The organism is Bacillus infantis (assembly GCF_020171945.1).
Taxonomy (GTDB): Bacteria; Bacillota; Bacilli; order Bacillales; family Cytobacillaceae; genus Bacillus_AB; species Bacillus_AB infantis_A.
Map to the genome: position 1 here is coordinate 57,672 of NZ_JAIVAP010000016.1, position 48,120 is coordinate 105,791.

Sequence of the window (48,120 nt, forward strand, 5' to 3'; positions counted from 1 at the left end):
GATTCGGTGCAGGCGGCAAAGGATCAGGGAGTAAAGCGCTTTCTGCTGATAAGTGCGATGCGTGCGAATGAGACGGACAAAGGCGGTTCAGGAACAGACGGGGCGAAAAATCAGCCGGAAGAGCTTCTAAGAAACGCACATTTAACTTATACCATAATACGGACAGGCAAGCCTGTAGACAAGCCGGGGAAAGGGAAGATTGAAGCAGCACTTTCTCTTAAAAGTAAGGAAAGTGAAATTCCGAAAGAGGATATTGCGACTGTACTGGTCGAGGCCCTGGAAATGGAGGAGGCTTATAACAGGACTATTGAAGTGTCTGCAGGAGAAACGCCGATCCGCGAGGCGCTGCAGAAGATAAGGAACTGACTCCATACTAAACTATTCTTATGAAAAGGGTGATAAGATGTCCAATATGAAAAAATACCTCCCAGCCGTTCTGAAGGGGACTGCGGCATTAGGGGCTGCAGCAGCTGCGACTTATTTCTACCGGAAGGATGACACGCAGCAGCAGCATTCCATCCTGAGGAATTTCCCTCTCCTTGGCAGGGTCAGGTATATGACAGAGAAGATCGGTCCCGAGCTCAGGCAATACTTATTCGAAAGCAATAATGAAGGAACGCCTTTTTCCCGGAAAGAGTTCGAGGATATCGTCAAGGCGGGCAAGTATAAAGAGCGTCTGATTGGCTTTGGTTCGGAGCGAGATTTTTCAAAGAGCGGCTATTATATCCGCAACAGCATGTTTCCGAAGCAGCGGGAAGAATTGCGGATCGATAATAGCCAGAAAATTAATACTAAGGTCTATAAAGTGGATGAAGAAGGCCTTATGACAAGGAAAGAGCATCGGGAGGAAAGCCAGACAGATCCCTATTTTCTAACAGACGAAGATGCAGTCATCCTCGGCGAGCATACATGCCGGCAGCCGTTCAAGCTGAAAGGGCTTGTCGGGCAGTCTGCGATGAGCTATGGAGCGCTCGGCGACCGGGCGATCACGGCTTTGTCGAAAGGGCTGGGCCTTGCCGGCGGAACATGGATGAATACCGGGGAAGGCGGTCTATCAAAATATCATTTAATCGGAAACCCGGACATCATGATGCAGATCGGTCCGGGCCTGTTCGGCGTCCGGACGCCGGGCGGGGAATTTTCTTGGGATGAATTTGAGAAAAAGAGCAAGATCGAGCAGGTGAAAGCATTTGAAATCAAGCTTGCTCAGGGTGCAAAAATCCGCGGCGGCCATATCGAAGGGGAAAAGGTTAACGAAGAAATTGCGGCAATCCGCCTTGTAGAGCCCTGGCAGACAATCAACAGCCCCAATCGATTCTATGAATTTAACAATTATGATGAGCTGTTCCAGTTCGTAGAAAAGATGCGGGATAAAGGCGGCAAGCCGGTTGGCATAAAGATTGTGGTCGGTGATTTGGATTCTCTTGAGGAAATGGCCCAGGTGATGAAGGAAACAGGGATGGGCCCTGATTTCATCACGGTTGATGGCGGTGAAGGCGGGACAGGAGCCACCTATCAGGAGCTTGCTGATGCAGTGGGTCTGCCTATTGGGTCTGCACTGCCGGCTGTTGACGAAATGCTGGTTAAATATAAAGTCCGCGACAGGGTGAAGCTGATCGCATCAGGCAAACTGATCACCCCGGATAAAATCGCGATTGCTCTTGCCATGGGGGCAGATCTTGTCAATATAGCGCGCGGATTCATGATCAGCGTCGGCTGCATCATGGCGGAGAAATGCCATACGAACCACTGTCCTGCAGGTGTCGCCACAACCGATCCAAAGCTCCAGGACGGGCTGGTCATTGAGGAAAAACAATACAGGGTCGCCAATTATGTGGTTTCCCTCCGTGAAGGGCTGTTCAATCTGGCCGCAGCTGCAGGCCTCGACACCCCGACTAAATTCGAACGGAAGCATATTGTCTATAAAGACGAATGGGGAAGAGTATCGGCTGTCCAGGATATGATCCTGACACCGAAAAAGGTAGACGAGATACAGGAGAAGGAACAAGAATAGAGCCGGGGGGACAGACCCTCTGGCTCGTTTGAGCCAAGGGGTCTGTCCCCCTGGCTCTCTTTGTGCTTTCTTTCCTGCAGCAGAATTAGAGTGGGGAAAATGAAACATTACAGCCTTAGTTTCGTCTATAATAAAGATGAATAATTTGGAAATTTTGGCAGTGGGAAGGGATACTTTTGAAGAGAGCAGCGGCATACATCGTCCTGATGCTTCGGGGGAATTTGAATTGAGATTTTTTTTGGCTGTTCCATTATTAATAATCGGGAGTTTTTTAATAAGTATAACCGTAGACAGTTTTGGCAGCACCGGCAATACTATCATGCATATGACTGGAGTGGCCATTAATTTATTTGCTGTCTTTTATATATGGAAAAGAAAGGCGAAGCTGGAGGGACAGGATGATAAGAAATAATATTCGGGCCATTGCGATCTGTGTGTTCAGAAAAGATGACTCGATACTTGTGGCTGAGGGGTTCGACAAAGTTAAGCGGGACTATTTCTATCGTCCGATTGGCGGAGGGATTGAGTTTGGCGAAAAAAGCACTGAAGCGCTGGAAAGAGAAGTGTTCGAGGAAATTGGGGCAAACGTTAGGAATCTCATTCATTTAGGCACCCTTGAAAATATCTTTACCTACAATGGGATTCCCCGCCATGAGTTCGTTTTTGTCTATGATGGGGAGTTTGTTGACGCATCCTTCTATCAAAAACCATCTTTTATGGGTCTTGAGGATAATGGGGAAGAGTTCAAGTTAATGTGGAAGCCCCTCAATGAGTTTCGGGATAAGGGATTAAGGCTCGTCCCTGAGGAACTATTAGCGCTGATGTAATAGATAGGGGGAGTAAGGTTGAAAAAGATGCTCTTTTTATTTTTTGCCTTGATGTTCTTAGCTGCCTGTTCGAAAGAAGTGAACACTTATGACTATCGATTTGTCGGGGAAAGCGACCATTGGGAAGCGGAATACGTTTTTAAAGGTACAGAGGAGTGGGGCGAAAAAAATGGAAGGCGCACATACTCTAACGAAAATAGTGATGAGTTTTTTCTGGAGTATAAAGGTCCTCTAGAAGAGCTTTCATCCCTGAAAAACCTTGAGTACTCTTATGAAGCTTCAGCAGGGAGCGGAAGCGGCGCAACAAAATTTGATGCACCGCCGACGGAGAAGGTTTTTAAAAGCGGCGTATCTTCAGAGAATACCGGCACAGTGAACGAGGATGATATTATCAAAGTTTATGTAAAATGGGATGATGCCGAGGAGACTTTTGAGTTGCACAGAGAAAAGCAGTAAACTTTTAAACTTGTAAAAGAGAGGTTCGGGTTAATGTCTGTAAAAAAACGGTTTTTCATTGGAATGGCCATTGCGGCGGTTTTCTCCTTCATTTGGCTTCTGCCTGCACGGGGGAGCGAGGCAAAAATTGCTGATGAGATAGCGAAAAAAACAAACGGAGTCAGTATAGACCATATCGAAATGATTGATAACCATCTATCCGTTGCTTTCCTGCACACTGCAGCAGGTGAGGAAAGGGAATTGTATTTAGAGAGGTCGTTATTTTCTTGGGAGGCCAAAAAAGAGTTTGCCTTTACACCGGAAGGAATACATGACCCGATCCACCTTGCCTTCTTCAATTCGCCATTTACAGGTGAAGAAGAATTCAACGCTGTGATTCTTCGGGTATTTGATAAAGAGATAGACCGTGTTGAGATAGTAAAGGGAAAGCAAACCCTTCACAGCTTCAAGCTTCTTACTAAAGCTGCGGATGAAAAGTTTGGACTATTCAGAACAGATAGCGATGAAATCTATGATGCTGAATATATTGCTTACAATGCAGAAGGTGAAGTGGTTTTTAAGAACAAGTTATCTTAGAAGCCTGTCCCTTTGTCCCAGAATGGAGGATCTAATCAATGAAGATGATTACTTTTGGAGAAAAAATTGAGCGAATTGAATATACGAGCAGGCCGGCTGTCTACGGACTGTTTTTTCACCCGGAGAATGGGAAAGTGGCTGTCATACAGACGGGTAATGGAAAGTATTTTCTTCCCGGCGGAGGAATTGAGACCAGGGAGACACATGAAGAATGTATGAAAAGAGAGGCTCTTGAAGAAATGGGGGCCGAGATTGAACTTGGTCCTTTTCTGGGGCACGCCAGAAGGTATTTTTACTCTACCAATGAATATAAATACTATTTGAGTGAAGGATATTTCTACTTATGTGAAATCGCCAAGCAAATAAGCCCGCCGCTGGAAGAGGACCATACCTTAATATGGCTGGATTCCTTGGATGCTGAAGCAGGTCTGTTTCATGAGCACCAGAGGTGGGCAGTGAAGGAAGCGTTGAAGAAAGTACATAGCCTAAGCAAGGGGGAAAGCAAATGATTTACCGAAGAAAAAGCTATAAAGTGGATGAAAGCATTGTAGATGATTTCAATCTTCATTTTAATCAGACGCTGCTGCCGGCCCAGCTGAAATACGGGTCAAGGCTGGTCGGAAGATGGATGGGACAGCCGGCAGAAGGGGCTGTCGAAATCTTTGCGATATGGCAATATGACAGCCATGAAGCATATGAAAATATTGAAAACAATGTGAGAAATGATAAAGAGCACGTCCAGCGTGTGCAGGATTGGTTTGAGAAAATGGGCGGCAGGGAGAATCTGGGCAGGATATTTTTTAAGGTGGATGAGGACTTTTTGGAGACTACGGTACCTGAAAGCAGCACGATTCTTTCATTATAGCAGTGAAAAAAGATCAAGTATCAGTTGCGAGGAGAAAAGGTGAACAATAAGGAGGCAGGCCCATTGAAAAAATTCTTTTTGTCATTGACCGGCGGAATCCTGCTTGGCGGCATCCTATCATACTTTTTCCTGGACTATGAGGACTCAAATTATGTTTTGCTGAACTATTATGGAGAAGATAAGAAGATAGTAAAAGAATGGGATTTTTAATTTATCTCCAATTCGGGCTTTATCATTATAGGATTGTCAGTTCTGATTTATTTAATATGGACGTATTTCGAGAGAAAATCTGATGGTGCTTGAGGTGTAATTAATCGTTTTTTCTAACCAGTGGGGTAAGCGGTGGAGCATTCCGCCGGGAAAACTGGCATCAGTGCTTACTGACATTGCAGGCTGGATCCCCTATGTTCTAGGAGTTGCGTTAATACCATCAGGCATCTTGATTTATTTATCAATAAAAATGATTGAAAAGGAGGGAGAAGGCAGTTGTTCCGGAACCTAATCCTCTTAATTGGTTTAACGCTTTTCACATCTGCGGGGTGCACTAACGGAGGAGAAAGCGCCGCGGTTTCCATTGACAGCATTGATGCCAAAGAGGTCTTAAGGCTGAATCCTGATGCTGATATTTTTCAGTATGAGGGTGTTATCTATCAAACGAATATAGATTGGGTTAATGAATTGTCTTTAAAAAAGGACGATCAAATTGGTGAAATACAATCCAGAAATGAGAAAGATACAGATTTTGAAAATGGAATGTCGAATAAGCTGCCTGTCGGAGTCAAAATTTTCTCTGCAAAGGAAAGAAGAGATATCTTACTTGTAGAGTCCGAGGGGAAGGTTTTGAAGTACCTTGCCATTGTTGAGGGATAATGGATGAGTTATGATGTACACTGAAGTCCATTTAGGATATTGCCAACCAGGCTTTTTTTGACTGTTCTGACTGCGAAAGTGCAGAAAGCAGGTGAAGTATGGCTGAATTAACCAGGCTGTCATTTTTATGCGTCGCCATCAATCTAATTTCAAATATACTGTTTTTCCTTATAGGGAGCTTAGGCGGATTCTTTACAATGCTATTAACTTTAAGCAATCTGGTATTGCCGGGTTTTCTGTCGTTTACAGGGGTTCTTTTAGGAATTGGGGCATTAGTGTTAAAAGAACCAATCATAAAATCCTTGCTGGCCATAGCAGCAAATATAGGGTATGTGCTGGTTTTCTTTTCTGTTTTTAAAAATTTTTAAAAGATTACAGGATGGGAAAATGATGTATTTTGTTGATGCCGATCAATAGGTATAGCAAAGATTAAGAGTTGGATGGCCTTCCGTTTACGTTTTCAGAAGCATAATTCTCCCTGCTCGAACACTGAATAATTTTCATATACAGAAAAAAACAGGCCCTACATATATAGGGCCTGTCTGTATTATCCGAAGATTAAGCTTTTTGAACGTTAGCTGCTTGAGGTCCGCGAGCACCTTGCTCAACGTCAAAAGTTACTTTTTGACCTTCGTCTAAAGATTTGAATCCTTCGCTTTGAATAGCTGAGAAGTGTACGAATACATCGTCTCCACCTTCGCGTTCGATGAAGCCAAAACCTTTTTCTGCATTAAACCATTTAACTGTACCTTGTTCCATTTTTGTTGCCTCCTAGTGCTGCCGCACAATGTATTACTATCCCTGCTCAAAGTATTTATATAGACGAAAAGTCATTAATTAACTTATACCGAACAAAAATAATTCTTTTTCATCATAACAGCAATCGGAAAAAATTGCAAATTATATTCTTGTTTTATTATGGCAATATTTGTTAAAGGATATTGGTATTAAATTTTTTCTTCTCATAGAAAATCTTGGAGAGAGTTTAGCTCGAAAAAGGGCCGGGTATATTTTTTTACGTTCCTCTTATCCCTGGGCAGCCATATTCGTACCTTCTTCATCTTCTGTTTTCTTACTTAAAAATACATATGTAATGGTTATTTTATAAAATTGGACAGCGGGGATATTTGATATTTAGTGAAAAAGGAAGTGGTCAAAGTTTGTGGAATTCAGAAAACCATGACACTTATCATGTATCGTACATGACAGCTGGGACTACCGGAATAATAAAACGTTTTCTATACTTAAATAAATAAATGAGTGAAGGAGAAGCTTTCAAAAATGAACGAACAAAACCCAAGGGCTTTGAGAAAGATGGTTACTCCTTATGAAAAGTCCGATTTACAAAAAAGTATTTGGCAGATTATTAACACATTGGTGCCATTTTTCGTGCTGTGGTACCTGGCATATAAGAGCTTATCGGTCTCTTATTTCCTTACATTAGCGATTTCTGTGGCTGCTGCAGGTTTTTTAGTGAGAATCTTCATTATCTTTCATGACTGCTGCCACTATTCCTTTTTCAAGAACAGAAAGGCCAATCGGATCCTTGGCACCATAACGGGGATTCTGACTCTTCATCCTTTCGACCAGTGGGCACACGACCATTCTGTCCATCATGCAACAAGCAGCAACCTGGACAAGCGCGGTACAGGCGATATTTGGGTACTGACTGTTGAGGAATATCTGGAAGCTTCAACTAAAACAAAAATAATGTACAGGCTTTACAGAAATCCGTTTGTTATGTTTATTCTCGGTCCGATTTACGTTTTTGGCATTACCAATCGTTTCAATCGCAAAGGTGCAAAGCGCAAAGAAAAGATGAATACGTATGTGACGAACCTCGGAATCGCCGCTGTGGCGGGACTTGTATGCTGGGCTATCGGCTGGCAGAATTTCCTGCTCGTTCAGGTGCCGACTTTCATGATTTCGGGTACTCTCGGAGTATGGCTGTTTTATATTCAGCACACATTTGAGGATTCTTATTTTGAAGAAAATGAGCATTGGGAATATGTAAAAGCAGCTGTTGAAGGAAGCTCATTTTACAAGCTTCCCAAAGTCATGCAGTGGCTGACAGGCAATATCGGTTTCCATCATGTCCACCACCTTAGCCCAAGAGTTCCAAACTACAAGCTTGAAGAGGTGCATAAAAACACTGAACCTCTCCAGCATGTTCCGACCATTACACTGGCAACAAGCCTGGCATCATTAAAGTTCCGTCTGTGGGATGAAGAGGGCAAGAAATTTGTTGGTTTTAGCCATTTGGGAAAAGCTGCTAAAACCCAGGAATCAGCACGGCTGGGATCTGATTAATTAGACCGGGCTGTCATGATAAGAGGTTTACAAAAAAGTGCCGACATGCGCAATGATTTGTGCAGTCAGCACTTTTTTTGTCTTAAAAAATGTACTTTATTATATTCAGGTACTCTATCGAATGATCTGTAACAAATGAGGTATGTATAGAAATGCAAATACATGGCGAATTTATTGGTAAAAAAGCAGTCAATCTATTAAAATAAACAGGCGTAAGAATAGCGGGGAGTGAACTTTATGACGTCTGCAAGGGAAAACGTAACGGTTAAGGTAAACAGTAATAAGTTTGTATGGGATTCCCAAAACGGTCTTTTTACCTTTGACGGTGCGCCAGCACTTTTATTTTGGGATTCAGCAATAGAATTATTCTTGAAAACAATTGAAGAAGTTTCTGGTGAAGATGTATCTAAAACGGTATATGAAGCAACAGGATATCGAATGGGCCATTTAGTAACCTCTTATTATACTGGCCGAAGGGACCTCGAACAGCTTCTTGAAGAATATGGCGATATTTACAGAAATGCCGGCTGGGGCAATGTCAAAATTGCTCACTACAATTATGAGGAAAAGAGAGCAATCGTTCAGCTGACTAACAGCTGGGAACATAGAATTTTTAATAATACAGACAAGGAAAAGGCCGGTGTATTACTGCCCAGCCACTGGGCGGGTATTTTTACAGGTCTGTTTGAACAAAAAGTCTGGTACAAAATCAACAAAAGCCAGCTGGATGGAAACGAGTATGACGAAATTGAAATATTTCCTTCAGATGTTACACCTTCAAAAAACATTTTCGAGTTAGCAAGACAAAGAGAGACAGAACATATTTTAGAGCTGGAGCAAAAAGTAAAAGAAAGAACCGAAGAACTTTCCACTCTTGTAAATGAATTATCCACTCCTATTATTCCGGTATTAAAAGGAATTGTTGTTGTTCCGCTTATAGGAAATTTTACCGATGAACGCTTATCTAACTTTATCGAACGTTCACTGCTTGAGTTCTCCAGACTGAAAGCCAATTACCTATTAATTGACCTGACAGGTCTGAAAGGGCTGGACAGCTACACAATAGATGGCATTCAAAAGCTGATTCTTTCTATCCGCTTAATAGGCGGAGAATGCTTCATCGTTGGCATTTCCGCGGACCAGGCAATACAAATATCGAATTCAAACATCCAATTAAGCCATGTACAAACCTTTTCTACATTACAGCACGGGGTGGAATATGCCATTGAGCAAAATGGCTACGAGATTAAAGAAAAGAAGGCATGATGTGCCTTCTTTTTGTGTTTCTTCGACGCAGTTCCGCCCTCTGTCGCTGCAGATCTATCCTATTAAAAGACTGCCCCCCAAAAATACCTGGCTGCATCATAAGAAATTCCTATGAGGAGCTATAAAATTATTTTAATTACTTTATGGAATGAACTCAGTTAGCATAGAAATCAATACAGACCTTAAAAGGAGGATAAGCAATGGAGGCAAAAATAAGGTTCAGAACCGCTGCTGAAGAAGATTTGGACAGCATTGTGGCCATGCTTGCTGATGATATTCTCGGGAGTACACGTGAAAAGTATGAGCATCCGCTTCCGCACAGCTACATAAAGGCATTTCAAGCTATCTCATCTGACCCCAATAACGAGCTGATAGTAGCATGCCGGGGAACCGAAGTCATTGGGGTTCAGCAAATAACATTCACTCCTTATCTCACACATCAAGGCGGATGGAGAGCCACGATTGAAGGGGTAAGAACAGCAGCATCAGTAAGAGGTATGGGAGTAGGATCTGAATTGATCAAATGGGCCATACAGCGTGCAGACGAACGCGGCTGCCATTTGGTACAGCTTACAACCGATAAGGAAAGGCCGGATGCACTGAGGTTTTATGAGCGGTTAGGTTTTAAAGCTACACATGAAGGATTGAAGCTGAGGCTTACTTAAAACAAGGCCTAAGGTCATTAAACTTAAAAACAGCGGCCATTCAGGCAGCTGTTTATTATTACAAAGCACTTATGGATTCCTAAAGTTATTCTCAATAAATCTCTCCTCATCCGAAGGTTTCAGCACCCTGTATGCTTTCCCAACCTGACCGGCATCAAGCTCCCAAAAATAATTATGATCCTCTATTATGTCTGTAAAATTGTCGTTTCTCCACTTTGCTGCTATCTCCAGCAGCGTTTTTTTTCTTTCAAAATCACTCGATTGCAGGATGCTATAGATTTCCTCAATATTCTCTTTGCTCATCTCGACAGCACCGGTCTTTTTTTCGGCCATGACTTTTTGATGCGTCATAAAGTGCATAGTATCCATGACTTCCTGTTCAGTAGAGCTTTGGTCTACTGGGAATGTTGTCGTTGCCCCTTCAACTTTGGCAACTTGTTCTGGAGCTGCGTCAGGATCCCAGGATTCTTCAAAGGGAGCAGATTCTGGTTGAGTTTGCTCTATGCTATCATCCTCATTCATTGTTTTCATGAAATTGACTGTTATAAAAAGAACCAGGAGCAAGGCGATGGCTGCCAATAAAATTAAGGTTTTTTTCATAGATAGCTCCCTTCCTTTTTTTTAACATTATACCATTTTTGGTTTCATTAAAATCTATTGATCGGCTGTTTAGTAATATTTGGTATAATAAACCAGTGAAGCATAGAAAGGGGAATCTATACTGCACATGTGGAATACCTTGAAATGATTTATAGAATTGGATAGAAACAGTGGGCGGTTCCTTTTTTGGGGATACGTTTATTTTTCTATCTAAAATAATTCAAGGGATACTTGGTGCGGCCAATTAGATTTACATTGCCATGCAAATATTGCGGGTGAAAATTGCATCTTTATTTGCACTTTCATTGCGTCCCTTACCAGGGAGGAATTTTAATGATGAATCAGGACAAAAACGAAGAGCTGCTGACGGGAGGAAATGTCTCGAACGTTTATCGTTCTAGAGATACGATCCGGCGGGAATTAAAGGCTGATAGTAAAAAAATCCATACGTTATTGCAGCATTTAGAAAATAAAGGGTTTGCCTTTGCGCCAAAGTTTCTGGGCATTGACGAAAAAAATAGAGAGATCCTTACATTTATTGAAGGAGAAGCCGGCCATTATCCTTTAAAAGAATATATGTGGTCTAATAATGCTTTAAAAGAGATTGCAGGAATGCTTCGGCTTTATCATGATGCCGTGAGCGGTTTTCCAATTGATGAGAGCTGGCAGCCGATTGATAATACCCCTCAGCCATTCGAAGTGGTGTGCCACAATGATTTTGCCGTCTATAACATAATTTTTAAACATGAAAAGCCAGCAGGGATTATTGATTTTGATCATGCTGCTCCAGGCCCGAGACTTTGGGATATAGCTTATGCTCTATACACGTGTGTTCCTTTAAGCAGACTCTATCATACGGAAACAGGTGAGGCAGTTTATTATGACCGTTCAAAGGATGCTGAACGCATAAAACAGAGGGTTGCATTATTCTTTCAATCCTATGATATGGAAGGATTGGAACAGGGTTATTTAGAGATGGTCCTGCTCCGGATCGAAGGATTATGCAAAACCATACGAAGGAAAGCCGGAGAGGGAGATAAGGCGTTTCAAAAAATGATTGAAGAAGGGCATCTTGAGCATTATCAGAAAGAGCTTCAATTCATTCGTGAACATGGTGAAGAGTGGATAATGTGAATAAAAAGCGCTAAGCCTAACGGTTTAGCGCTTTTTTACCGTTTATTTAATTACTGTCACAGCTTCAATAGAAATGAAACTTACCAGCTCCTTCGCACGTATATTGATTGCAAAGGCGGATAGAAAAATCACTGGGGAGATGCCAAATGACCATCTATAAAAATGAACATGGCAAACGCACGCTGGAGAAGGATTATGAAGAGTATATAGAAACTTTGGGTTTTGATGTGGAAAGGATGTATGTGAACACCAGCTATGGAAGGACGCATGTTCTTGCAGCAGGGCCAAAGGACGCTAAGCCTGTTTTTATTTTTCAGGGAGGCAATTGCATCAATCCGATGACACTGTCGTGGTTCTCCTCATTAGCAGAACGCTATAGGATTTATGCACCTGATACAATCGGTCATCCGGGATTCAGTGAAGAGGCAAGGGTTTCAGCCCAGGATGCCAGTTTTCCGGAATGGGCAAAACAGCTGATGGCCCATTTTCAAATCAGAAGCTGTGCATTTATCGGCCCTTCTTATGGCGGAGGAATCATTATGAGGATGGCGGCCTATATGCCAGACCTGATTGATTGCGCGGTGCTGGTGTCGCCGGCAGGGATCAGTCTTGGATCCAAGACCAGGATGATTAAAGATATTCTACTGCCGATGGTCGCTTATAAGGCCTTTTCTTCAGAAAAACATCTGGATAAACTCACTGGTATTATGTCTGGCGGTTCTATGAAAGTCCGGGATAAAGAGATTATCGGCAATGTGTTTAAATACGTGAAGCTCGAACAGGATATGCCTAAGATAACAGAGCGTCATGAATTGGCGGGATATCAGGCGCCAACATTGGTCATAGCCGGCAAACAGGATGTCTTTTTTCCCGAGCAGAAGCTGAACCGGGCAGCAAAGGAAATCATCCCAAACCTGACGGACTTTAAGGCATATGAAATGGGACATTTTCCTTCTGATGAATATTTGATTAAGATCAATGAGGATATTACAGCGTTTTTGAATGCTCATTATTAGGAGCCAGGGGGACAGGTCCCTTGGCTCATTTTCTCCTTGCTCCAATCTGATAGGGTAATTAAGAAATATCTGTTTTTATGTGGAGGTCTGGGGATAAAATGATAGGGTACCTTTTTCGCGCTTAACGTGAAAAGATTGACATTGTCTAGTTTCAGGCGGCTATTTTATAATAGAGTAAAGGGAGGTGAGAAAATGATGGAAGAAAGATTTGACCGAATTGAAGGAATGCTGACGCAGCTGCTTACAAAGGCAGCCAATATGCAAACCGTTCAACAGGAGCACAGCAGGAAATTTGAGTCAATTAAAAAGAAGTTTGATTCAATTGACGAGAAATTTGACTCAATTGAAAAGAAGTTTGATTCAATTGAAAAGAAGTTTGATTCAATTGAAAAGAAGTTTGATTCCATTGATAGACGTTTTGATGTCATTGAAGCAAGAATGGATAGCACTGATGCAAAAATTGATGGTCACCATAAAGAAGTATTGGACCGATTCAATGGATTAGAGCTGGATCAGGACTTTATTTGGGAAAAAGCTGCACGTAATGAAAGAGAACTGGAGCTTATTAAAAGGAGACTTTCTTTATAATCTCTATTCGACACTTTCTTTACCCTCAATAATTAAAATTCTCTTCATAAGCAATACTCCTCTGTTTTGTTTCACTGAAATATATTCCTCTACACTAAACTATCAACACAGCCAATAAAAAACTGCGGGGCTTTAATTGAATATAAAGTTTAATACTAGTCTAAAAAAAACTCCGCCTGGCTGATGGCAGCAAGCGGAGTTTTTGTGATTGGATTTTGAGCCAAGGGGTCAGACCCCATGGCTCCTTAATTCTGGGCCAGGGGGTCAGACCCCATGGCTCCTTAATTCTGGGCCAGGGGGTCTGACCCCATGGCTCACCCCTTGGCTCGATAAACAAAATAATCAAAATCTGCATGAAGCCTCTGCCCGGATGTGTCCTGACATTGCATGCCTACGAATGCGCCGGTGAAGAAGCCGCCTCCGTTGATGTAGTCGTCTGAGAGTTTGTAGGACTCCAGGGTGACTGGGATTTCGGTCCAGCTGTTTCCGTCGAATGAATAGGAATAGCGGTAAGTGTTAGTGCTTACATTTACGCGCAGGTAAACATAGTCTGCTTCGTCCGGAACGGTGATCGGGCTGTCCTGGAGCGGCTGGCTGAATGTGAAGTTGTCGCAGACCGTCAAGTCGAGGATGCGGCCTTTCTCTTCATGCCAGGTGATCTGCAGGGCGGTCCAGTTCTGAGTATTATAGTAGTTTACAAGTCCGGCAGCCTGCTGGAATGTGTCAGGATTGAAGGCCACTTTTGTTTCGGCCGTAAAGTTGAAATGCTGCCAGCGCCTCGCAATATGTGCTTGCGTAAATTTAGAAGTTAGAGATTCCCTTCCATAAAGTCGCAGATGCCCAGGGTTGTCTTTTAATGAAACGATATCTTCTCCGAGCGGGATCCTTAGTGACTGGAAATGAAGATTCAAAGTTTCAGAGCTGAAATCATCTTTCTCATCAAAATCCTTCTCCCACTTGACTTCCTCTATGGCCGGTCCTTCGATTTCGACGGATGGCTGGTTGCCTCCAACCACATATGGCCAGTCATTTTTCCATTCGAGACGCTGGATGGCAGTCTCCCTGCCCAGAGGACAATAGCCGCGCGGATCGAGAAGCGCTTTGTTTTCCTGCGGCAATGGGCGGCCGGTCAGGTGCACAAGGAACCATTCGTCCGTATGCGTCTTTACGATCGAAGCATGTCCGGCTTTCTGCAGCGGATTCCTTGGGTAAGGGAATGACGTGATCAGCGGATTGTCAGGATGCACTTCATATGGCCCCCACAAATCTTTTGAGCGGGCGATGGTTGCCTGGTGATCGTATTTTGTTCCTCCTTCGGCTGTGAGGAGATAATAATAGCCGTTCATCTTATAAAGGTGAGGCGCTTCAGTCAGTTTAATATCGGTGCCTTTGAAAATGACCTCTTTTTTGCCGACCAGCTTCTGCTCCTCTACACTGAATTCCTGCAGGACGATACCATAGAAGTTATGGTTGCCGACCCGGTGATCCCACATCATATTGACGAAGTATTTCTTTCCGTCCTCATCATGGAATAAAGAAGGATCAAAGCCGGAGCTGTTCATGTAGACAGGCTCAGACCATTCTCCATCAATCTTGTCGCAGGTGACGAGGTAGTTGTGGCTGTCTTTCCATTGTCCGTCGACGACTTTGACATCTGTGTAGATCAGCCAGAATTTATCATCATGGTAAGAGAGTGCAGGGGCCCAGATGCCGCCTGAGTCAGGATTGCCCAGCATATTCAATTGGCTGAGGCGGTTGAGCGGGCGGGAGATGAGCCGCCAATTCTTTAGGTCCTTGGAATGATAGATCCCGACGCCAGGGAACCATTCAAACGTAGAAACGGCAATATAATAATCTTCGCCTGCACGGCAAATGCTTGGATCAGGGTTAAAGCCTGTTAAAATCGGATTTTGAATGATTGTCATTGTACAGCACCTCTCCTGGATATAATGTTAGGCTTCCTGGATATCGATGGTCAGGAAGTTTTCGCTCGCATAAGCGGCCGCCCCGAATGCAGCAGCATGGGTGGATAACTGGGAAAAATCAATCTTTAGATCCTTTTTGTGTGTAGAAAGCGCATGGACCAGCTTCTTCTTCACCGGTTCCTCCAGCCACTTGGAAGAAGAGGCGAGGCGGTTGCCGATGATGACCTGCTCAGGGTTAAAGATATTGATGATGTTATTGATTCCGACCCCGATATAGCCGCCGATCTCTTCAAAAATGTGAATGACGCCGGCATCCCCGTTTTCAGCCAGTTCATTCAGGCTTTCAAGTGAAAGCTTCTGCCCATCCTCCGGCTGGATCTCATTCCTTGCCGCAGATTCGACCAATGCTTTTTCAGAAGCATAAAGCTCCCAGCAGCCCTGGTTGCCGCAGCGGCATACAGGTCCGTCTGTTTCAATGGTCATATGGCCAAGCTCACCGGAGAATCCATTGTTTCCTTTATAAAGCTCTCCGTTTAAAATGAGGCCGACACCGATGCCGATGCCGATGCTTACATAGATGATATTATTGGCTTCCTGTCCTGCACCGAATTTTTTCTCTCCATATGCCCCTGCATTAGCTTCATTTTCAATCAGGATGGGAACATTGTACTTCTCTGTCATCACTGATTTCAGGTCGATATTCCGCCAATTCAGGTTGGGGGCAAGAAGGATTTCGCCTTCCGTGCTGACGGTGCCAGGCACGCCGATGCCGATCCCGACCAGTCCGTAGCGGCTTTTCGGCATGGAACCGATCAGGGTATCGACAATTTTAAATAGCTCTTCTTTGATTTCTTCAAAGGTCAGGTCATTGAACTTAATCAGTTCCTCGCTGCAGATTTTTCCCTGAAGATCGGTCAGGATCCCAAGAATATAGTTGACGCCGATATCAATGCCGATGGAATAGCCGGCAACCTGGTTGAAGAGCAGCATAACAGGCCTGCGCCCGCCGCTTGAAACACCTGGACCTGATTCAAGGATAAGGCCTTCACTGAGCAGCTCGCTCACCTGGGAGGAGACAGTCCCCTTATTCAATCCGGTCAGGTTGGCGATATCCGCCCTTGAAATAGGGGTGTACTCCTGGATGGTCTGCAGTACTAACGACTTATTGCCTTTTTTTACAACATGCTGGTTGTAGGTCTGGGTCAGCCTCATTTTTAAAAGCTCCATTTCGTTTTGTTTTCCTAAGTGTACCATTTTCATTTTATATTATAAACTTAGTTTATCCGCTAGACAAACATTCTTTGAGATGGTAATCTATGTTTAGTAACAAATCTCGGTTTCAAAATAAAGAATATTGGGGGTATTTAGTTTGAGAAAGAAGAAAGCGATTACAACAGTCTTTGCCATTTTTTCCTCCCTTGCCCTGATTACAGGCTGTTCAGGCTCCGACGAAAAAGCGAGCGGCGGCTCCGGTGATGAGAAAACAATTGAATTCATGCACCTTTGGCCTGAAGGAAGCTCTAAGCTGCACAACGAAATTGTAAGCGGAATCATTGAGGATTTTGAGAGCGAGCATCCGGATGTGAAAGTGGACCTGGAAGTGCTGAGCAATGAGCAATATAAAGATAAGCTGAAAGTATTATCCACTTCTAACCAATTGCCGGATGTAGGACTGACATGGGCTGCAGGATTCCTGGACCCTTATGTGAGCGGAAAAAAATTTACCCCGCTGGATGACCTTCTTGAAGGAGATTTAAAAGATAAATTTGTATCCGGCACAGCAGAAGCATATGAAGTCGATGGAAGCACATATGGACTGCCGCTTGAATTGAACATTGCAACAGTATTTTACAATAAAGCTATTTTTGAAAAGTATGGGCTGGAAGCGCCTAAAACTTATGAAGAGTTTCAAAATGTAGTAGAAACATTGGATAAAAACGGCGTTGCTCCGATTGCGCTTGGAAACAAAGACCGCTGGACCGGGTCTCTATGGTATATGTATCTGGCTGACCGGATCGGCGGCGGAGATGTCCTGACAAAAGCGATCGACCGCAGCGGTTCATTTGAAGACCCTGCCCTGGTTTCGGCTGCTGAAAAGGTGCAGGAGCTGGTTGACATGAATGCATTTGTCAAAGGCTTCAACGGACTTGCCGATGAAGAAGCGAAGAGCATGTTCATGAACGAACAGGCAGCTATGTACCTGATTGCCACATGGGATCTGCCGAATTACACAACCAATGAAGACGTTCCTCAGGAATTCAGGGATTCGGTCGGCTATTTCAACTTCCCGACTGTCGATGGAAAAGGTGACATGGACAGCTTTGTCGGCGGTCCTGGAGTAGGATTATTCGTTGCAGAGGATTCCGATGTGAAGGAAGAAGCAAAGGAATTTGCATCCTACTTCATTCAGCAGTGGGGGGAAAAGTCAGTGACGGATGCAGGCGTCATCCCGGCAACAAAAGTGGATGCGGCGTCACTTGATCTTCCTGATATGTATGTCGATGTCCTGGAAGACCTGAACTCTGCCAGCAATATCACGCTTTTTGCAGATGTGCAGATGAGCGCAGATACAGCCCAGGTGCATTTAGATATGATTCAGTCGCTGTTTGGAAAAGAAGTGTCTCCTGAAGAATTTGCCAAGGCGCACGAAGAAGCGCTGTCCAAAGAATAAGAGTTCACGGAACACTAGTAATCAACTAAAGAAAAGGACATACCCTTTGCCGGATTGTCCTTTTCATTTTTAAATATGGGGTTGAATGTGATGAATAAAGTAATGTCAAACAAGTGGATTATCGCATTATACGTTCTCCCTGCACTCCTTCTGATTGGTATCCTCATCTTCATCCCTCTGATCTTGACCGGTTATTACGGCCTGATGGACTGGGATGGCATCGGAGCTATGGAGTTCATAGGGCTGGAAAACTATATCAATGCCATCCAGGATGGGAAGTTTTGGGACAGTGCCTACCATTCTTTCCTGCTGGCCGTATTTTCAACGCTGAGCCTGATCATCTATCTGGCCATTTCAATGATATTGGCATCCCGGATCAAAGGGGCAGATTTGCTGAGAAAAATCTATCTGATTCCGATGCTGCTGTCTTCTGTAGCGATTGCACAGCTGTGGATCAAGGTGTTCAACCCGACCAACGGAATGCTCAACAGCATCCTGATGGCCTTCGGTGTGGAAGATCCTCCAGCATGGCTGGCAGAGCCGTCAATCGTTCTTTATGCGATTTTTATTCCTATCTTGTGGCAATACGCAGGGTTTTACATTTTGATTTACTATGCAGCACTCAAAAACATTCCGGAATCATTGGTTGAGGCAGCAAGGATCGATGGGGCCACACCGCTCCAGATCGCCTGGAAAATCAAGCTCCCATTGATCATGGGTGTTGTGAAAGTGACGATTGTGCTGGCTGTGGTCGGGTCACTGAAATATTTCGACCTGATTTATGTAATGACCGGCGGCGGCCCAAATGGCGCCAGCGAGGTTATGGCATCTTATATGTATAAACTGGCTTTCTCAAGCAATGACTTCGGATACGGCAGCGCCATCGGCTTCCTGCTCCTGATCATTACGCTGATTGTGACAGTGATTGTGCGCAAGGCAACAGCTACCAAAGAAGAAATTCAATATTAAGCGGGGGTTGTACAATGAAACGAGCAGGTTACTTCATACTCTATCTTTGCCTGGCAATCGTAGCCATCTTTCAGGTCTTCCCGGTCATTTGGCTGTTCCTGTTTTCTTTAAAAAATAACCAGGAAATCTTCTCGAAATCCCCTTTCTCGCTGCCAACTGAATTCAGGTGGGAGAACTACACCAAGGTGTGGGAAGGCGGCATCGGGATTTATTTCTGGAACAGCATCTGGATTACAGGCGTGGCCATCCTCTTGACCGTACTCCTGGCGAGCATGGCGACATTTGCCATTACAAGAATGCAGTGGAAGCTGAGCAAATTGGTGCTTGGGCTGTTCATGGTCGGACTTATGATCCCGATCCATTCAGCAATCATCCCGCTGTTCAGCATGTTCTTAAATGTAAATCTGATTGACAATCCATGGTCAATCGTCATTACGTATACGGCTTATAATCTGCCGATTACAATGATGATCCTTCTCGGCTTTTATTACACTTTGCCACGGGAAATTGAAGAGGCGGCCATCATGGACGGCTGTTCAGTCCACAGGATGTTTTTCAAAATCATCCTGCCTATGACGATCCCGATCATGTCGACCACTGTGATCATCAATATGATCTATAACTGGAATGAGTTTGTTTTCGTCAATACCTTTATCAGCTCTGATCAGTATAAAACCCTTACGGTCGGAATCCAGAATTTCATCGGCCAGTATATGACTGATTGGGGCGCGATCGGCGCAACACTCATTATCAGTGTGCTTCCGATCCTGCTGGCGTTTCTTTTCTTCAGCAATAAAGTTGTTGAAGGGATCTCCTCAAGTGCAGTTAAAGGATAATAGAAAAAAAAACACTTTCTCCTTCAATCGGGAGAAAGTGTTTTTTGTTTGGTCTGCTTCTGCTGTATTCTATTGAAGGTATGTAGACAGAGCCACATGATGATAAAAGCTGCTGAACTGCCTCCGAATATAAAGGGAAGGGCCGGGGCCAGCTGAGTGATAAAATAAAGTGAAGCAAGGCAGAGGATCATCAATACGGTGTGGACCGGACTGATGAGCATAATCAGCAGAGCCTGTTTGATGAGCTGTCCAACTTTGAGGTCATAATGCACAAAAACTGGAAAAAGAAAAAGAAGGAACAGCAGAAAAAGCATCATGAACACGAGTGAAGGGACATAAGCCCAGGTGAGCACATCAAAGCCGGCCTGGGTGGACCAAAGATTGAAGCCGGCCAGGGAACCGGTGATTATGATAATGAGGCCCAGGCGATTGCCCTTCCAGAAATCCTTTTTATAATATGAAAGGAAGCTGGAGAATAGGGGTGTGTCTGTTTTCCCCCTCAGCCAGTCCCTTGTGATGGCAAACATGGCGAGGGTGGAGGGAAAGAACCCAAAGAGGATGCCTCCTGCAAGAGTGAATAGTATCCATAAGAGATTCATATAAGCGAAACGGGTGATCCATTCAAATAACCGGTATAAAACGCTGCTTACCATATCTGAAGCCTCCAATTATCCTTAAGTAAAACCTATTATACTGGAATAAAAATCATTTCGCAGTATTATAGGTTATCTTTGTTTATTCAATAGACAAACAAATGAAATATTGATATAATTCTTTTGAAAGCATTTACATTTTATAAAAAGATAATCTAAAAGAATCTGCTCAAAAGATTCTCAAAGAACTTTATTATGATTCTGGGAGGAACGAAAAATGGCTTATTTTAACATTGAAAAGATTAAATATGAAGGTTCAGCATCAACCAATCCATTTGCGTTTAAATTTTATAACCCGGAGGAAAAAATCGGCGGCAAAACAATGGAAGAAATCCTGCGTTTTGGTGTAGCTTACTGGCATACGTTCACAATGGACGGCTCTGATCCGTTCGGGACCGGGACAATGCTCCGCCCTTGGGATAAGTATACGGGAATGGATCTTGCAAAAGCTCGCGTAGAGGCGGCATTTGAATTTTTTGAAAAGCTGGATGTGCCATTCTTCTGCTTCCATGATGTAGATATTGCACCAGAAGGAAGCAGCCTGAGAGAAACTAACCAGAATTTAGATATCATTGTAAGCATGATTAAAGATTATATGAAGGACAGCAAAACAAAGCTGCTTTGGAATACGGCGAATAACTTCACGAATCCACGCTTTGTCCATGGTGCTGCAACTTCGAACAGCGCGGATATTTTTGCTTATGCAGCAGCGAAAATCAAGAAAGGCCTCGAGGTCGGCAAAGAGCTGGGCGCTGAGAACTATGTGTTCTGGGGCGGCCGTGAAGGCTATGAAACACTGTTGAATACAGACATGAAGCTTGAGATGGATAATCTTGGCCGCTTCATGCACATGGCAGTCGACTATGCGAAGGAAATCGGCTTTGATGCCCAGTTCCTGATCGAGCCGAAGCCAAAAGAGCCGACTACCCACCAATACGATTTCGATGTGGCGACAGGTTATGCGTTCCTGCAGCATTACGGATTGCAGGATCACTTCAAATTCAATATTGAAGCAAACCATGCAACATTGGCCGGCCATACGTTTGAACATGAGCTTCACTATGCACGTGTGAACAATATGCTTGGCTCTGTCGATGCCAACCAGGGTGATCCATTGCTTGGCTGGGATACAGATGAGTTCCCGACAGACTTGTATTCTACTACACTTGCAATGATCGAAATCCTAAAAAATGGCGGACTTGGCCGCGGCGGGCTTAATTTCGACGCCAAAGTAAGAAGGGGTTCATTTGAGCCTGAAGATCTTTTCCACGCCCATATTGCGGGGATGGACAGCTTCGCGGTTGGCCTGAAGGTCGCTCAGAAGCTGATTGATGACAAGGTGCTGGACAATGTGGTTGAAAACCGCTATAAGAGCTATACAGAAGGCATCGGCCTTGAGATCGTTGAAGGAAGGACAGACTTCCATAAGCTTGAGGAGCATGCATTGGGCTTGAGTGAAGTGAAGCACCAGTCCGGCCGCCTCGAAAGCATCAAGGCTACAATCAACCAGTATCTGTTAAGGGCTTATGCCGGCGAGTAACTCTTAGAGGGTAGGTGCACCAATGAAATATGTGATCGGCGTTGACTTAGGAACAAGCGCGGTAAAGATATTGCTGGTCGACCAGGAGGGGAATGTGGTCCAGGAGGTTTCCAAGGACTATCCCCTGATCCAGGAGAAGACCGGCTACAGCGAGCAGGATCCGAAAGAGTGGGTAAATCAGACAAGGGCAGGGCTGTCTGAACTGCTCCATAAATTCAGCGGTAATCCTGAAGACATTGAGGGACTCAGTTTTTCCGGGCAGATGCACGGCCTTGTCCTTCTGGATGAGAACCGTGAAGTGCTGCGGAATGCGATCCTGTGGAATGATACAAGGACAACTGCACAGTGCCATGAGATTTACGATCGGGTCGGCGAAGAGAGGCTGCTTGAGATTACGAAGAATCCGGCGCTGGAAGGCTTTACACTGCCGAAACTGCTCTGGGTAAAAGAGCATGAGCCGGACATCTATAAGCAGGCCAGAACCTTTGTCCTGCCAAAGGATTATGTAAGATTCAAGCTGACAGGCGAGCTGCAGATGGAATATTCCGATGCGGCGGGAACGCTGTTATTGGATATTGCGAAAAAAGAGTGGAGCAGCGAGATTTGCGATCTTCTCGATATTGACGCTGCACTTTGCCCTCCGTTGGTTGAATCTCATGAAAAGACGGGGAATATCACTCCAGAGTTCGCAGCAGCGACCGGCCTTCCGGCTTCTGTCCAGGTGTTTGCAGGCGGCGCCGACAATGCCTGCGGAGCGATCGGCTCAGGGATCCTGGAAGAGGGGAAAACCCTTTGCAGCATCGGTACCTCTGGTGTGGTCCTGTCTTATGAAAGCAGCAGCGATAAAGACTTCGCGGGAAAAGTCCATTATTTCAATCATGGAGCCGAGGATGTTTTTTACACGATGGGAGTCACCCTTGCAGCAGGCCACAGCCTGAGCTGGTTCCGGAATGTGTTTGCCGCGGAAGAGAGCTTTGAGGAATTGCTGGCTGAAGCAGGAACGGTTCCGCCAGGTTCGAACGGCCTGCTGTTCACTCCTTACATATCCGGGGAGCGCACCCCGCATGCGGACGCAAGCATACGGGCAAGCTTCATCGGAATGGACAGCTCTCATGAACGCAAGGAATTCGTCCGGGCTGTTATGGAAGGAATCACTTTCTCGCTGAACGAATCTTTGGCTATCTTCAGAGAGAATGGCAAGAAAATCGATACCATCGTATCTACCGGTGGCGGCACGAAGAATGAAGACTGGCTGCAGATGCAGGCGGATATCTTCAACTCCAGGATTGTAAAGCTGTCGAGTGAGCAGGGTCCTGGCATGGGTGCGGCTATGCTTGCCGCTTACGGATGCGGATGGTTTTCTTCCTTGAAGGAATGCGGCGATGCCTTCCTGAGGGTGGAAAAAGAATTTGTACCGGATGCAGGAAATGCGGAGATCTATCAAGAATTATTCCATGTATACCAGGAAGTCTACGGGCAGACAAAAGCACTTAATGAAAAACTGCTGGCCTATCGAAAATAAACATAATGAAAACTGAAGGCTGCCCTGGAAGGATGCATCATATATGCAATGCTCCCGGGGCGGCCTTCAAGGTTTCAGGATAAAAGAAGGAGTTGGCGAAATGAAATATAATCAGCTGGGCGATACCGATTTGAAAGTAAGTGAACTGAGTTTCGGCACTTGGGCAATCGGCGGCTCATGGGGCAAGACAGATGACGGAGAAGCGCTCAAAGCTCTGGAACGCGCCATGGATGCAGGCGTCAATTTCTTTGATACGGCCGATGTGTATGGTGATGGACATAGCGAGGAGCTTTTGGCGAAGGCCACGAAAGGCAAAGAAGATTCCATCCATATCGCTACAAAGTTCTGCCGCAGCGCTGATATTTATGATCCGGCAACCTATTCAATGGATAGTGTCCGTTCTTTTTGCGAGAATAGCTTGAAAAGGCTGGAGCGGGAGGCAATCGACCTTTATCAGATTCATTGTCCGCCTATGGAGATTTTGAAGGATGGCAGCGTTTTTGAAGTGCTTGAGCAGCTGAAGCAGGAAGGAAAGATCCGCTATTATGGCGTCAGTGTGGAAACGGTCGAGGAAGGAATCTTCTGCCTGGAAAACACAGGAGCAAGCGCTCTGCAGGTCATTTTCAACCTGTTAAGGCAAAAGCCGCTGGAGGAGCTTTTCCCAATGGCTATGGAGAAGAAGGTTGGAATCCTTGCGCGTGTGCCGCTGGCCAGCGGGCTTCTTACTGGAAAGTTTTCAAAGGATACCACGTTTGAGCAGGATGACCACCGCAGCTTCAACCGCAATGGGGAAGCCTTCAATGTAGGCGAGACGTTCGGCGGACTTGATTTTGGAAAAGGCGTCGAGCTCAGCGAGCAGGTGAAGTGGATTGAAGAAGGCAGAGGCAGCATGGCAGGAGCCGCCATCAAATGGATTCTTCAGCAGCCTGAGGTATCCACAGTCATCCCGGGCTTCAGAAATGTGAAGCAGGTGGAGAGCAATCTCGAAGCACTGGAAGCAAAACCGTTCAGTGAAGAAGAGCTGCAGAGATTGAAGGACTTTTATCAGAAGGAAGTGCATGCCCATATCCGGGGCGTATATTAATAAGCAAGGCCTCCAGCTTTGGCTGGAGGCCTTCTTTTGGGGCCAGGGGGGTTGGGCCAGGGGGTCAGACCCGGTGGCGCATTCCCTAAATCGGGCCAAGGGACCTGACCCCCTGGCCCATCGCTGTCCCGTTTTAGGCTTACATTGCTTTAGAACGTTTTGTTTCTGCAGGAGCCTTCCACAGGCTTTCCATCTGTTCGAGGGATTTGCCTTTCGTTTCAGGCACATACTTCCAGACGAAGATGGCTGAAAGGACGCTCATCAGGCCATAGATGCCGTAAGTCATGCCGCCGCTGAATTCCATCATCATCGGGTAGGTGGAGGAGACAAGATAGTTGGCACCCCATTGCGCGGCAACCGCAATTGCTACCGCCTGGCCGCGGATCCGGTTCGGGAAGATCTCGGAAATCAATACCCAGCAGATCGGACCCCAGGACATCATGAAGGAAGCGGTATATACAATAATGAACAAGAGCGTGCTGAGGCCGATGATATTGGCAAAAGCGAGACCAGCGACACCGAACATGCCGACCGCCATTCCGATTGAGCCGACGATAAGGAGCGGCTTGCGTCCCCATTTGTCGACTGTCATGATGGCGATGACTGTGAAGACGACGTTGACCAGTCCCATGACGATTGTCTGCAGCATGGAGGCATCCTTTGCAGCGCCCATGCTTTCAAAAATACGCGGAGCGTAATAGAGAGCCACATTGATGCCGACAAATTGCTGGAAAACGGATAGCAGGATGCCGATGACAATCACTTTCTTTCCAAAAGCAAAGGTGGACATTTTCTCGGCAGTTGCATTCATGGAACCTTTGATTTCGCTGAGGATCTGCTTAGCACTTGCCGGGCCGTTGATCTTTGAAAGAATCCTCAATGCGCTTTCGTCCTGGTTCTTCAGAGACAGATAGCGTGGCGTCTCCGGCACGAAGAAAAGGAATATGAAGAAAAGCAGGGCCGGGATGACCTCTGAAAGGAACATATATCTCCAGCCGGTTTCATTGATCCATTCCACTGACTGCCCGCGTGCGATTCCCCAATTGACAAAATAAACGACCAGCATGCCGAAGATGATGGCAAATTGATTGAAGGAAACGAGCCGGCCTCTGATGGCTGCCGGGGCGATTTCCCCTATGTACATCGGCACGATGGCGGAAGCGAGGCCGACACCGATGCCGCCGATGATGCGGTAAAGATTGAATGTCAGCAGAAGGCCGATAGTAGGTTCACCTGCTGAGAAGAAGAGAAACTCAGGGTAAGCTGAGCCAAGGGCTGATAAAAGGAATAATACGGCTGCAATGATCAGTGATTTTTTGCGGCCAAGAGCTGATGAGAAATAGCCGGAGATCAGTCCGCCGATGATGCAGCCGATCAGGGCGCTGGAGATGGTGGCTCCATGAATGAATGAGCTTAAGCCCAGGCTATCGACCAGATAGGTCTGGATCGATTTCTCGGCTCCGGATATGACCGCTGTATCGTAGCCAAAGAGCAGGCCGCCAAGAGTGGCAACGAGTGTAATCGAGAAGATGTAAAGCGAACCATTATGCTGTTTCGTCATGTGTGAAGGCAGGTTTCATTATACTGGAATGGGAGTTAAACGCTTACATTGTTACGGTGAGTTTTGAAGCGTTTACATTTACCGGCGTAAAATGAAAGTCACTGCCTATTCCCTCCCCTGCTGATAATTTTTTTACAATAATGAATAATTGAATTATAGCAGACTGCTTTAAGTTTGTCTAATGAATGAACTAAGTTTTTGGTAGGAGCCAAGGGGTCTGACCCCCTGGCCCATGAATTGACAGAAAAGCTGCAATAGTATTTAATGGATTCTGGAATAGGCGGGCAGCATGGTGCTGCTTGCTTTTTTAAATAATTTTAGTTAAATAACCTGGAGCTAATGGGTAAAGGCTACTAACATGGAAGAGTGCGGAAAAAGACTCAAAATGAAAGGAAGAAGGAAGATTTATGACTGCTTCTGAGAGTGCAAAAAACGTAATTTACACAGATTTGAGAGGAAAAGAGCTTCTATCGAATCCTTATTTAAATAAAGGTGTTGCTTTTACAAAAGAAGAGAGGGATGACCTTGGGCTTCAGGGCCTGCTGCCGACCCAGGTGCTGACTCTTGATGAGCAGGCAAAGCGTGCGTATGAGCAGTTCTCCAGACGGACGAACAATATGTTCAAAAACGGAGTGCTCTATGACTTATACAATCGTAATGTAGTCCTGTTCTACCGTCTCCTCAGGGATCACTTGAACGAGATGCTGCCGATCATCTATACACCGACTGTCGGTGAGGCGATCCAGCGCTATTCCCATGAATATCACCGCCCAGGCGGACTCTATTTAACCATAGAAGATCCGGAGGAAATGGATAAGGCATTCGAAAACCTGAATAAGCCGCATGATGGAATCGACCTTATTGTTGTGACTGATTCTGAAAGCATCCTTGGCATCGGCGACCAGGGCGTAGGCGGGATCAATATCGCAATCGGAAAGCTCGCTGTCTACACAGCGGCAGCCGGCATAGACCCAAGCCGCGTGCTTCCGGTCGTGCTTGATGTAGGGACAAACAATGAAACCCTGATCAATGATCCTCTTTATATCGGCAATAAATTCCCGCGTGTCCGCGGCGAGCGCTATGAGCAGTTTGTCGACCAGTTCGTTGTAACTGCACGGAAATTTTTCCCGAATGTCCTTCTTCACTGGGAAGATCTCGGAAATGTTAATGCCCGGAACATCATGGAAAAATACGGCAATGAAATCCTGACTTTCAATGACGATATCCAGGGTACCGGGGCGGTTACACTGGCTGCCGTCATGTCTGCCCTGAAGGTGACCGGCGGATCATTGAAGGACCAGCGCATCCTTGTTTTTGGACCAGGGGCGGCAGGAATCGGAAACGCTGACCAGATGGCAGAAACAATGATACTTGAAGGCCTTGACCGTGAAGAAGCATATGACCGCTTCTGGGCATTTGACTATCGCGGACTGCTGACGGAAGAAACGCCTGATGTCCTGAAATTCCAGAAGCCTTATGTGCGGAGTGCAGAAGAAGTCAAGGATTGGGAAAGAGACGGAGCTGACACGATTACTTTATTGGAAGTGGTGAAGCGGGTCAAGCCGACGATCCTGATCGGCACCTCCGGCCAGGCCGGCGCCTTCACAGAGGAAATTGTAAAGGAAATGGCCAAGCATGTTGAAAGACCGATCATCATGCCAATGTCCAACCCGACTCTTCTTGCTGAAGCGGTGCCTGAGGATCTATTCAACTGGACCGGCGGCAAGGCGCTTATTGCCACAGGAAGCCCGTTTGCGAATGTGGAGTATAACGGAATCAGCCATGAAATCGGACAGTCCAATAACGCATTTGTTTTCCCTGGCCTGGGCCTTGGGGCAATCGTTGCCAAAGCTGAAATTATCTCAAAAGGCATGTTCGCCGCTGCAGCCAATGCAGTTGCCGAGAAATCTGACAGCAGCACGCCTGGTGCGTCCCTGCTGCCGGCAATCACTAAACTGGCTGATGTATCAAGGCATGTCGCCATCGAAGTAGCCAAGGCTGCCGTCCAGGAAGGCATCGCCAAAGCCAAGATCGATGACATCGAACAAGCAGTCGACAATGCTATGTGGAAGCCTGAATACAAACAAATTAAGAGTAAATAGCGGTACAAAGGGGACAGTTTTTGCTGTCCCTCTTTTTTTGGATTGGGTGGTGGGCCGGGGGGACAGGTACAGTGGCCCATTCTCCGAGCGGGAAAAGAGAAGGAATCTATCTGAAAGGTCTGGACTTTTTTCCATTTGTTTGTAAGATAGAGAAAGAAGTTTATAAAGCAGAACTGGCACTGCGACTTAAAGGGGAAGCTTATTTGAAAAAGATTACTTCATATATGGATTTTAAACGTGTCATCTATCTGTATATGATTCCTTTGTTTCTGTTGGCAATGGTTAGTTATAATCTTATGGAAAATGACTCGGAAGACAATTTGGAAACATATCTGACAAGGATTTTGATAGCTTGGAATATCATCAGCTGGGCTGCTGTTTATAAGAGAAAGTTTTTGCGTGCTTTTGAGCTCGCCACTTTGGCGATCATCAGTGCTGCTCATATAGCCATCATATATGATGGTGTCTTTAATTATATCGGAAAGGGGAAGGAAGGGGCATTTGGGGTCTCTGCCATCTGGGTTCCGGCAGTTATTTTGATTTTCTTCCTGATTTTAAAAGCAAAATGGGGAGCTATTTATTCTCTTTTCATTTTTGTCATCATTTTTGCTTTTGGGCTGATGAATTTCACAAATGCCTCTGATGAAAGCCTTGAGTCACTGGCTCAGTTTTATGTTGCTTACCTTTTTTATATTCTGGTATTCTATATGGCCCTCCATCTTTTCAAGCTTTTTGCAGAGCTTGAAAGCATGAAAAGGGTCGCCTTTACTGACTCGCTTACCGGCATTGCAAACCGGCTTCAAATTGATGGGTGGCTTGAAGAATGGATAAAAAAATCAGAAGGCTTTTCTGTTATCTTCTTTGATATCGACCATTTTAAATGTGTCAATGATACCTATGGCCATGATGCAGGTGATCTTGTCCTCAAACAGCTGGCATCACTCGTCAAACAACCACTGACAGGCGCTGAGCTTTTTGGGCGCTGGGGAGGGGAAGAGTTTATCATTCTTACCCCAAAGACAGGGGAAAGTGCAGCAAACCTGGCTGAGAAACTGAGAAAGGTGATTATGGAAAGCAGCTTTGCTCCGGCAGGGAATCAGACTGCCAGCTTTGGCGTTGCCCAGTATAAAAGAGGCGATACTGTAGATTCCCTTCTCTCAAGAGCTGACCAGGGACTTTATAAATCCAAACATGAGGGGCGGAACCGGGTGACGTTTGGGGATGAGGGACAGATTTAATGTCCCTTTTTTTTTTTTCAGTGACAAGGTGCCGGTCTCTTCGTCCGGTGCCTTTTTTTATTATCATAGTTAGTAGAACAATGATGAGCAGTACCGTGCTAAAGCTTGGCTTAGATTTCTGTATAAAGACACTCCTCATTTTTTTCAAAAGTAAGAACTGTCTCATCAAACTCATTAAATAGCGCAATATAGCCTTTAGCGGTTTTCAATCCTAATCCTTTTAGTGTGATGGGGTGACCTCCTTGTGCTGTTTCAATCAAGTCTGCCCCCTCTACTGGACTGCCGGCGAAAGCAGAAGTGCCGTTTATCGCATTTTTTCGCCATTCAAGCTTTATATCCCTGGATCCATACCATATTATACTTTCGTTTAAATCAATTGCATTCCAGCTTACAGCGATTTGATCTTTAAACGAACAAAACTCCAGCTGCTGTCCTCCTATTAGTAAGACGACTGGACAATCACCCCATAATTCACCGCTCGACACTTCGTGGACAGTCCACATCTCACATAGATTTTTATTGACCATGGATCTAAGGCGATTGCCGTGATTCTTTATGAATTCCAAATGGTCTTCGTAGAAAACTGGTTTGTAGTTTTTAATGCCAAGCATGAAGAAGCCTCCTGTTTTAATATGGATGGATCATATTAACTTTAGCAGGAGACTCTGCTTTTTGAAATGCTAATATTTCTTGTTTTTTGGGCCAAGGGACCTGTCCCCCCGGCCTCACAAAGGATTTGCCGATTGGAGTGGAGAATAGTAGTGTCAGGGACTTTGGAAAGGAGCGGGAGCGATGGCGGAGCAGAGTGTGATGGAGATTTATAAACAAAGCCTCGGAAAGTATACTTTGGAGCAGCTGAGGCAGATTCCGGCTGAGGGGGTGTGGTCTCTGGCGCAGATGTATGATCATGTGATTGTGGTGGCCGATGAATATTTGGATGAAGCGGAAGCGTGCGCTAATGCTGAGCCTGTACAGGGCAGAGGGAAAACGGAATTTGGCGAAAAGCTGTTCGGGGCAGGAGGCTTCCCGCCTGTAAAAATCAGGCTGCCGGATGAGATGAACCAGCCGCCGGACAACTCAGGTACTTCAGCTTCTTTGCTCGAAAGGCTTGTGCAGCTGGAAAGAAGGATGAGGGAGCTGGGGAAAAAACTGCATAAGATTCAACCTGACCTTAAAACTGAGCATGGAGGCTTCGGCTGGCTGAACGCCAAGGAATGGCATCAGCTGGCAGAAATGCATTTCCGGCATCACCTCCGGCAGAAAGGGGAGCTGGAGGAGAGGCTGGGGATTTAAGATTAAGCCAGAAGTAACTGCTAAACAATGCTATAAAGTGAGAGTTTCAGCATTGTAAGAGGGAGGGATGAAGGCTGAAGTACCTGTACCATCATTGGTTTCCATATAACTGAAAAATAAATTCATAACCACAAACAAAATAATGACCAAAGCCAAAACACCAGCAAAGATGAATACGGCTACTTTCTTGCCAGACATAATGTGTCCTCCTTTTCCTTATTTTTACGTATTATATCATAATGTTCCGCCATTTTGTGGTATACTAATATCCAACTAAGAGCGAAAGGAATGATGGGTGGACGATGGATAACTGATCTTATTTTTTCTCGATTGAAATTGCATATTTCAATTCACACAAAAAATAGGATTAGTCTGCCCATTTTTCATCTATACATCATTCAGCCATTAAGATTAATGGTTTATTTGCTGATGCATGGTACGGCTAATCCTTCCAATTAATTGGGAGGATTTTTTTGGTTCTCCCATTAAAGAGAGGGAAGATTGTATGAAGGAAATTTTGAAACTGAATGATCTTAGCTATGAAATCACGGATTTGAGTTTGTTTGAAGGTGTGAATAGCAGTGTCCGGCAGGGGGAAGTGATCGGCATCATCGGAAAAAATGGAGCCGGAAAATCCACTCTGCTGCAGCTGATTACCGGCGAGAGGCAGCCTTCAAGCGGGCAGATTCAGTGGGTCGGACAGGAAGCGGAGGTCAGGATGGTGGAGCAGGAAACCGAATCTTATATATCCGGGCGCCAATCTCCATTAGAAATAAAGCTGCTGGAAAAATGGCAGGTTCCTGATGGAGGCTTTGAGCTGATGAGCGGCGGGGAGAAGCTGAAGGCCCGGCTCGCAAAGGGCTTTGCTGCGGGTGCAGACCTGCTGCTGCTCGATGAGCCGACCAACCATCTGGATGAGCAGAGCATGAAAATTTTGAAGGAACAGATTGAAGCCTATAAAGGGACGATCATCCTCGTCTCCCATGACCGCCACTTTTTGGATGATGCGGTTTCTAAAATCTGGTCGATCGAGGATAAGCAGCTGATTGAGCATAAAGGAAATTATTCCAGTTATATGGAGGTCAGGAGGCAGAAACGGCTCGCACAGCAGCGGGAATACGAAAAGCAGCAGAAAATGGTCGAGCGGATTGAGGGACAGCTGAACGAACTGAGCTCCTGGGCAAACACCGGCCATGCCAAATCAACAAAAGAGGAAGGCTTCAAGGAATATCACCGCGTGAAGGCGAAGCGCCTTGATTCACAGGTGAAATCCAAGCGGAAGCGGCTGGAAAAGGAGCTGGAAAAATCAAAGGCAGCCCCTGTCGCGCCTGAGCATGAGGTACGCTTTTCAATTTCGGCAAACACAAAACGGGGCAAGCGGTTTTTAGAAGTGAAGAATCTTGCAAAATCCTTTGATGGACGCAAGCTGTTTGAAGGGGTGCATTTTACAGTCCAGCATGGCGAAAGGGTAGCCATAACGGGGCCGAACGGCAGCGGGAAGACCACTTTCCTGAAAATCGTCTTGGGAAAGGAAACAGCAGAGGGAGAGGTCTGGATGTCGCCGGCAGCGAGTGTCGGCTATTTGACGCAGGAAGTATTCGATCTGCCGCTCGAAAAGACACCGGAGGATCTTTTTTACCGGGAAACGTTTGCGGAAAGAGGGAAGGTCCAAACATTGATGAAGCATCTCGGCTTCACGGCATCGCAGTGGAAGGAGCCGATCGGGAAAATGAGCATGGGCGAGCGGGTTAAATGCAAGCTGATGGAATATATTCTGGAGGAAAAAGATGTGCTGATCCTTGATGAGCCGACCAACCATCTTGACCTGCCGTCGCGCGAACAGCTTGAAGAAACCCTGTCAGCATTTCCAGGGACACTTCTGGCAGTGTCGCACGACCGCTATTTTCTTGAGAAAATAACCAGCAGCAAGCTCGTTATTGCTGACGGGACTATTCAAAGGCAATTCGGCCAGGAACCGGAGACAAGGGATGACCGGGAAGAACTGCGTATGAAGCTTGAAACCGAAAGGCAGGAAGTGCTTGGCAAGCTCAGCTTTATGACGCCGAAAGACAAAGATTATCAGGAGCTGGACCGGAAATTTAATGAACTGAGCAGGCGGATAAGGGAGCTTGGCTAAATTTGGGACGGTTTCTGGGCTGAGGCAGGCTGCAGAGGGCGGATATTAGCAACTTTCCGGATATATTAGCAAGTTTTTGGTTTTATTAGCAACTTTACCCATATATTAGCAGGTTTCCCGTTTTATTAGCAGCTTCCCAATTATATTAGCAACTCGCCTTATCAAAAGTGCAAATCAAAAGGAGCCCTGCCGCCGCAGCAGGGCTCCTTCCTTTTGTATCCATAAACCCGGCTTAAAGCACTTTGCCAAGAAAAGCCTTAGTCCGTTCATGCTTAGGGTTGCCGAATAATTCGCCTGGGACATCTTCTTCAACAATGTATCCGCCGTCCATGAAGATGACGCGGTCCCCGACTTCGCGGGCAAATCCCATTTCGTGAGTGACGACGACCATTGTCATGCCTTCGCGGGCAAGATCTTTCATAACCTCGAGAACTTCCCCGATCATTTCCGGATCGAGGGCAGAGGTAGGTTCATCAAACAGCATGACCCTTGGTTCCATGGCAAGTGCCCTGGCAATGGCGACACGCTGTTTTTGCCCGCCGGATAATTCGCCGGGATAGCTGTCCGCTTTTTCCTCAAGGCCTACTTTTCTAAGAAGCTCGAGGGCTTTCTTTTTTGCAGCTTCTTTGTCGATGCCCTTTGTTTTTATCGGGGCCAGCGTAATATTCTGCAGCACTGTTTTATGAGGAAAGAGGTTGAAGTGCTGGAACACCATCCCGACTTCCTGGCGGATTTTATTGATGTTGATTTTAGGGTCGGTTATGTCATTTCCATTCACGATGACATGGCCATCCGTGATTTCCTCGAGTTTATTCAGGCACCGCAGAAAGGTGCTCTTTCCCGAGCCTGAGGGGCCGACGACACAAACTACTTCCTGCTCTTTTACCTCTGTACTGATATCTTTCAATACTTCGAGTTCGCCGAATGATTTTTTCAGATTATTGACTTGGATTACGCTCATCGCAGCTGATATCTCCTTTCGATAAAGTCGCCGAGCTTGGTGAGCAGGTAGATCAGTATGAAATACATGAGCGCGACCATGCCCCATATTTTAAAAGGTTCATAGGTCGCCGATACGACGACTTGCCCTCTTTGAGTCAGTTCGGCGATTCCGATGACCGACAGGAGGGAGGTGTCTTTCAGGCTGATGATGGCCTGGTTCACAAAAGTCGGCAGCATCCTTCTTAAAGCCTGGGGCAGGATGATATAGCGCATCGTCTGTGCACTGGTCAGCCCCAGTGTGCGGGCAGCTTCTGTCTGCCCTTTGTCGATGGACTGGATGCCGGCCCGGACAATTTCAGCTATATAGGCGCCTGCATTGATGGCGACTCCAACAATCCCCGCTGTTACAGGCTCAAGCGAAATGAACGAAAGTGAATTCAATCCAAAGTAAATAAAAAATAATTGAACGAGGAAGGGCGTTCCGCGTACAAAGTTGATGAACCAAATAGCGATCCACCTTAAAGGCGGAATCGGGGAAAGGCGGAAAAGTGCTGTGATCAGCCCGATGATGAATCCAAACAGCAGACCGAGAACGGTGATATATGCAGTCAGTTTTAGCCCGGCCCATAAGACGGGGAGGGCTTCCATAAAAATGTCCAAATCGCTGCTCCTCTCTATCTAGAAAAAGACAGCGCGCTTTTGGGGAGCGCGCTGAGCAAATTCTTACTCTTCAAGATAACGGCCTAAAATTTCATCATATGTGCCGTTATCCTTAATCTTCTGGAGGCCGCTATTGATTTTTTCCAGCAGCTCCTGGTTTTCGCCTTTTTTCACACCGATGCCGTACTGGTCGCCGGTCAGGCGGTCTCCGACGGTTTTCAGATCAAGGCCGCTTGTTTTAATGGCGTAAGCGATAACCGGATAGTCTTCAATCAGCACGTCTGCGTTCCCGTTGGCCACTTCCTGGAACATGGACGGGCTGTCATTGAATTGGCGGACTTCTTTTATGCCGGCTTCCTCTTTAATTTCCTCGGCATGCTCCGCGCCTGTTGTACCATTCTTAACGGCGACCACTTTCCCTTTTAAATCGTCTATACTGGTAATGTCGCTGTTATCTTCTGAGACAACAAGGGTCAGCCCGGCATCAAAATACGGGTCTGAAAAATCGACTTTTTCTTTGCGGTCATCTGTGATGCTCATGCCAGCGATGGCTACATCAAGCTGATCAGCCAGGATGGCCGGGATGATGCCGCCAAAATCCATAGGCTTCAATTCAATTTCAAAGCCTTCTTCCTCTGCAATGGCGTTCATGATATCAATATCAATCCCTTTATACTCGCCGCCTTCTTCAAACTCGAACGGAGGATATGTTGTATCCGTCCCAACAGTGTAGGTTTTGCTTCCGCCGTCACCGGAGCTCTCTCCATCCCCGCTGCTGTCTTCATCTGTGCCGCATGCAGCAAGGACCAGCATCACTAGCATCATAAAGCTGAATAATTGTATTTTTTTCATCTAACCCCTCCAAATCTATTGTTTCATAATTCGCTACATTGACAATGTTAGCAAAAGTTTACAGGTGATTTCAAAGGAAAAGGCTTTCAGCGGGAGAGTTGGGTGGGTAATGTGTCCCGGTTTTGGGTTGTTAATGTACAGGGAGAAAAGGCTTTGTGAGGCAGTTTTGTGTGAGGAAAAGGAGGGGCAAAAGGTCCAGTACCTGCGTTTCAAAAGATTCCGAACCAGCGGTACGTGGAATCTTCCCGTTTACAAATAAAGGATAATATGAGATAATACAGAAAATTGTGAAGGGGGAAGTAAGTTTATGGAACCAACTAATTGCCAATATTAATTGATTTTAAAATTAATATGTATTTTGTATTGAGTGTTCAATTGCCTAATCTAGTTAGGTCTATTTGTTATGCTCTTTATGGAATGATGGCAAATTAGAAGGAAACTTACTTTACTCCACCGGGTTTATAATTTACGGGATCAGTCCGGCAGCTATTGGCTGCTCCAGAGGCTGAAATGGGCTTATTTTGTGATGGGCACATTTCAGGCTTGACTGGCGATAAATTATAATAGCATCCAGGCTGCAGGAAGGGATATCTTCTTGCAGCCTTTTTATATGCGGAAAATTGAATAGTTGGAAGATCTTCTTTGCCTTGTCCATAAAAGTGTAGCAGCCAATATGGATGAAAGAAGGAATAAAAGATGCTCGAATTAAAATTGAACGGAATCAAAAAATATATGGAAGCCACACTGATCATGAGGAATGTATCGCTTGAAGCATTTGAAGGGGAGAAGATTGGGATTGTCGGGGCCAATGGCTGCGGAAAGAGCACCATCCTGAAGCTGATCGCGGGGATTGAAAAGATGCATTATTATCCGGGCTATCCGCAGACATCCAGTCCCGGCTATGATGAAGGCCTGATTCATTTTCCAAGAGGGGCGAGCAAGGCGTATCTGGAGCAGTCGCCGGTTTTCCCGCCGGGCTTGACGGTGAAGGATGTGCTGAGTCTTGCTTTTGAAGAAATCGATGAGATTGAAGCACGCATGCGTGAACTGGAAGAGCAGATGAAGGTGCTCAAAGATAAGGAGCTTGAAAAAGCCTTGAACCAATACAGCGATCTGGTTACGCAGCTTGAGGCGAAGGGCGGCTACGAGCGGGAAGAGAAGCTTGGCAAGGTGTGCACCGGATTAAAATTCAGCGAAAGCTTTTTGAACACAGATTTCGATCAATTGAGCGGCGGGGAAAAAACGACCGTTGTGCTCGGTAAGCTGCTGATCCACAATCCTGACATCCTCCTGCTGGATGAACCGACGAATCACCTTGATATGGAAGCGATCGAGTGGCTGGAGGGTTATCTGAAAAGCTGCAGGGGCATAGTCCTGATCGTCTCGCATGACCGGTATTTCCTTGACCGCACCGTAACGAAGATAGTCGAGATTGAGGATATGGAATCGATCACTTATAAAGGCAATTATTCTTCTTTTATCAGCCAGAAGGAAGAGAATATGCGGATTCAATATGAACATTTCCGTGAGCAGCAGAAAAAGATCAATGGGATGGAAAAGACGGTGTCCGACCTCCGCGACTGGGCGATGAGGGCGGATAACAATAAATTCTTCCGGCGGGCAGCCAGTATCCAGAAGAAGCTTGATAAAATGGATATCATTGAAAAGCCGGTCTTTAAACGAAGAAACATGCGGCTTGATATTAAAGCCTCCCAGCGCTCAGGCAAAGAAGTCATCAAAGCAGAAGGGCTGTGCAAAAGCTTTGATGGCAAGGTTATTTTTAAAAACAGCGGCCTTTTGGTCCAATATGGAGAAAGAGTCGGTTTGCTTGGTTCTAATGGCAGCGGCAAAACCACCTTCCTGAAGATGCTGCTCGGCGAGGTGCTGCCAGATGGAGGCACAGTGGAGCTCGGCGCCAATGTGCAGGCAGCCTATCTGCCGCAGAAAATCGTGTTCAATGATGAAGAGCTGACCGTACTCGAGGCCTTCCGGGAGGGCATTTCCATTGTGGAAGGAAAGGCCCGCGAATATCTGGCTAAGTTCATGTTTTATAAAAAAAGTGTCTTCACGAAGGTGAAGCAGCTGTCAGGCGGAGAGAGAATCAGGCTGAAGCTGGCGATGCTGCTATACCAGGATATCAATCTGCTGATCCTGGATGAGCCGACCAACCATCTGGATATCCCATCGATCGAAACACTGGAGGCTGCCTTGGAAGACTTTGAAGGAACCATCTTCTTCATCTCGCATGACCGTTATTTTATCAACAGAATCAGCGAAAGAGTGATTGCAGTAGAAGATTATTCGCTGAAAAACTACCCAGGCAACTATGATTCCTATAAAATGATAAAAGAGCAAAAAGCCGTCCAAGTGATGCTAGTGCCTGAGGAGAAAAAGAAGAATCAGCATTTCTCTCCAAAACAGGAAGCGTCAGCTGAGAAGGCTGAAGCAAGAATACAGCGGCTTGAGCAGGAGTTAAAAGAGATTGATGCATGCATGTCAGAGGCCGGGAGTGATTATGCCCAGCTCAATCTGCTGTATGGCAGGAAAGAGGAATTAAATAAAGAACTGGAGGAAGCCATCGGGCTTTGGCTGGAATGAAAGTTCCTCAGTTTCATCAATAAATTGGGACAGCGTGCCTGTCCCGTTATTACAGGAGTGTGTAAAAGTGGATAATAATGATATTTTAATTCGGTGCAGGTATGCAATGGATATTAAGAACAGCGATGTTGTTGAGATATTTAAGCTCGGCGGCATGGAATTTACGCGGGAGGAAGTGCTGCTGATTCTGACAAAATCGCCTGATTTAGAGGAGGATGAAGCTCCAGCGGCAACGGATAGGCATATTCCGTGCACAGATGAAATGCTGGAAACGTTTTTGAATGGATATATTGTTTTTAAGCGCGGCCGTCAGGAACCAAAGCCAGGTGAGCCGGAAGCGCCGCAGGTCAGGCTGTCTGACAATGAACATCCGAATAATCTCCTGCTGAAAAAGCTGAAAATAGCATTGTCCCTGACAAGTGAAGATATGCTGGATGTATTCAAACTGGCAGGACTCACAGTGACTAAAGGAGAGCTGGGCGCTTTTCTCAGAAAAAAGGGCCATAAAAACTATAAAGAATGCGGAGATAATTTTGCCCGTAATTTCTTAAAAGGATTGACGGTTAAATATAGAGGAGAATGACAGTATCATGCTGCACACCTATCAAGGGGAAACGATCAGTTTTCAGATTGTCCATAAAAACAGGAAAACGGCCGGGATTTATATTGATGGCCTTGGCCACATTGAAATCCGCGTCCCTAAAGGCACAAAAGATGAAAGTGTGCTGAAGCTGGTTGAGGAAAAGTGGGAGTGGATCCTGGAGAATATCCAGGAAATGAAGGACCGGCTGCAGGGGCCGAAGGAACGGAGCTATGACCGTGATGAGAGTTTCCTCTACCTGGGGAACTCCTATCCTATTGAAGTGACCGCGGATGCCGGGGTTGAGCAGGATTATGCTGCAGTGGACGGCGGTAAGCTGCGCATTTTTGTGAAACAGCCGGGGGATGAACAGATCCAGCAGGCATTGAAGCGTTTTTACTATCAGCAGTGCAAAGCGCTTGTTGAAAAATATCTTCAGGCCAATCAGCAGCATTTCAAAATGAAGCCGCAATCCTTCCGCATTTCCGACAGCCCGGCAACATGGGGTACATGCGACTCCAACCGCAGGCTTACGTTTAACTGGAAGCTGGCGATGGCTCCGCCGAAGGTGATTGAATATGTGGTGATCCATGAAATGTGCCATATGATGCACATGAATCATGACCGCTCCTTCTGGCGCCTTGTCGGCAAGCTGATGCCGGATTATAAAGAGCAGGAGAGGTGGCTGGCGCTTTCAAGCTGGCAGATGACGGTTTGAGCGGAATTTGAGGGACACCAGCCTGGGGGCTGGTGTTTTTTTGAGTTGGCGGTAATAGCAGTTTTTTTGTTAGTTGCTAATAAAAAGTGAAAGTTGCTAATATATCTGGAAAGTTGCTAATAAAAAGGAAAAGTTGCTAATAAAATCCAAAAGTTGCTAATATACCGGAAAAGTTGCTAATAAACGGCTCATCGAGTCCGCAGCACCCCCAAAATTGTTCCTCTATTTGGGACTGAGAATGTAAAATTCGGCTGGCATGCGATATCTAAAGCTAAATTTACAAAACATGATCTGTTTAAAGCACCATTTACCTTCCAAAACCTGAACCCAGCCCAAAACGGCATACCATACCACACAAAAAAGCTGCCCTCCAGCACACTAAGCGCAATCGGGCAGCTTTTTTCAATGTATCAGCTGTCTAAGAAATCATCTTCCATATAGCTTGGATTCGGATATTTATAGAACCCTTCGCCTGTTTCTCTTCCAAGCTTGCCTTTATCGATATAATCGCTCTTCAGCATTTCAGCCAGTTTGGCGGATTCTGCCATGCCGGCCTGGCCTTTGCCGTTCGCGATATTGTAGGCAGTTGTGATGCCGACGATATCGAGGATGGCGAATGGGCCTTTTGGCGCTCCGGTTGCGATCATCCAGGTTTTGTCGATGGTTTCCGGATCGGCAACACCGTTTAAGAGCAGCTTCTGGCCTGCTTCCAGGAATGGTACAAGCAGTGAATTCAGGATATAGCCCGGCTGTTCCTTGTGCACAGGAAGGGCTACCATGCCGATTGCTTTCGCAAACTCGATAACATCGTCGAATACTTCCTTGCTTGTGCCGGGATGTCCCATTACTTCTGCTGTATTGTTTGTCCAGATTTCATTCGCAAAGTGCAGTGCCAGGAATTGTTCCGGACGGCCTGTCGCGTCAGCAAACTGGCTTGGCAATAGAGTAGATGAATTAGTGGCAAAGATGGTTTTCTCAGGTGCCACAGATCCGAGCTTTGTATAAAAATCAATCTTGATCTGCACGACTTCTGGAACTGCTTCAATCACGAGGTCAGCATCAGCAACAGCTGCAGCCAGGTCACTGTGGAAGGAGATGCGCTCATAGGCTGAATTTACTTCTTCTTCACTGGCCCTAAGGTCCTCCTGGTAGCGCGGCTTCAGCTTTCCGATTCTATCTCTTGCACGGTCAAGTGCCTCGTCGTTGATATCATAAACAGATACATTGAACCCTTTAAATGCTGTCTGGAATGCGATCTGGCTTCCGAGCACTCCGCTTCCGGCAACGGTTACATTCTTGTAATTCATAGAAAAAACTCCCTTTCTATTTATATCGTTCTTTAGATGTATTACCACTTTTATTATAGACCTAATCTGTGAAATTATAGAAGTATAATGCTTAGGTGAAAAGGACTATATGCCTGGTTTTAAAAAAAGATGATGCACAGAAGTTACGCAAATTTCAGACTTTCAAATCACTCCTCCCGTGCATTCCGCGCGTCAACTCAAAAAGGAAAGGGTATAATAAAACTATCGACTGCAAACAGGACTTTTATGTCAAAAACGTAAAGGGGATACAATGACAAACAGCAATAGAACAGGATGGAAGCTGGAGAACAGCTATGCACGCCTGCCGAAGATGTTTTTTACAAGCCAGGATCCGAATCCTGTGGAGGCGCCGGAGCTGGCAATTCTGAATGGCCCATTGGCCGCTTCACTCGGACTGGATGCTGAAGAGCTTCAGAGTGCTGAAAGCGTCAGCATTCTGGCCGGGAATGAAATGCCTGAAGGAGCGGCGCCGCTTGCACAGGCATATGCAGGGCATCAGTTTGGTCATTTCAATATGCTTGGGGACGGTCGTGCGCTCTTGATCGGCGAGCAGATCACCCCGGAAGGCGAACGGTTTGATATCCAGCTGAAGGGCTCGGGGCGGACCCCTTATTCCCGCGGCGGAGACGGCCGGGCGGCGCTCGGGCCGATGCTGCGCGAGTATATCATAAGTGAAGCGATGTACAGCCTCGGGATTCCGACGACCAGGAGCCTCGCCGTTGTCACGACAGGGGAAATGATCCGGAGGGAGACCATGCTGCCGGGAGCCATTTTAACGAGGGTAGCTGGCAGCCATCTCCGGGTCGGCACCTTCCAGTTCGCCGCGCAATTCGGTGAGAAGGAAGATGTAAAAGCTCTCGCGGACTATGCCATCACCCGCCACTACCCGGAAATAGAGGGACACGAGCAGCCTTATCTTGAACTCCTTAAAGCGGTCATCAGGCGGCAGGCTTCATTAATCGCCAAATGGCAGCTGGCCGGGTTCATCCATGGGGTCATGAATACCGATAATATGACGATCAGCGGCGAGACGATCGACTACGGCCCATGTGCTTTTATGGATACCTACAATCCTGAAACAGTCTTCAGCTCCATTGATGTGCAGGGACGCTATGCCTACGGAAATCAGCCGTACATGGCCGGCTGGAATCTGGCCCGTCTGGCGGAGAGCCTCCTGGTTCTTCTGCATGATGACCAGGACCAGGCTGTTGAGATTGCCCAGAAGGAAATTTCCGGTTTTATGGACATTTACCAGGGCAACTGGCTGGAAGGTATGGGAGCAAAGCTTGGAATCTTCTCTGTTGAAAAAGAAGACAAAGCGCTCGTCGATGAACTCCTTTCCCTAATGAAGGAGCACCAGGCTGATTATACGAACACATTCAGGGCCTTAACGATCGGCAGGGAAACAGCTTTAGAGGGCAAGCCGGGATTTGCCGATTGGCATGATAAATGGAAGGCACGCTTGGAAAAACAGGATAAAACATCTGAAGACAGCAAAACGCTGATGCAAAACAGCAACCCGGCAGTGATCCCGAGGAACCATAGAGTGGAAGAGGCCTTGGAGGCGGCTGTTGAAGGAGACTACAGTGTGATGGGCAGGCTCCTGAATGTGCTGGCAAAGCCATATGCCCATTCGGAGGCTGAAGAGGAATATTGCACCGGTCCCGATGATGATGGCAAGGGCTATATAACTTATTGCGGAACCTGATCAGCAGGAGCGTGCCCGATCTTGGGCATGGCTCTTTTTTTGAAAAAAAACCAAAGGGAGAGTGTGAAAATGGATTCAGCCATTGTAAAAACAAAGCAGGGATCAGTAAGGGGGACGGAGGGACATGCTGCCACAGTGTGGAAAGGCATTCCTTTTGCCAAGAAACCGGTCGGCGATCTGCGCTTTCAGCCTCCCGAGCCGCCTGAAGCATGGGAAGGAACCCTCGATGCGAATGAATTTGGGCCTGTTTGTACGCAGAATAAAGATATAGCAGCCATGCTTGGCACACCGGCAGAAAATATGTCAGAAGATTGCCTGTATCTGAATGTATGGGCACCTCCCGGTTCAAGGAAGCTCCTTCCTGTCATGGTATGGATTCACGGCGGTTCCTTCAGGTCAGGTGCCGGGAGCAGTCCGCTCTATGACGGGACAAGTATGGCGGAAAACGGCGGGGTTATTGTCGTAACCATCAACTACAGGCTGGGCGCCTTCGGCTTCCTGCATCTTGCCGGGCTGGACAGCAGTTATAGTGCGAACCTGGGATTGCTGGACCAGATCGCGGCATTAAAATGGGTCCGGGAAAACATTGAAGCATTCGGCGGCGATCCTGAACAGGTGACGGTGTTCGGGGAGTCGGCAGGGGCAATGAGCATCGCCTCTTTATTGGCCATGCCTGCTGCAAAGGGACTGTTCCAAAAGGCCATCCTGGAAAGCGGGGCATCGCAGATCATCCCGCCGGAGCAGGCTTCCATGATAGCTAAAGCTGTGCTGCAGCAGCTTGGCATTGATGAAGGGAACATGGATAAATTAAAGGAAGTGCCAGCGGAGGATATTTTGAAGGCTGCCGAACGGGTCACCGCGGGTCAGGGACCGGGTATGATCTTCCAGCCGACAGTTGATGCTGAGACACTGCCGGTTCCTCCGCTGCAGGCAATTACCGGAGGAGCAGCAGAGGGGATTCCTATCATGATCGGGACCAATCATGATGAAGGGGCATTTTTCTTCAGGCCGGGTTCAGCCCCGATGCCTGGTCCGGCAAGAGATGAAGCGATGGCCAAGCTGATTGGTCCTGAAGCGGCGGAAAAGGTAAAAGAGCACTACCCGGCAACAATTGAAGGTGAATCCCAATTCATGACCGATTTTGTTTTCTGGAAGCCTGCGATTGAATATGCTTCCGGGCAGGCAAAGCATGCTTCTGTCTGGATGTACCGGTTTGATTGGCATATTCCCGGTCATCCGCATGTCGGCAAGGCAGCACATGGACTTGAGATTGCGTTTGTTTTTTCAAATCTTTTCTACTTTAGCCGGCTTGGCGTCAAAGTGGATGAAACCATACAAAGACTTTCCCGGCGCATGCAGACAGCCTGGATCTCATTTGCCAAAGCGGGCAATCCGAATGCAGGAGATGAAATGAATTGGCCGGCATACCAGCCGCTGGACCGCTATACTTATATTTTTGACAGTGAAAGCCGGGTTGAAGCTGACCCTTACAAAGAAAAGCGTGAGCTGATCACAGGACGGGGATAATGGCCTGGTTAGTTGTCCCGCTTCTTCAACAGGCGGGGACAGTAAACCTGGCACCTCCATCCTTTAGGAGGTGCGAAATGAAGTTTCTGGATGGAGCTTTGGCTCAGGAGATCGTGGATCGGACGATGCAGATCATCGGCCGGAATATTAATGTAATGAATGAAAAAGGTGTGATCATCGGTTCCGGTGATAAGGGGAGGATCCAGTCTGTCCATGAAGGGGCGGTCCAGGTGATCGGGGCTGGCCGCGGGTTTGAAATTACTGAAGCAGAGGCCGGGCGGCTGAACGGCGCCAGGGCAGGGATCAATCTTCCGATCACCTTCCAGGATCGTATCATCGGCGTAATCGGTATCACAGGGGAGCCGGAAGAAATCAGAAGCTACGGAGAGCTTGTCAGAATGGCGGCCGAAATGATTCTTCAGCAGGCTGTTTTGATGGATGAAATGCAGTGGGATGAAAGACTGAAAGAAGAGCTGACAAGCCAGCTGCTGTCCGGGATTGAAAATCTGGATTCGCTGTATTTTGAAAGAGCGGACCGCCTCGGAATTGACTTGGAAATCCCGAGGACGGCAATCGTCATTGCAGCCGATGAGCAGACCAAAAGCTATAAATGGATCCGCGGCAGGCTGGAAAAGGATGATTTGTATGTGATGAACCCTGAGTTTATCGTCCTGCTCAAAAAGGTGATCATAAAAGGAGAAAACTGGGATCACGGCCAAACCATGAACCAGGTGGAGGATTGGCTTTCAGGGCTTGCAGGCAGCCAGGGGCTGTCATGCCAGGCGGCCATCGGCCAGTATCATCCCGGTTTGGAGGGGATCTCCAGCTCTTACCGGGAGGCTGTACATACGCTGGAGGCGGGAAGGAAGATTGACCCGCACCAGGCACTTTATTACTATGAAGATTATAAGCTGCCAGTCTTCGTTGCCAGGGCAGCAGAGCTCGGAATAGCAGGAGCGTTCCAGCACCATGCCGTAAACTTAAATCAGCATGACAAAAAAGGCGAGCTGCTGGAGACTTTGAGGATGTATATTGAAGAAAATGGGGACAGCGGCTCTGCGGCAAGCCGCCTTTATATACACCGCAACACCCTGAGATACCGCCTGGAGCGGATCAGGGAGCTGACCGGAAAAGATCCGCGCTCCATAAAGGATCTGCTGGAACTCTATTTATCTCTCTTGCAGAACCAGCTTATATAAATTATACAAATGCACAAAAAGGTCCGGGATTGCCGGGCCTTTATTTTATGCTCTGAACAATGTAAACCTTTACGTAAACGCTTACAATAGAGGTAACATCTTTTAAGGGAGGAATCATCTTGGAAGCTACCATTCAAGTAAGCGCTTTAGGGGCAATTGCCGCTTTAGCCGTTGCCATCATATTAATTCTGAAAAAAGTTTCCCCGGCCTATGGCATGATTGCCGGCGCCTTAATCGGCGGCCTTATCGGCGGGGTAAATATCACCGATACCGTCACTTTAATGATGGAGGGTGCTAAAGGCATCATCCCGGCTGTTTTAAGGATTTTGGCTGCCGGCGTCCTGGCCGGTGTGCTGATCGAATCGGGCGCTGCATCCGTCATTGCAGAAACGATTGTGAAAAAGCTCGGTGAAACGAGGGCTCTGCTTGCATTGGCGGCGGCCACGATGATTCTTACAGCGGTAGGCGTGTTTGTCGATGTGGCAGTCATCACGGTTGCACCGATCGCCCTGGCCATTGCGCAAAGAGCAGCTATCAGCAAAACGGCGATATTGCTCGCCATGATTGGCGGAGGCAAGGCCGGCAATATTATGTCGCCGAACCCGAATGCCATTGCAGCATCAGATGCATTCAATATCCCGCTGACGAGCATTATGGCAGCCGGGATCATTCCAGCCGCATTCGGCCTGGGGATGACCTATTTCATCGCGAGAAAGCTTGTGAATAAAGGGACTGCCATTTCTGCAAGCGAAGTTGCCCCGCACACGGGAGGCGCGCTTCCGCCGTTTTGGGCTGCGCTGATCGGACCTGTCGTTACCATCATTTTACTGGCATTGAGGCCATTATTTGATATCAGCATCGATCCGATGATTGCCCTGCCGCTTGGAGGGATTGCGGGAGCGATTGTGATGGGCAAAGCAAGGAAGATTAATGATTTTGCCGTCTCAGGACTCGGAAAAATGACAGGCGTCGCCATCATGCTGCTTGGAACAGGCACATTGGCGGGAATCATCGCCAATTCAGGGCTGAAGGATGTTCTTATAAATGGACTTGAGGCCGTCGGTCTGCCAGGGTATGTGCTTGCACCTGCATCCGGGATCTTCATGTCGGCTGCCACCGCTTCGACAACCGCAGGTACGGCTGTAGCAAGCCAGGTATTCAGTTCAACGATCCTGGAAATGGGTGTCAGTGCTTTAGCGGGCGCAGCCATGGTCCATGCGGGGGCTACAGTCCTTGATCATCTGCCGCACGGAAGCTTTTTCCACGCAACAGGCGGAAGCGTCAATATGGAAATTAAAGAACGTTTGAAGGTCATGCCGTATGAATCACTGGTCGGCCTAACGATGGCGGTTGTATCTACTCTCATTTACGGTGTATTTCAGCTGTTCGGATAGAATTCAATAAACAGGAGTGATAGAAATGAAGATTGTGATTGCACCAGATTCCTATAAAGAGAGCTTGTCGGCCATGGAGGCCGCTGACTGTATCGAAAAAGGCTTCAAGCGTATCATTCCTGATGCTGAATATGTGAAAGTGCCGATGGCTGATGGAGGGGAAGGTACGGTCCAGTCGCTGGTCGATGCAACTGCCGGCAGCATCATCCCGGCAATGGTGACAGGCCCGCTGGGGGAGCCTGTTGAAGCCTTCTTCGGCCTTTTGGGAGATAAGAAAACCGCTGTTATTGAGATGGCGGCAGCATCCGGCATCCATCTTGTGCCGCCGGGTAAAAGAAACCCGCTCGTGACAACTACAAAAGGGACCGGCGAATTAATCAAGGCTGCACTTGATCTCGGAGTCAGCCATATCATCATCGGCATCGGCGGCAGCGCGACGAATGACGGAGGGGCCGGGATGGCACAGGCACTTGGCGCCCGTTTGCTCGATGCAGAAGGGCGGGAAATCGGCGGGGGCGGGGGAGCGCTCTCAAGCCTCTCATCGATTGATCTTTCACAGCTCGATGAGAGGCTTGCAGCTGTAAAGATTGAGGTCGCATGTGATGTCGACAACCCGCTGACAGGGGAAAAAGGGGCTTCCGCCATTTTCGGTCCGCAAAAAGGAGCCGATCCTCAAATGGTGGGACTGCTGGATCATAACCTGGCACATTATGCGAGAGTTATTGAACAGGATCTTGGGAAAAGAATCAAGGATGTGCCTGGATCCGGAGCGGCTGGCGGCCTTGGCGGCGGACTGCTGGCTTTCCTTCCGGCTGAACTGAAGCGGGGAGTCGATATTGTCATTGCAGCTGCCGGGCTGGAGCAGATCGTGGCAGATGCTGATCTTGTCATCACAGGTGAAGGCAGGATCGATGGACAGACGATTTTTGGAAAAACCCCGATCGGCGTTGCCAGAACCGCTAAAAAAACGGAAGTCCCGGTGATTGGGCTGGCCGGCAGCATCTCGAGGGACTGTGATATTGTACGGGAGCACGGGATTGACGCAGTCTTCAGCATCGTGCCGGGAGCTATAGCCCTGGAGGATGCCTTCCGAAACGCATCCGAGTATTTGGAGCAGGCGGCAGCCAATGTTGCGGCTGTTTGGAAGCTGGGACGGCGGGGCAGGCATTAATATTGGAAGATAAACATAAAAAAAGCGCCCTGATTTTTAAATTCCAGGCGCTTTTTGCGTTTCTAAAAAAATCTCATAAGCTTTTTCTTCCTAAAATACTTTCTCAGCGGGAGCTAACACATTCCTTCAAAAATCCTGCTCTTCCATTTGATTACGGTAATTTTGGTGCCCATTTCTTTGCTGGAATCAATGCAGAACTCATCCATCATCCTTTTTACAGCAGGCAGACCTGCCCCAAGCCCGCTGCTGCTGGAATAGCCCTGCTTCAGTGCCTTTGGAATGTCAGCGATTCCTGGGCCGCAATCAGTGGCAGTAAGCCGCAGCCCAATCTGGTCGCCTGCGGAAATACTGTCAAATTGAATCTGCCCCCTGCCGGCATACCGGTAGATGTTCCTGGCAAGCTCAGAAATGACGGTCAGAATTCTTGCCTGGTCAATTGGATTGAAGTGCAGGGATCGGGTAAGTTCTCTGCCCGTTTTCCTGGCCAGGATGATGTCATTCTCCTTTATAATTTGAACCACTGCAGATTTCTCCATGTCTGGCAAACCCCTTACTGCCATTTCACGCTCTGGCATTTGTATGGTCACATGTCTAATGTTAAAAAAAAGGTTCTACGTCAAATGTTGGGGGGAGGTCCAAAGGGCTTCACCCTTATCCAATATGCACACCCAATTTTTTATACTTGTGAGTTAATAAGATTTTGGCTCGGAAACGCTTAAAGCTTC

General features: G+C 46.6%; 47 protein-coding genes (1 of these 47 cut by a window edge). 34 read left to right on the forward strand and 13 right to left on the reverse strand.

Going from position 1 to position 48,120, the window contains the following annotated elements; genetic code table 11:
• The 10 genes from LCM00_RS18700 to LCM00_RS18745 all read left to right on the forward strand — a co-directional run.
• Positions 1 to 366, forward strand: the 3' portion of a protein-coding gene (locus LCM00_RS18700; RefSeq protein ID WP_224904920.1) for an NAD(P)H-binding protein. It extends 270 nt beyond the left edge of the window; the window shows 366 of its 636 coding nt (coding positions 271-636); the start codon falls outside the window, past its left edge; the stop codon is at positions 364 to 366.
• 37 nt (positions 367 to 403) lie between these two features.
• Complete coding sequence (locus LCM00_RS18705; protein WP_224904922.1) at positions 404 to 2,014, forward strand: FMN-binding glutamate synthase family protein; 1,611 nt, start codon at positions 404 to 406, stop codon at positions 2,012 to 2,014.
• A gap of 398 nt (positions 2,015 to 2,412) precedes the next feature.
• Positions 2,413 to 2,841, forward strand: a complete 429-nt coding sequence (locus LCM00_RS18710) for an NUDIX hydrolase (RefSeq protein WP_224904924.1) — start codon at positions 2,413 to 2,415, stop codon at positions 2,839 to 2,841.
• A gap of 27 nt (positions 2,842 to 2,868) precedes the next feature.
• Complete coding sequence (locus LCM00_RS18715; RefSeq protein WP_224905006.1) at positions 2,869 to 3,297, forward strand: hypothetical protein; 429 nt, start codon at positions 2,869 to 2,871, stop codon at positions 3,295 to 3,297.
• Positions 3,298 to 3,330: 33 nt separating this feature from the next.
• Positions 3,331 to 3,873, forward strand: coding sequence for a hypothetical protein (locus tag LCM00_RS18720; protein ID WP_224904926.1), 543 nt, complete (start codon positions 3,331 to 3,333; stop codon positions 3,871 to 3,873).
• 38 nt (positions 3,874 to 3,911) lie between these two features.
• The gene (locus tag LCM00_RS18725; protein WP_224904928.1) at positions 3,912 to 4,382 is read left to right on the forward strand and encodes an NUDIX hydrolase; all 471 of its coding nucleotides are present in this window, start codon (positions 3,912 to 3,914) and stop codon (positions 4,380 to 4,382) included.
• Positions 4,379 to 4,738: an NIPSNAP family protein gene (locus LCM00_RS18730; protein WP_224904930.1), complete on the forward strand. Its 360-nt coding sequence runs from the start codon at positions 4,379 to 4,381 to the stop codon at positions 4,736 to 4,738. Before LCM00_RS18725 ends, LCM00_RS18730 begins: the two co-directional genes overlap by 4 nt.
• A 63-nt stretch (positions 4,739 to 4,801) precedes the next feature.
• On the forward strand, positions 4,802 to 4,948 hold the full coding sequence (locus tag LCM00_RS18735) for a hypothetical protein (protein WP_224904932.1): 147 nt from the start codon (positions 4,802 to 4,804) through the stop codon (positions 4,946 to 4,948).
• 276 nt (positions 4,949 to 5,224) lie between these two features.
• On the forward strand, positions 5,225 to 5,608 hold the full coding sequence (locus LCM00_RS18740; protein ID WP_224904933.1) for a hypothetical protein: 384 nt from the start codon (positions 5,225 to 5,227) through the stop codon (positions 5,606 to 5,608).
• 98 nt (positions 5,609 to 5,706) lie between these two features.
• Complete coding sequence (locus LCM00_RS18745; protein ID WP_224904935.1) at positions 5,707 to 5,976, forward strand: hypothetical protein; 270 nt, start codon at positions 5,707 to 5,709, stop codon at positions 5,974 to 5,976.
• 190 nt (positions 5,977 to 6,166) lie between these two features.
• On the opposite strand, the gene LCM00_RS18750 is transcribed toward LCM00_RS18745, so the two are convergent.
• A complete protein-coding gene (locus tag LCM00_RS18750) occupies positions 6,167 to 6,367 on the reverse strand; it encodes a cold-shock protein (RefSeq protein ID WP_009791915.1) in 201 nt (66 codons plus the stop codon).
• 522 nt (positions 6,368 to 6,889) lie between these two features.
• Between LCM00_RS18750 and LCM00_RS18755 the strand changes: the two genes are divergently transcribed.
• The 3 genes from LCM00_RS18755 (at position 6,890) to LCM00_RS18765 (ending at position 9,849) form a co-directional block, all read left to right on the forward strand.
• The gene (locus tag LCM00_RS18755; protein WP_224904937.1) at positions 6,890 to 7,918 is read left to right on the forward strand and encodes a fatty acid desaturase; all 1,029 of its coding nucleotides are present in this window, start codon (positions 6,890 to 6,892) and stop codon (positions 7,916 to 7,918) included.
• A 237-nt stretch (positions 7,919 to 8,155) separates the two neighbouring features.
• Positions 8,156 to 9,184: an STAS domain-containing protein gene (locus LCM00_RS18760; protein ID WP_224904939.1), complete on the forward strand. Its 1,029-nt coding sequence runs from the start codon at positions 8,156 to 8,158 to the stop codon at positions 9,182 to 9,184.
• Between the two features lie 200 nt (positions 9,185 to 9,384).
• Positions 9,385 to 9,849 carry a GNAT family N-acetyltransferase gene (locus LCM00_RS18765; RefSeq protein ID WP_224904941.1) on the forward strand — a complete coding sequence of 155 codons (465 nt, stop codon included), beginning with the start codon at positions 9,385 to 9,387 and terminating at the stop codon, positions 9,847 to 9,849.
• A gap of 69 nt (positions 9,850 to 9,918) precedes the next feature.
• Here LCM00_RS18765 and LCM00_RS18770 read toward each other — a convergent pair whose 3' ends face one another.
• Positions 9,919 to 10,449, reverse strand: coding sequence for a DUF6241 domain-containing protein (locus LCM00_RS18770; protein ID WP_224904943.1), 531 nt, complete (start codon positions 10,447 to 10,449; stop codon positions 9,919 to 9,921).
• 333 nt (positions 10,450 to 10,782) lie between these two features.
• Between LCM00_RS18770 and LCM00_RS18775 the strand changes: the two genes are divergently transcribed.
• The 3 genes from LCM00_RS18775 to LCM00_RS18785 all read left to right on the forward strand — a co-directional run bounded on the left by LCM00_RS18775 (position 10,783) and on the right by LCM00_RS18785 (position 13,187).
• A complete protein-coding gene (locus LCM00_RS18775) occupies positions 10,783 to 11,583 on the forward strand; it encodes a phosphotransferase (RefSeq protein WP_224904946.1) in 801 nt (266 codons plus the stop codon).
• 146 nt (positions 11,584 to 11,729) lie between these two features.
• Entirely contained in the window at positions 11,730 to 12,599 is an 870-nt protein-coding gene (locus tag LCM00_RS18780) for an alpha/beta fold hydrolase (protein WP_224904948.1), read from the forward strand.
• 192 nt (positions 12,600 to 12,791) lie between these two features.
• Positions 12,792 to 13,187 carry a hypothetical protein gene (locus LCM00_RS18785; RefSeq protein ID WP_224904950.1) on the forward strand — a complete coding sequence of 132 codons (396 nt, stop codon included), beginning with the start codon at positions 12,792 to 12,794 and terminating at the stop codon, positions 13,185 to 13,187.
• Between the two features lie 314 nt (positions 13,188 to 13,501).
• Here the strand turns inward: LCM00_RS18785 and LCM00_RS18790 are convergent, their stop codons facing one another.
• Positions 13,502 to 15,112: a glycoside hydrolase family 43 protein gene (locus tag LCM00_RS18790; RefSeq protein ID WP_224904952.1), complete on the reverse strand. Its 1,611-nt coding sequence runs from the start codon at positions 15,110 to 15,112 to the stop codon at positions 13,502 to 13,504.
• 27 nt (positions 15,113 to 15,139) lie between these two features.
• Positions 15,140 to 16,339, reverse strand: a complete 1,200-nt coding sequence (locus LCM00_RS18795; protein ID WP_224904955.1) for an ROK family transcriptional regulator — start codon at positions 16,337 to 16,339, stop codon at positions 15,140 to 15,142.
• A 142-nt stretch (positions 16,340 to 16,481) separates the two neighbouring features.
• Here LCM00_RS18795 and LCM00_RS18800 point away from each other — a divergent pair, with 142 nt between their 5' ends.
• The 3 genes from LCM00_RS18800 to LCM00_RS18810 all read left to right on the forward strand — a co-directional run bounded on the left by LCM00_RS18800 (position 16,482) and on the right by LCM00_RS18810 (position 19,588).
• Entirely contained in the window at positions 16,482 to 17,783 is a 1,302-nt protein-coding gene (locus LCM00_RS18800) for an extracellular solute-binding protein (protein WP_224904956.1), read from the forward strand.
• Positions 17,784 to 17,873: 90 nt separating this feature from the next.
• Positions 17,874 to 18,752 (forward strand): carbohydrate ABC transporter permease, encoded by an 879-nt coding sequence (locus LCM00_RS18805; protein WP_224904957.1) that lies wholly within the window; start codon positions 17,874 to 17,876, stop codon positions 18,750 to 18,752.
• Between the two features lie 14 nt (positions 18,753 to 18,766).
• A complete protein-coding gene (locus tag LCM00_RS18810) occupies positions 18,767 to 19,588 on the forward strand; it encodes a carbohydrate ABC transporter permease (RefSeq protein ID WP_224904958.1) in 822 nt (273 codons plus the stop codon).
• Between the two features lie 23 nt (positions 19,589 to 19,611).
• Here the strand turns inward: LCM00_RS18810 and LCM00_RS18815 are convergent, their stop codons facing one another.
• Positions 19,612 to 20,241 (reverse strand): YesL family protein, encoded by a 630-nt coding sequence (locus LCM00_RS18815; protein ID WP_224904959.1) that lies wholly within the window; start codon positions 20,239 to 20,241, stop codon positions 19,612 to 19,614.
• A 217-nt stretch (positions 20,242 to 20,458) separates the two neighbouring features.
• On the opposite strand from LCM00_RS18815, the gene xylA reads away from it, so the two are divergent.
• From xylA to LCM00_RS18830, 3 genes are all read left to right on the forward strand, one after another.
• Positions 20,459 to 21,781 carry a xylose isomerase gene (gene xylA / locus LCM00_RS18820; RefSeq protein ID WP_224904960.1) on the forward strand — a complete coding sequence of 441 codons (1,323 nt, stop codon included), beginning with the start codon at positions 20,459 to 20,461 and terminating at the stop codon, positions 21,779 to 21,781.
• A 22-nt stretch (positions 21,782 to 21,803) separates the two neighbouring features.
• Positions 21,804 to 23,303: a xylulokinase gene (xylB, locus tag LCM00_RS18825; RefSeq protein WP_224904961.1), complete on the forward strand. Its 1,500-nt coding sequence runs from the start codon at positions 21,804 to 21,806 to the stop codon at positions 23,301 to 23,303.
• Between the two features lie 100 nt (positions 23,304 to 23,403).
• A complete protein-coding gene (locus tag LCM00_RS18830) occupies positions 23,404 to 24,387 on the forward strand; it encodes an aldo/keto reductase (RefSeq protein WP_224904963.1) in 984 nt (327 codons plus the stop codon).
• Between the two features lie 139 nt (positions 24,388 to 24,526).
• On the opposite strand, the gene xylE is transcribed toward LCM00_RS18830, so the two are convergent.
• Positions 24,527 to 25,948, reverse strand: a complete 1,422-nt coding sequence (gene xylE / locus LCM00_RS18835) for a D-xylose transporter XylE (protein WP_224904964.1) — start codon at positions 25,946 to 25,948, stop codon at positions 24,527 to 24,529.
• A gap of 407 nt (positions 25,949 to 26,355) precedes the next feature.
• Here xylE and LCM00_RS18840 point away from each other — a divergent pair, with 407 nt between their 5' ends.
• Positions 26,356 to 28,050: an NAD-dependent malic enzyme gene (locus LCM00_RS18840; RefSeq protein ID WP_224904966.1), complete on the forward strand. Its 1,695-nt coding sequence runs from the start codon at positions 26,356 to 26,358 to the stop codon at positions 28,048 to 28,050.
• 71 nt (positions 28,051 to 28,121) lie between these two features.
• Positions 28,122 to 29,288 (forward strand): GGDEF domain-containing protein, encoded by a 1,167-nt coding sequence (locus LCM00_RS24770; RefSeq protein ID WP_224904968.1) that lies wholly within the window; start codon positions 28,122 to 28,124, stop codon positions 29,286 to 29,288.
• 110 nt (positions 29,289 to 29,398) lie between these two features.
• Here the strand turns inward: LCM00_RS24770 and LCM00_RS18850 are convergent, their stop codons facing one another.
• Positions 29,399 to 29,899, reverse strand: coding sequence for a hypothetical protein (locus tag LCM00_RS18850; protein WP_224904970.1), 501 nt, complete (start codon positions 29,897 to 29,899; stop codon positions 29,399 to 29,401).
• A 181-nt stretch (positions 29,900 to 30,080) separates the two neighbouring features.
• On the opposite strand from LCM00_RS18850, the gene LCM00_RS18855 reads away from it, so the two are divergent.
• A complete protein-coding gene (locus LCM00_RS18855; protein ID WP_224904972.1) occupies positions 30,081 to 30,581 on the forward strand; it encodes a DinB family protein in 501 nt (166 codons plus the stop codon).
• Between the two features lie 30 nt (positions 30,582 to 30,611).
• Here the strand turns inward: LCM00_RS18855 and LCM00_RS18860 are convergent, their stop codons facing one another.
• Positions 30,612 to 30,779: a hypothetical protein gene (locus LCM00_RS18860; RefSeq protein WP_224904974.1), complete on the reverse strand. Its 168-nt coding sequence runs from the start codon at positions 30,777 to 30,779 to the stop codon at positions 30,612 to 30,614.
• 307 nt (positions 30,780 to 31,086) lie between these two features.
• Here LCM00_RS18860 and abc-f (LCM00_RS18865) point away from each other — a divergent pair, with 307 nt between their 5' ends.
• Positions 31,087 to 32,718: a ribosomal protection-like ABC-F family protein gene (abc-f, locus tag LCM00_RS18865; protein ID WP_224904976.1), complete on the forward strand. Its 1,632-nt coding sequence runs from the start codon at positions 31,087 to 31,089 to the stop codon at positions 32,716 to 32,718.
• Positions 32,719 to 32,950: 232 nt separating this feature from the next.
• On the opposite strand, the gene LCM00_RS18870 is transcribed toward abc-f (LCM00_RS18865), so the two are convergent.
• From LCM00_RS18870 to LCM00_RS18880, 3 genes are all read right to left on the reverse strand, one after another.
• Positions 32,951 to 33,679: an amino acid ABC transporter ATP-binding protein gene (locus LCM00_RS18870; RefSeq protein WP_224904978.1), complete on the reverse strand. Its 729-nt coding sequence runs from the start codon at positions 33,677 to 33,679 to the stop codon at positions 32,951 to 32,953.
• Entirely contained in the window at positions 33,676 to 34,320 is a 645-nt protein-coding gene (locus LCM00_RS18875) for an amino acid ABC transporter permease (protein WP_404802179.1), read from the reverse strand. Before LCM00_RS18875 ends, LCM00_RS18870 begins: the two co-directional genes overlap by 4 nt.
• Before the next feature lie 63 nt (positions 34,321 to 34,383).
• Entirely contained in the window at positions 34,384 to 35,172 is a 789-nt protein-coding gene (locus LCM00_RS18880) for a transporter substrate-binding domain-containing protein (protein ID WP_224904980.1), read from the reverse strand.
• Positions 35,173 to 35,868: 696 nt separating this feature from the next.
• On the opposite strand from LCM00_RS18880, the gene abc-f (LCM00_RS18885) reads away from it, so the two are divergent.
• The 3 genes from abc-f (LCM00_RS18885) (at position 35,869) to LCM00_RS18895 (ending at position 39,068) form a co-directional block, all read left to right on the forward strand.
• Positions 35,869 to 37,770 carry a ribosomal protection-like ABC-F family protein gene (abc-f, locus tag LCM00_RS18885; RefSeq protein WP_224904982.1) on the forward strand — a complete coding sequence of 634 codons (1,902 nt, stop codon included), beginning with the start codon at positions 35,869 to 35,871 and terminating at the stop codon, positions 37,768 to 37,770.
• A gap of 67 nt (positions 37,771 to 37,837) precedes the next feature.
• Positions 37,838 to 38,353: a YehS family protein gene (locus LCM00_RS18890; protein ID WP_224904984.1), complete on the forward strand. Its 516-nt coding sequence runs from the start codon at positions 37,838 to 37,840 to the stop codon at positions 38,351 to 38,353.
• A 7-nt stretch (positions 38,354 to 38,360) separates the two neighbouring features.
• Positions 38,361 to 39,068 carry a M48 family metallopeptidase gene (locus LCM00_RS18895; protein ID WP_224904986.1) on the forward strand — a complete coding sequence of 236 codons (708 nt, stop codon included), beginning with the start codon at positions 38,361 to 38,363 and terminating at the stop codon, positions 39,066 to 39,068.
• A 410-nt stretch (positions 39,069 to 39,478) separates the two neighbouring features.
• Here LCM00_RS18895 and LCM00_RS18900 read toward each other — a convergent pair whose 3' ends face one another.
• Positions 39,479 to 40,375: a 3-hydroxyacyl-CoA dehydrogenase gene (locus tag LCM00_RS18900; RefSeq protein WP_224904988.1), complete on the reverse strand. Its 897-nt coding sequence runs from the start codon at positions 40,373 to 40,375 to the stop codon at positions 39,479 to 39,481.
• Between the two features lie 271 nt (positions 40,376 to 40,646).
• Here LCM00_RS18900 and LCM00_RS18905 point away from each other — a divergent pair, with 271 nt between their 5' ends.
• The 5 genes from LCM00_RS18905 (at position 40,647) to LCM00_RS18925 (ending at position 47,395) form a co-directional block, all read left to right on the forward strand.
• The gene (locus LCM00_RS18905; RefSeq protein ID WP_224904990.1) at positions 40,647 to 42,104 is read left to right on the forward strand and encodes a protein adenylyltransferase SelO; all 1,458 of its coding nucleotides are present in this window, start codon (positions 40,647 to 40,649) and stop codon (positions 42,102 to 42,104) included.
• 69 nt (positions 42,105 to 42,173) lie between these two features.
• Positions 42,174 to 43,631 (forward strand): carboxylesterase/lipase family protein, encoded by a 1,458-nt coding sequence (locus LCM00_RS18910; protein ID WP_224904992.1) that lies wholly within the window; start codon positions 42,174 to 42,176, stop codon positions 43,629 to 43,631.
• A gap of 77 nt (positions 43,632 to 43,708) precedes the next feature.
• Entirely contained in the window at positions 43,709 to 44,830 is a 1,122-nt protein-coding gene (locus tag LCM00_RS18915; protein ID WP_224904994.1) for a sugar diacid recognition domain-containing protein, read from the forward strand.
• Between the two features lie 119 nt (positions 44,831 to 44,949).
• Positions 44,950 to 46,224: a GntP family permease gene (locus LCM00_RS18920; RefSeq protein ID WP_224904995.1), complete on the forward strand. Its 1,275-nt coding sequence runs from the start codon at positions 44,950 to 44,952 to the stop codon at positions 46,222 to 46,224.
• A gap of 25 nt (positions 46,225 to 46,249) precedes the next feature.
• Positions 46,250 to 47,395, forward strand: coding sequence for a glycerate kinase (locus LCM00_RS18925; RefSeq protein WP_224904997.1), 1,146 nt, complete (start codon positions 46,250 to 46,252; stop codon positions 47,393 to 47,395).
• Between the two features lie 113 nt (positions 47,396 to 47,508).
• Here the strand turns inward: LCM00_RS18925 and LCM00_RS18930 are convergent, their stop codons facing one another.
• Positions 47,509 to 47,931: an anti-sigma regulatory factor gene (locus tag LCM00_RS18930; RefSeq protein ID WP_224904999.1), complete on the reverse strand. Its 423-nt coding sequence runs from the start codon at positions 47,929 to 47,931 to the stop codon at positions 47,509 to 47,511.
• Positions 47,932 to 48,120 lie beyond the last annotated feature (189 nt).

Bases quoted from the DNA above. Each gene is read 5' to 3' on its own strand.
- LCM00_RS18705 (WP_224904922.1), top strand. From the start codon at position 404: ATGTCCAATATGAAAAAATACCTCCCAGCCGTTCTGAAGGGGACTGCG.
- LCM00_RS18710 (WP_224904924.1), top strand. From the start codon at position 2,413: ATGATAAGAAATAATATTCGGGCCATTGCGATCTGTGTGTTCAGAAAA.
- LCM00_RS18715 (WP_224905006.1), top strand. From the start codon at position 2,869: ATGCTCTTTTTATTTTTTGCCTTGATGTTCTTAGCTGCCTGTTCGAAA.
- LCM00_RS18720 (WP_224904926.1), top strand. From the start codon at position 3,331: ATGTCTGTAAAAAAACGGTTTTTCATTGGAATGGCCATTGCGGCGGTT.
- LCM00_RS18725 (WP_224904928.1), top strand. From the start codon at position 3,912: ATGAAGATGATTACTTTTGGAGAAAAAATTGAGCGAATTGAATATACG.
- LCM00_RS18730 (WP_224904930.1), top strand. From the start codon at position 4,379: ATGATTTACCGAAGAAAAAGCTATAAAGTGGATGAAAGCATTGTAGAT.
- LCM00_RS18745 (WP_224904935.1), top strand. From the start codon at position 5,707: ATGGCTGAATTAACCAGGCTGTCATTTTTATGCGTCGCCATCAATCTA.
- LCM00_RS18750 (WP_009791915.1), bottom strand. From the start codon at position 6,367: ATGGAACAAGGTACAGTTAAATGGTTTAATGCAGAAAAAGGTTTTGGC.
- LCM00_RS18755 (WP_224904937.1), top strand. From the start codon at position 6,890: ATGAACGAACAAAACCCAAGGGCTTTGAGAAAGATGGTTACTCCTTAT.
- LCM00_RS18760 (WP_224904939.1), top strand. From the start codon at position 8,156: ATGACGTCTGCAAGGGAAAACGTAACGGTTAAGGTAAACAGTAATAAG.
- LCM00_RS18765 (WP_224904941.1), top strand. From the start codon at position 9,385: ATGGAGGCAAAAATAAGGTTCAGAACCGCTGCTGAAGAAGATTTGGAC.
- LCM00_RS18770 (WP_224904943.1), bottom strand. From the start codon at position 10,449: ATGAAAAAAACCTTAATTTTATTGGCAGCCATCGCCTTGCTCCTGGTT.
- LCM00_RS18775 (WP_224904946.1), top strand. From the start codon at position 10,783: ATGATGAATCAGGACAAAAACGAAGAGCTGCTGACGGGAGGAAATGTC.
- LCM00_RS18780 (WP_224904948.1), top strand. From the start codon at position 11,730: ATGACCATCTATAAAAATGAACATGGCAAACGCACGCTGGAGAAGGAT.
- LCM00_RS18785 (WP_224904950.1), top strand. From the start codon at position 12,792: ATGATGGAAGAAAGATTTGACCGAATTGAAGGAATGCTGACGCAGCTG.
- LCM00_RS18790 (WP_224904952.1), bottom strand. From the start codon at position 15,112: ATGACAATCATTCAAAATCCGATTTTAACAGGCTTTAACCCTGATCCA.
- LCM00_RS18795 (WP_224904955.1), bottom strand. From the start codon at position 16,339: ATGGAGCTTTTAAAAATGAGGCTGACCCAGACCTACAACCAGCATGTT.
- LCM00_RS18805 (WP_224904957.1), top strand. From the start codon at position 17,874: ATGAATAAAGTAATGTCAAACAAGTGGATTATCGCATTATACGTTCTC.
- LCM00_RS18810 (WP_224904958.1), top strand. From the start codon at position 18,767: ATGAAACGAGCAGGTTACTTCATACTCTATCTTTGCCTGGCAATCGTA.
- LCM00_RS18815 (WP_224904959.1), bottom strand. From the start codon at position 20,241: ATGGTAAGCAGCGTTTTATACCGGTTATTTGAATGGATCACCCGTTTC.
- xylA (WP_224904960.1), top strand. From the start codon at position 20,459: ATGGCTTATTTTAACATTGAAAAGATTAAATATGAAGGTTCAGCATCA.
- xylB (WP_224904961.1), top strand. From the start codon at position 21,804: ATGAAATATGTGATCGGCGTTGACTTAGGAACAAGCGCGGTAAAGATA.
- LCM00_RS18830 (WP_224904963.1), top strand. From the start codon at position 23,404: ATGAAATATAATCAGCTGGGCGATACCGATTTGAAAGTAAGTGAACTG.
- xylE (WP_224904964.1), bottom strand. From the start codon at position 25,948: ATGACGAAACAGCATAATGGTTCGCTTTACATCTTCTCGATTACACTC.
- LCM00_RS18840 (WP_224904966.1), top strand. From the start codon at position 26,356: ATGACTGCTTCTGAGAGTGCAAAAAACGTAATTTACACAGATTTGAGA.
- LCM00_RS18850 (WP_224904970.1), bottom strand. From the start codon at position 29,899: ATGCTTGGCATTAAAAACTACAAACCAGTTTTCTACGAAGACCATTTG.
- LCM00_RS18855 (WP_224904972.1), top strand. From the start codon at position 30,081: ATGGCGGAGCAGAGTGTGATGGAGATTTATAAACAAAGCCTCGGAAAG.
- LCM00_RS18860 (WP_224904974.1), bottom strand. From the start codon at position 30,779: ATGTCTGGCAAGAAAGTAGCCGTATTCATCTTTGCTGGTGTTTTGGCT.
- abc-f (WP_224904976.1), top strand. From the start codon at position 31,087: ATGAAGGAAATTTTGAAACTGAATGATCTTAGCTATGAAATCACGGAT.
- LCM00_RS18870 (WP_224904978.1), bottom strand. From the start codon at position 33,679: ATGAGCGTAATCCAAGTCAATAATCTGAAAAAATCATTCGGCGAACTC.
- LCM00_RS18880 (WP_224904980.1), bottom strand. From the start codon at position 35,172: ATGAAAAAAATACAATTATTCAGCTTTATGATGCTAGTGATGCTGGTC.
- abc-f (WP_224904982.1), top strand. From the start codon at position 35,869: ATGCTCGAATTAAAATTGAACGGAATCAAAAAATATATGGAAGCCACA.
- LCM00_RS18895 (WP_224904986.1), top strand. From the start codon at position 38,361: ATGCTGCACACCTATCAAGGGGAAACGATCAGTTTTCAGATTGTCCAT.
- LCM00_RS18900 (WP_224904988.1), bottom strand. From the start codon at position 40,375: ATGAATTACAAGAATGTAACCGTTGCCGGAAGCGGAGTGCTCGGAAGC.
- LCM00_RS18905 (WP_224904990.1), top strand. From the start codon at position 40,647: ATGACAAACAGCAATAGAACAGGATGGAAGCTGGAGAACAGCTATGCA.
- LCM00_RS18910 (WP_224904992.1), top strand. From the start codon at position 42,174: ATGGATTCAGCCATTGTAAAAACAAAGCAGGGATCAGTAAGGGGGACG.
- LCM00_RS18915 (WP_224904994.1), top strand. From the start codon at position 43,709: ATGAAGTTTCTGGATGGAGCTTTGGCTCAGGAGATCGTGGATCGGACG.
- LCM00_RS18925 (WP_224904997.1), top strand. From the start codon at position 46,250: ATGAAGATTGTGATTGCACCAGATTCCTATAAAGAGAGCTTGTCGGCC.
- LCM00_RS18930 (WP_224904999.1), bottom strand. From the start codon at position 47,931: ATGGAGAAATCTGCAGTGGTTCAAATTATAAAGGAGAATGACATCATC.